This is a genomic window from Actinomadura rifamycini DSM 43936, from assembly GCF_000425065.1.
Lineage (GTDB): Bacteria > Actinomycetota > Actinomycetes > Streptosporangiales > Streptosporangiaceae > Spirillospora > Spirillospora rifamycini.
The window spans coordinates 1-56,151 of the sequence record NZ_AULB01000041.1; the positions used below are offsets into that span (position 1 = coordinate 1).

The 56,151-nt window shown below is 73.4% G+C and carries 57 protein-coding genes (1 of these 57 only partly in view); 27 read left to right on the forward strand and 30 right to left on the reverse strand.

Annotated elements, in window-relative coordinates; genetic code table 11:
- A partial coding sequence (locus tag H505_RS0130715) for a transposase (RefSeq protein ID WP_026405075.1) occupies window positions 1-248 on the reverse strand: 248 nt, incomplete at its 3' end.
- Window positions 249-331: 83 nt separating this feature from the next.
- Here H505_RS0130715 and H505_RS50235 point away from each other — a divergent pair.
- Window positions 332-553 carry a hypothetical protein gene (locus H505_RS50235; protein WP_157433191.1) on the forward strand — a complete coding sequence of 74 codons (222 nt, stop codon included), beginning with the start codon at window positions 332-334 and terminating at the stop codon, window positions 551-553.
- 32 nt (window positions 554-585) lie between these two features.
- Here the strand turns inward: H505_RS50235 and H505_RS0130720 are convergent, their stop codons facing one another.
- Window positions 586-1,092 carry an RrF2 family transcriptional regulator gene (locus tag H505_RS0130720; RefSeq protein ID WP_026405034.1) on the reverse strand — a complete coding sequence of 169 codons (507 nt, stop codon included), beginning with the start codon at window positions 1,090-1,092 and terminating at the stop codon, window positions 586-588.
- A gap of 86 nt (window positions 1,093-1,178) precedes the next feature.
- On the opposite strand from H505_RS0130720, the gene H505_RS45360 reads away from it, so the two are divergent.
- A complete protein-coding gene (locus H505_RS45360) occupies window positions 1,179-2,378 on the forward strand; it encodes an MFS transporter (RefSeq protein ID WP_211238588.1) in 1,200 nt (399 codons plus the stop codon).
- Window positions 2,379-2,570: 192 nt separating this feature from the next.
- Window positions 2,571-2,765 carry a hypothetical protein gene (locus tag H505_RS0130730; RefSeq protein WP_157433192.1) on the forward strand — a complete coding sequence of 65 codons (195 nt, stop codon included), beginning with the start codon at window positions 2,571-2,573 and terminating at the stop codon, window positions 2,763-2,765.
- Here H505_RS0130730 and H505_RS0130735 read toward each other — a convergent pair.
- Entirely contained in the window at window positions 2,762-3,586 is an 825-nt protein-coding gene (locus tag H505_RS0130735) for an SAM-dependent methyltransferase (protein ID WP_064743743.1), read from the reverse strand. The two genes, H505_RS0130730 and H505_RS0130735, sit on opposite strands and share 4 nt — an antisense overlap.
- A 96-nt stretch (window positions 3,587-3,682) precedes the next feature.
- The gene (locus tag H505_RS48225; protein WP_157433193.1) at window positions 3,683-4,825 is read right to left on the reverse strand and encodes a DUF5753 domain-containing protein; all 1,143 of its coding nucleotides are present in this window, start codon (window positions 4,823-4,825) and stop codon (window positions 3,683-3,685) included.
- A 274-nt stretch (window positions 4,826-5,099) separates the two neighbouring features.
- On the opposite strand from H505_RS48225, the gene H505_RS50240 reads away from it, so the two are divergent.
- Both H505_RS50240 and H505_RS0130745 read left to right on the forward strand, forming a co-directional pair.
- Entirely contained in the window at window positions 5,100-5,387 is a 288-nt protein-coding gene (locus tag H505_RS50240; protein ID WP_157433194.1) for a hypothetical protein, read from the forward strand.
- Window positions 5,388-5,489: 102 nt separating this feature from the next.
- Complete coding sequence (locus tag H505_RS0130745; protein ID WP_026405037.1) at window positions 5,490-6,062, forward strand: nucleotidyl cyclase domain-containing protein; 573 nt, start codon at window positions 5,490-5,492, stop codon at window positions 6,060-6,062.
- A gap of 294 nt (window positions 6,063-6,356) precedes the next feature.
- On the opposite strand, the gene H505_RS0130750 is transcribed toward H505_RS0130745, so the two are convergent.
- Together H505_RS0130750 and H505_RS0130755 are read right to left on the reverse strand one after the other, a co-directional pair.
- Entirely contained in the window at window positions 6,357-6,638 is a 282-nt protein-coding gene (locus H505_RS0130750) for a hypothetical protein (RefSeq protein ID WP_026405038.1), read from the reverse strand.
- Window positions 6,639-7,017: 379 nt separating this feature from the next.
- Window positions 7,018-7,509 (reverse strand): hypothetical protein, encoded by a 492-nt coding sequence (locus H505_RS0130755; RefSeq protein WP_026405039.1) that lies wholly within the window; start codon window positions 7,507-7,509, stop codon window positions 7,018-7,020.
- Window positions 7,510-7,910: 401 nt separating this feature from the next.
- On the opposite strand from H505_RS0130755, the gene H505_RS0130760 reads away from it, so the two are divergent.
- Window positions 7,911-10,037 carry an oxidoreductase gene (locus tag H505_RS0130760; RefSeq protein WP_211238589.1) on the forward strand — a complete coding sequence of 709 codons (2,127 nt, stop codon included), beginning with the start codon at window positions 7,911-7,913 and terminating at the stop codon, window positions 10,035-10,037.
- Between the two features lie 84 nt (window positions 10,038-10,121).
- Entirely contained in the window at window positions 10,122-10,631 is a 510-nt protein-coding gene (locus tag H505_RS0130765) for an SRPBCC family protein (protein ID WP_341849574.1), read from the forward strand.
- A 37-nt stretch (window positions 10,632-10,668) separates the two neighbouring features.
- On the opposite strand, the gene H505_RS0130770 is transcribed toward H505_RS0130765, so the two are convergent.
- Window positions 10,669-11,898 (reverse strand): MFS transporter, encoded by a 1,230-nt coding sequence (locus H505_RS0130770; RefSeq protein WP_026405042.1) that lies wholly within the window; start codon window positions 11,896-11,898, stop codon window positions 10,669-10,671.
- A gap of 255 nt (window positions 11,899-12,153) precedes the next feature.
- Between H505_RS0130770 and H505_RS45370 the strand changes: the two genes are divergently transcribed.
- From H505_RS45370 to H505_RS45385, 5 genes are all read left to right on the forward strand, one after another.
- On the forward strand, window positions 12,154-13,320 hold the full coding sequence (locus H505_RS45370) for a cytochrome P450 (protein WP_034520669.1): 1,167 nt from the start codon (window positions 12,154-12,156) through the stop codon (window positions 13,318-13,320).
- 224 nt (window positions 13,321-13,544) lie between these two features.
- Window positions 13,545-15,077 carry a M28 family peptidase gene (locus tag H505_RS0130780; RefSeq protein WP_211238590.1) on the forward strand — a complete coding sequence of 511 codons (1,533 nt, stop codon included), beginning with the start codon at window positions 13,545-13,547 and terminating at the stop codon, window positions 15,075-15,077.
- Window positions 15,074-16,147, forward strand: coding sequence for an aspartyl/asparaginyl beta-hydroxylase domain-containing protein (locus tag H505_RS45375; protein WP_051301346.1), 1,074 nt, complete (start codon window positions 15,074-15,076; stop codon window positions 16,145-16,147). Before H505_RS0130780 ends, H505_RS45375 begins: the two co-directional genes overlap by 4 nt.
- A 5-nt stretch (window positions 16,148-16,152) precedes the next feature.
- The gene (locus H505_RS48230; protein WP_051301347.1) at window positions 16,153-16,938 is read left to right on the forward strand and encodes a class I SAM-dependent methyltransferase; all 786 of its coding nucleotides are present in this window, start codon (window positions 16,153-16,155) and stop codon (window positions 16,936-16,938) included.
- 11 nt (window positions 16,939-16,949) lie between these two features.
- On the forward strand, window positions 16,950-17,714 hold the full coding sequence (locus H505_RS45385; RefSeq protein WP_051301348.1) for a sulfotransferase family protein: 765 nt from the start codon (window positions 16,950-16,952) through the stop codon (window positions 17,712-17,714).
- A 21-nt stretch (window positions 17,715-17,735) separates the two neighbouring features.
- Here H505_RS45385 and H505_RS50245 read toward each other — a convergent pair whose 3' ends face one another.
- A complete protein-coding gene (locus tag H505_RS50245; protein ID WP_157433195.1) occupies window positions 17,736-18,026 on the reverse strand; it encodes a hypothetical protein in 291 nt (96 codons plus the stop codon).
- A 276-nt stretch (window positions 18,027-18,302) separates the two neighbouring features.
- Window positions 18,303-19,376, reverse strand: coding sequence for a bifunctional NAD(P)H-dependent oxidoreductase/GNAT family N-acetyltransferase (locus tag H505_RS45390; protein WP_034520671.1), 1,074 nt, complete (start codon window positions 19,374-19,376; stop codon window positions 18,303-18,305).
- 30 nt (window positions 19,377-19,406) lie between these two features.
- Here H505_RS45390 and H505_RS0130810 point away from each other — a divergent pair, with 30 nt between their 5' ends.
- Window positions 19,407-19,895, forward strand: coding sequence for a MarR family winged helix-turn-helix transcriptional regulator (locus H505_RS0130810; RefSeq protein ID WP_026405045.1), 489 nt, complete (start codon window positions 19,407-19,409; stop codon window positions 19,893-19,895).
- 343 nt (window positions 19,896-20,238) lie between these two features.
- Window positions 20,239-20,664 (forward strand): VOC family protein, encoded by a 426-nt coding sequence (locus tag H505_RS0130820; RefSeq protein ID WP_199747568.1) that lies wholly within the window; start codon window positions 20,239-20,241, stop codon window positions 20,662-20,664.
- Here H505_RS0130820 and H505_RS45395 read toward each other — a convergent pair.
- From H505_RS45395 to H505_RS0130835, 3 genes are all read right to left on the reverse strand, one after another.
- Window positions 20,598-21,746 (reverse strand): peptidase C39 family protein, encoded by a 1,149-nt coding sequence (locus H505_RS45395; RefSeq protein ID WP_281173496.1) that lies wholly within the window; start codon window positions 21,744-21,746, stop codon window positions 20,598-20,600. The genes H505_RS0130820 and H505_RS45395 overlap by 67 nt on opposite strands.
- A gap of 103 nt (window positions 21,747-21,849) precedes the next feature.
- Complete coding sequence (locus H505_RS45400) at window positions 21,850-22,845, reverse strand: helix-turn-helix domain-containing protein (protein WP_281173497.1); 996 nt, start codon at window positions 22,843-22,845, stop codon at window positions 21,850-21,852.
- A gap of 52 nt (window positions 22,846-22,897) precedes the next feature.
- Window positions 22,898-23,203 (reverse strand): hypothetical protein, encoded by a 306-nt coding sequence (locus tag H505_RS0130835; protein ID WP_064743744.1) that lies wholly within the window; start codon window positions 23,201-23,203, stop codon window positions 22,898-22,900.
- Window positions 23,204-23,422: 219 nt separating this feature from the next.
- On the opposite strand from H505_RS0130835, the gene H505_RS0130840 reads away from it, so the two are divergent.
- Window positions 23,423-24,283, forward strand: coding sequence for an SCO6745 family protein (locus H505_RS0130840; protein WP_026405048.1), 861 nt, complete (start codon window positions 23,423-23,425; stop codon window positions 24,281-24,283).
- Between the two features lie 6 nt (window positions 24,284-24,289).
- Here the strand turns inward: H505_RS0130840 and H505_RS0130845 are convergent, their stop codons facing one another.
- Window positions 24,290-24,682 carry a MerR family transcriptional regulator gene (locus tag H505_RS0130845; protein ID WP_026405049.1) on the reverse strand — a complete coding sequence of 131 codons (393 nt, stop codon included), beginning with the start codon at window positions 24,680-24,682 and terminating at the stop codon, window positions 24,290-24,292.
- Window positions 24,683-24,859: 177 nt separating this feature from the next.
- On the opposite strand from H505_RS0130845, the gene H505_RS0130850 reads away from it, so the two are divergent.
- A complete protein-coding gene (locus tag H505_RS0130850; protein WP_026405050.1) occupies window positions 24,860-26,449 on the forward strand; it encodes a peptide chain release factor 3 in 1,590 nt (529 codons plus the stop codon).
- A gap of 434 nt (window positions 26,450-26,883) precedes the next feature.
- A complete protein-coding gene (locus H505_RS0130855) occupies window positions 26,884-28,344 on the forward strand; it encodes a SulP family inorganic anion transporter (RefSeq protein WP_034520673.1) in 1,461 nt (486 codons plus the stop codon).
- Between the two features lie 9 nt (window positions 28,345-28,353).
- Here H505_RS0130855 and H505_RS0130865 read toward each other — a convergent pair whose 3' ends face one another.
- Window positions 28,354-29,823, reverse strand: coding sequence for an SDR family oxidoreductase (locus tag H505_RS0130865; protein WP_026405052.1), 1,470 nt, complete (start codon window positions 29,821-29,823; stop codon window positions 28,354-28,356).
- A 112-nt stretch (window positions 29,824-29,935) separates the two neighbouring features.
- On the opposite strand from H505_RS0130865, the gene H505_RS50255 reads away from it, so the two are divergent.
- Window positions 29,936-31,075 (forward strand): NAD(P)/FAD-dependent oxidoreductase, encoded by a 1,140-nt coding sequence (locus tag H505_RS50255; protein ID WP_034520675.1) that lies wholly within the window; start codon window positions 29,936-29,938, stop codon window positions 31,073-31,075.
- 11 nt (window positions 31,076-31,086) lie between these two features.
- Window positions 31,087-31,968 (forward strand): RNA polymerase sigma-70 factor, encoded by an 882-nt coding sequence (locus H505_RS50260; protein WP_034520678.1) that lies wholly within the window; start codon window positions 31,087-31,089, stop codon window positions 31,966-31,968.
- Window positions 31,969-32,043: 75 nt separating this feature from the next.
- Here H505_RS50260 and H505_RS0130880 read toward each other — a convergent pair whose 3' ends face one another.
- From H505_RS0130880 to H505_RS0130900, 5 genes are all read right to left on the reverse strand, one after another.
- Window positions 32,044-32,808 carry a glucose 1-dehydrogenase gene (locus tag H505_RS0130880; protein ID WP_026405055.1) on the reverse strand — a complete coding sequence of 255 codons (765 nt, stop codon included), beginning with the start codon at window positions 32,806-32,808 and terminating at the stop codon, window positions 32,044-32,046.
- Between the two features lie 68 nt (window positions 32,809-32,876).
- Window positions 32,877-33,425, reverse strand: coding sequence for a GTP-binding protein (locus H505_RS0130885; protein WP_026405056.1), 549 nt, complete (start codon window positions 33,423-33,425; stop codon window positions 32,877-32,879).
- 36 nt (window positions 33,426-33,461) lie between these two features.
- Entirely contained in the window at window positions 33,462-33,830 is a 369-nt protein-coding gene (locus tag H505_RS0130890; protein WP_026405057.1) for a DUF742 domain-containing protein, read from the reverse strand.
- A gap of 6 nt (window positions 33,831-33,836) precedes the next feature.
- The gene (locus H505_RS45405) at window positions 33,837-34,253 is read right to left on the reverse strand and encodes a roadblock/LC7 domain-containing protein (RefSeq protein ID WP_034520680.1); all 417 of its coding nucleotides are present in this window, start codon (window positions 34,251-34,253) and stop codon (window positions 33,837-33,839) included.
- Window positions 34,250-36,691: a sensor histidine kinase gene (locus H505_RS0130900; protein WP_026405058.1), complete on the reverse strand. Its 2,442-nt coding sequence runs from the start codon at window positions 36,689-36,691 to the stop codon at window positions 34,250-34,252. Before H505_RS0130900 ends, H505_RS45405 begins: the two co-directional genes overlap by 4 nt.
- 216 nt (window positions 36,692-36,907) lie before the next feature.
- Between H505_RS0130900 and H505_RS0130905 the strand changes: the two genes are divergently transcribed.
- Complete coding sequence (locus H505_RS0130905) at window positions 36,908-37,312, forward strand: roadblock/LC7 domain-containing protein (protein WP_325052901.1); 405 nt, start codon at window positions 36,908-36,910, stop codon at window positions 37,310-37,312.
- A gap of 489 nt (window positions 37,313-37,801) precedes the next feature.
- On the opposite strand, the gene H505_RS0130910 is transcribed toward H505_RS0130905, so the two are convergent.
- From H505_RS0130910 to H505_RS52650, 4 genes are read right to left on the reverse strand one after another with little or no spacing between them, the layout of a single operon-like run.
- Window positions 37,802-38,656 (reverse strand): ABC transporter permease, encoded by an 855-nt coding sequence (locus H505_RS0130910; protein ID WP_026405060.1) that lies wholly within the window; start codon window positions 38,654-38,656, stop codon window positions 37,802-37,804.
- Window positions 38,649-39,470 (reverse strand): ABC transporter ATP-binding protein, encoded by an 822-nt coding sequence (locus tag H505_RS0130915; RefSeq protein WP_026405061.1) that lies wholly within the window; start codon window positions 39,468-39,470, stop codon window positions 38,649-38,651. The genes H505_RS0130910 and H505_RS0130915 overlap by 8 nt, the downstream gene beginning before the upstream one ends.
- Window positions 39,467-40,513 carry an ABC transporter substrate-binding protein gene (locus tag H505_RS0130920; RefSeq protein ID WP_026405062.1) on the reverse strand — a complete coding sequence of 349 codons (1,047 nt, stop codon included), beginning with the start codon at window positions 40,511-40,513 and terminating at the stop codon, window positions 39,467-39,469. Before H505_RS0130920 ends, H505_RS0130915 begins: the two co-directional genes overlap by 4 nt.
- Window positions 40,514-40,550: 37 nt before the next feature.
- Window positions 40,551-40,646: a putative leader peptide gene (locus H505_RS52650; protein ID WP_341849575.1), complete on the reverse strand. Its 96-nt coding sequence runs from the start codon at window positions 40,644-40,646 to the stop codon at window positions 40,551-40,553.
- A gap of 150 nt (window positions 40,647-40,796) precedes the next feature.
- Between H505_RS52650 and H505_RS0130925 the strand changes: the two genes are divergently transcribed.
- Entirely contained in the window at window positions 40,797-41,702 is a 906-nt protein-coding gene (locus tag H505_RS0130925) for a TauD/TfdA dioxygenase family protein (RefSeq protein ID WP_026405063.1), read from the forward strand.
- Window positions 41,703-41,838: 136 nt separating this feature from the next.
- Here H505_RS0130925 and H505_RS45410 read toward each other — a convergent pair whose 3' ends face one another.
- Window positions 41,839-42,945, reverse strand: a complete 1,107-nt coding sequence (locus H505_RS45410) for a sulfite oxidase (RefSeq protein ID WP_051301352.1) — start codon at window positions 42,943-42,945, stop codon at window positions 41,839-41,841.
- Between the two features lie 248 nt (window positions 42,946-43,193).
- On the opposite strand from H505_RS45410, the gene H505_RS0130935 reads away from it, so the two are divergent.
- Entirely contained in the window at window positions 43,194-43,664 is a 471-nt protein-coding gene (locus H505_RS0130935) for a cysteine dioxygenase (RefSeq protein WP_026405064.1), read from the forward strand.
- A complete protein-coding gene (locus H505_RS0130940; protein ID WP_051301353.1) occupies window positions 43,658-44,071 on the forward strand; it encodes a rhodanese-like domain-containing protein in 414 nt (137 codons plus the stop codon). Before H505_RS0130935 ends, H505_RS0130940 begins: the two co-directional genes overlap by 7 nt.
- 146 nt (window positions 44,072-44,217) lie before the next feature.
- Here the strand turns inward: H505_RS0130940 and H505_RS45415 are convergent, their stop codons facing one another.
- Window positions 44,218-44,628, reverse strand: coding sequence for a hypothetical protein (locus H505_RS45415; RefSeq protein ID WP_051301354.1), 411 nt, complete (start codon window positions 44,626-44,628; stop codon window positions 44,218-44,220).
- Window positions 44,629-44,830: 202 nt separating this feature from the next.
- Here H505_RS45415 and H505_RS45420 point away from each other — a divergent pair, with 202 nt between their 5' ends.
- The gene (locus tag H505_RS45420; protein ID WP_051301355.1) at window positions 44,831-45,646 is read left to right on the forward strand and encodes an ABC transporter ATP-binding protein; all 816 of its coding nucleotides are present in this window, start codon (window positions 44,831-44,833) and stop codon (window positions 45,644-45,646) included.
- A gap of 3 nt (window positions 45,647-45,649) precedes the next feature.
- Window positions 45,650-48,178, forward strand: coding sequence for an ABC transporter permease (locus H505_RS0130955; protein ID WP_026405066.1), 2,529 nt, complete (start codon window positions 45,650-45,652; stop codon window positions 48,176-48,178).
- A 50-nt stretch (window positions 48,179-48,228) separates the two neighbouring features.
- Here the strand turns inward: H505_RS0130955 and araA are convergent, their stop codons facing one another.
- The 3 genes from araA to araB form a co-directional block, all read right to left on the reverse strand.
- The gene (gene araA / locus H505_RS0130960; RefSeq protein WP_026405067.1) at window positions 48,229-49,689 is read right to left on the reverse strand and encodes an L-arabinose isomerase; all 1,461 of its coding nucleotides are present in this window, start codon (window positions 49,687-49,689) and stop codon (window positions 48,229-48,231) included.
- Complete coding sequence (locus tag H505_RS0130965; RefSeq protein WP_026405068.1) at window positions 49,686-50,348, reverse strand: L-ribulose-5-phosphate 4-epimerase; 663 nt, start codon at window positions 50,346-50,348, stop codon at window positions 49,686-49,688. The genes araA and H505_RS0130965 overlap by 4 nt, the downstream gene beginning before the upstream one ends.
- Window positions 50,349-50,437: 89 nt before the next feature.
- Entirely contained in the window at window positions 50,438-52,063 is a 1,626-nt protein-coding gene (gene araB, locus H505_RS0130970; RefSeq protein WP_026405069.1) for a ribulokinase, read from the reverse strand.
- A gap of 115 nt (window positions 52,064-52,178) precedes the next feature.
- Here araB and H505_RS0130975 point away from each other — a divergent pair, with 115 nt between their 5' ends.
- Both H505_RS0130975 and H505_RS0130980 read left to right on the forward strand, forming a co-directional pair.
- Entirely contained in the window at window positions 52,179-53,333 is a 1,155-nt protein-coding gene (locus H505_RS0130975; RefSeq protein WP_064743745.1) for an acyl-CoA dehydrogenase family protein, read from the forward strand.
- 25 nt (window positions 53,334-53,358) lie between these two features.
- Window positions 53,359-53,907, forward strand: a complete 549-nt coding sequence (locus H505_RS0130980) for a TetR/AcrR family transcriptional regulator (RefSeq protein ID WP_026405071.1) — start codon at window positions 53,359-53,361, stop codon at window positions 53,905-53,907.
- A 55-nt stretch (window positions 53,908-53,962) separates the two neighbouring features.
- Here the strand turns inward: H505_RS0130980 and H505_RS0130985 are convergent, their stop codons facing one another.
- Complete coding sequence (locus tag H505_RS0130985; protein WP_157433196.1) at window positions 53,963-55,267, reverse strand: hypothetical protein; 1,305 nt, start codon at window positions 55,265-55,267, stop codon at window positions 53,963-53,965.
- 189 nt (window positions 55,268-55,456) lie between these two features.
- Window positions 55,457-56,151: the final stretch of a TniQ family protein gene (locus H505_RS0130990; protein ID WP_026405073.1), read on the reverse strand. The gene runs 1,300 nt beyond the window's last position; the window shows 695 of its 1,995 coding nt (coding positions 1,301-1,995); its start codon lies beyond the right edge, outside the window; the stop codon is at window positions 55,457-55,459.

The following is a 56,151-nucleotide window of genomic DNA, read 5'->3' on the forward strand; positions in this document are numbered from 1 at the left end:
TTCTCTTCGCGGAGTTTGCGGTTCTCGCGTTCGAGTTCGCGTTCCCGGAGGCTCTTCGGGGCGCCGGCCGGTGTGGTGGACGCGTCGTCGCCGTGGCGTCTGCGGTAGTCCTTGACCCAGTTGCCCAGGGGGGTGTCGTGGATGCCGACCTCACGGGCCACATGGGCGATGGGGCGCGGGCCGTCCAGGACCATGCGGACGATCTCGTCCTTGTGCTCCTGGGTGAAATGCCGCCTCTGTCGTGCCAACGACCTTCCCTTCCGGTTCTCCCCAACTCTAGTTGGGGCCCTGTCCGGAAGATCCGTGGCACCTCAGTATCCAGTCGCCGAACGTGGCGGTGGACCATCATTTCGGCGAACTCGCGGACCCGCTCGCGTCGGACGGCAAGCTGCGGGCCGGCGTCGCAGAGGCTGTCGAGGCGGTGCCGGGTTTCGAGGTCCAGGCGGGGTTGCTCAAGAACCAGGCGGTGGCCTGGCGAACGGTCGGTGGCCGCGGGGCGGTCGGTGCAGGCAGTCCGGCCCGCCAGGGTCGAAGGCGTTGCCGGACATGGTGACGGCGCCGGGATAGCCGGGGGTGGTTAGTTCGTCACTCCTGCTCTCTACTGCGCGCCGAACCGGCCGTAGTCGTCAGCCAGCGGCGGACGTCGGCCAGCGCGGTGCCGTTGCTGTCGGCGTCGATGCCGGTGGCCAGGTCGGCGATGGTGATGGCGGACAGGGCAGCGGACCAGGCGTCCTGGGCGGCCGCCATGGCACGGGCGATCGCACACGGTTGCGAGCATTGATCGGCAGGGACTGCCAGTGGCCCGTTCTGCCGGATCTCGGTGCAGCGGTAGGCGGGCTCGGTTCCGTCGATGGCCTGGACGACTTCCAGGACGGTGATCGCGGACGCGGGTCGGGTGAGGGTGTAGCCACCGACCTGTCCCGCGGTGGAATGCACGATGCCCGCTCGGGACAGCCCCTGCAGGTGCTTGGCCAGGTAGGCGCGAGGGATGCCGTGCAGCTCCGCGAGTCGCGCCGCCGGCACCGGCTCCCCGGCCTGACTGAGCGTGACGCAGCCGTGGAGCGCCCATTCGACCCCGTTGGACAGCTTCATGCTGCCATCCTACCGATCTCGGACAAAGTTTGTCCGCGTTGTGATATATCTCGGATACTGATTGTCCGAGATCAACTGGAGCGGGCGTGACACAGACTCAGGAACCGGACGTCCAGGTGCGGACGGCCCTCGGCATGGCGGCCATCGCGCTGTTCGTCGCGGCGGCCAATCTCCGGCCGGCGATCGCCGCGGTGTCTCCGCTGGTGGACCGCATCCGAACGGATGTGAGCCTGTCGGCCACAGGAGTGGCGCTGCTGACGACCATCCCGACGCTGGCGATGGGGGTCTGCGCGCCCTTGGCGGCCGTGGTCGGCCGCAGGTTCGGGCTTCACGGCGGAGTCATGCTGGGGCTCGGCATCATCGCGGTCGCGACGGCGGCTCGCGGTTTCGGTGACTCGACGGTGCTGCAGATGAGCTGCGCCGCCGTCGTCGGGGCCGGCATCGCGATCGCGCAGACGCTGCTGCCTGCCGTGGTCAAGATGCGGTTCGCCGGGCGGGCCGGGCTGGTCACCGGTATCTACACCGCCGGTCTCGGCCTGGGCGGCGCGGTCGCCGCGGGTGTCAGTGCGCCGCTGGCCGACGCCCTCGGCTCCTGGCCCGGCGCGCTGGCGTCCTGGGCCGTGCTCGCGCTCGCGGGCATGGTGATGTGGAGGGCCGCCAAGGGCACACTCGCCCTGGACGGTGTCGCGGGCGCGGCCGGGCCGACCACGAGCGGGCTGCCGTGGCGCAGCGGCGCGGCTTGGCGCGTCACGGCCCTGTCCGCCGGAAACTCCGCGCTCTACTACTGCGAACTGGCCTGGGTGGCGCCGCTGCTCCACGATGACGGGGGGGGGCACAGCGAGACCGTCGCCGGCGCGCTGCTGACCGGGATGATCTCCATTCAGGTCGTCGCGATGCTGGCCGTTCCGGCCTTGCTGGGCGAACGGACGGACAAGCGCCTCGGGTTGGCGCTGACCACGGCGATGACCGCCATCGGCTTCGCGGGGTTGGCGGCCGCTCCGGGGACCGCGACCTGGGTGTGGATCCTGGCTCTGGGCATCGGCCACGGCGGCCTGTTCACGCTCGTGTTGACGCTGCCGGTGGTGATCGGCCGTGATGCGGCCGAGGCGGGGCGAATCAGCGCGATGGCTTTCTTCGTCGGCTATGCCTGTGCCGCGCTGGCCCCCGTGCTGATCGGCTTCCTGCGCGACAGCCTCGGCGACTTCCACCTGGCGTTCGGCCTCCTGGCCGTGCTGGCCGCGCTGATGCTGTCGGCCATCGCACCGCGCTTCCCGAAGCATTCCTAGGGCCACGCGTTTTCCGGACGACTTCTAAACCGGAACCTCTTCGCGGTGATACGTGGCCGCGAACGCGGGAGTGCCACCGACCACGAGGCAACAGCGAAACTTGTCCGCGTTCTCCACCAGCCCGGAGATGCTGGGCCTGCTTCGCTTCCGCGTCGGTCTCGGACTCGGCGGCGGCGTGTCCACCGCCGTCAGTTGAACAACGCGGTGATGTACAGCGGCTACTACTTCGGCGGCATCCTCACCGCGCTGGCAGGTCTGCTCCTGCTGCCGCACGTGGACTTCCGGGTCTTGTACGCGCTCGGTGCGCTGCCCACGGCATTCCTGTCCGCCTTCGCCGCATTGCACGACGAGGCCATGAAGCACCGGACTTCCCCCTCGCCCGCCTAGAGTTTTCTGCCGACTCCCCCGACGACGTCCATGGCCCGCGGGGCGTTGGGGTGGCCGAGTTCGGGGCGCCATAGCGGTACGGGAGCGACGCCCGGCTCGACCAGCTGCAAGCCTTCGAAGAAGCGGGCGATCTGCTCCGGGCTCCGCAACCGGTAGGGGACGGCACCGGTCTCGTCGTAGCCTTGCTGCGCCCGGTTGAATTCCTCGTTGGTGTCGGTGCCGTCGTTGAGGGCAAGGAAACTGCCCGAAGGCAGCGGGTCCAAGAGTTGCGACACGATCGTGCGGGCTTCGTCGTGGTCGGTGATATGGCCGAGGACGCCCATGAACAGCAGGCCGATCGGCTCGTCGAAGTCCAGCAGCCGACTGGCCTGCTCCAGGATCCGGTCGGGGTGGCGCATGTCGGCGTCGATGTAGTCGGTGGAGCCTTCCGGGGTGCCGACGAGGAGGGCATGGGCGTGGGCGAGGACGAGCGGATCGTTGTCGACGTAGACGACGCGGCATTCCCGCGCGAGGGTCTGGGCGACCTGGTGCGTGTTGTCCTCGGTGGGCAGGCCGGTGCCGACGTCGAGGAACTGCCGGACTCCCGCTTCGCCGACCAGGTATCGGATCGCGCGGCCGAGGAACGCCCGTTCTGTTTGCGCCAGGTCGAAAATTCCGGGGAAGAGGCGGGCGTAGTCGTCCCCCGCCTGCTGATCGACGGCGAAGTTGTCTTTGCCTCCGAGCCAATAGTTCCAGATGCGCGCCGAGTGCGGAACGCTGGTGTCGATCCCGCGCATGAGGTCCTTCTCGGCCGCTGCCAGGAAGTCTTCGTCGCTCGCCATGGTGATCTCCAGATCCGGGTCGCCTGCGCCGACCCTCCCATGACAGCAGATGCTCCGCCCTATGGCACGGGTCGGTGGCCTTCTGGCTGAGACCGGTCAGATGAGTTCACGCAGAAAGCGCACGCTTTCGCAGGGCGGTAGCGCCTCGACCAGGTAGGTGGAGAACACGGCAGCGAGATAGCTGACCTCGGGCTTGTGAGTGACATAAAACCCGTTGGTGCGATGTTCGAGGAACACCATGTCGTTGATATGGGAATCGGGGAACCTCATGATCGTGAGCGGACCGTCCTCCACGGCCCTGCTGGCCCTGTCGGCCGGTATCACCTGGATCGTGATGTTGCGCTGCTCCGCGAGCGTCAGGAGATGCCGCACCTGCGCCCGCAGCACCGGCCGACTGCCCAGGTCCTCGCGGAGGACGCCTTCATGGAAAACGATCCAGAGCTTCGGTGCATCCGGGCGGTGCAGGATTTCCTGCCGGCACAGCCGCAGCTCCACTCTGCGCTGCAAGGCTTCATCCGAGCAGTTCGGGAGGTCCGCGGCGATGGCGAGTCGAGCGTATTCGCCGGTTTGCAACAGACTGGGTATGCGGCGCGGAGCATACGTTCTGATCTCTGCCAGTTCCGGCTCGGCTGTTACGTAGAGTTCGAACCAGTCCGGAACGGCGTCTTGATAGGTTCGCCAGGGGGCGTGGTGACCGCGCCTTCGCAACTCGTCGATGAACTGATCGTCGACGTCTCGAACGTAGCGCCCACTCTGGACGCCCGGCACAGGCACCCCCGCAGGGAACCGAGGGACATTGAGGCCAGCTTCTGCCGCTTGCCATGAGTCCGCCGAGATGCCGGCGCCCGCGGGTCGTCCGTCCGCGCCCCGACCGCCTTGCCCAGGCGCCACAGCCTCGACCGGCGGAGCGTCTATGCGCCGGTGACGATCTCGCAGTTCGTCCAGCGTGATCATGGCGCTCGTGTCCCGCCCCCTCTCCTCGGCCAACCGGTACAGCGTCGCCCACAGGGACTCGAGCAGTTCCCACCTGGGGACGCGCCCCGCGGGCTTCCTCCACAGGTCGTTGGCCGTTGAGCGCGGAACCCGCTCGACCTGGACGCCGCACACGCGATGTCCGGTTTCCTCGAGTTCCCTCGATTTCTGATCGATCGCTGTAAAAGACACCGCCCCCACTATGTCGCGATTGTAGGCCAACACCCGAATCACTTCGTTACGGCAATATATGCGACCTTTGTCCATATTGACCGTCCTTGTCGCGGATGTTGCGGACCGTTGAAACCGGCATGATGCCAGCTCCACCCGGAACGGAACGGTCACATGACACATTCACGGTCCTGGGTGCGTACTGCCAGGTCTATGCCGATAGCGCATCAGGCGGTCAACTGTCACGCCCTAGGAGCATCCCGGATGAATCCCGGATGTACGTGACGGTAACTCGCGTCCATCCGAGATCCATCCGGGGTCCGTCCGGAGTCGGGCATTCTCCGGGTCTCGCGGGCGGCGGGCAGGCAGCGTGGTTCTCGCCCTGCCCGACCCCATCGTGGAAGGCCGACCGTTGATCGACCACCGGACCGAACCGTCCGCGAACTCCTCCGGCGACGACCCTCGAATGGACGACGACCGGACCGATGAAGACGCCTACCTGGCTCTCGCACTGGTCACAGTCTGGGCTCTACGCAGTGGACGGCCGCTGCCGGCCGTCCCCCTCGGCGAACTGACGACCGAGGAACTGGAGACCTTTTGGGCGGATGAGCAGATGCGTTGCGACAACGATTCTCACTATCCCTGCCCACACCATTGACGAGGGACGGCCCCACGCCCGTCCCCCGGCTTTCAGCAGGTCCCTCGAAACCTGTCGCACGCCACACCCCACTGCACTGCATCGACCAAGCGAGTTCACACCATGAATACGACTCTCATCGGCCTCGACATTCCGAACTTCGGCGACGAGCGCCGCACCCGCGACGTCCAGCAGTTCCTGCGCGGCAGCATGTACGACGTCGTCGCCGACTCGCTCGCCATCACGGGGCTGCACTGGCACGAGTGCCACCACGAAGACCGCGGCGACGGCGCTTTGATCATCGCGCCGCCGACGGCGCACGCCTTCCACGTCCTCGACCCCCTGGCGCACCACCTCACCGCCCGCCTGCGCCGCGCCAACCGGATCACCAACGACGTCGCCCGGCTGCGGCTGCGCGTGGCCGTCCACAGCGGCGACGTCCATTTCGACACGCACGGAGTACTCGGCCACGCGGTGACGCGTCTCTTTCGGCTGCTGGACGCTCCGGCGTTCAAGCAGGCGATAAGCGCCGCCCCGGACTCCGACGTCGGCATGCTGGTCTCCGACGACCTCTACCGCGCCGCCGTGGCCGACGACGCCGTCGACCGGGACGCCTACCGCCCGCTGTACGTGACCTGCAAGGAAACCCGCAACGTCCGGGCGCACCTCTGGATGCCGCCCCGGCACGCCCGGTAGATCGCCGCGCGTCGCTGGTCCGGCAGTCCTCGCTGTGCGGGGACCCCGCGCGGCGGAACCGGTGGCGGATCGCCGTCCGGCGACGCTGCGGTATCTCGGCAGGTCGAGGAGGGCGTGCCGAATCTGGACGCCGTCCGCGCGTTCGGGGACGACGGGACGGCGACGGTGAGGCCGAGCGCCGAACGCGGCAGGTCGTCGGCGACCAGGTGACCTCGTCGCGGGAGAGCCGGAACCGGCCGTGAGCTGGTTACCCCGGCGTCCGGGACCGGCCGTCGGGTTGCGGGTCGTTGCGAGTCATCTGATCGGTTGGTTGTAGATGAAGACCGACCCGTCGGCCATGACTTCCAGGCGGCTGGTGTCGCCGTCGACGGCCTCTTGCGCGGCTTTCCACACTCGCGGGTCGGGCTTGCGCACCGTCACAGGTCCCGAGCGGGCGGCTGCGGAACGCCGGGGCGGGGACGGCTTTTCGGCCGGTGCGGATCGCCCGGTGCGCCGGGCGGGCTCGGAGTCGACGTTCTCGTCGCCGAAGCCGGCCCGGAGAAGGTCGTACAGGTCGGGCTTGGACTTGCGGGTCATTGTTCTCCCTGGGGTACCGGTCAAGCTGGCGAGGCGCACGCATGGACGGGCCGCTGTCAGGAACCGTCTCACGGGTTGCTCCTCTCGTCACGATCATGGACCGTGACACGGCCTGATGCCGAATGGGCGCCCGGCTTGAACGGGTCGGCTGCGTCCGGGGCCGTGGTCCAGGCCGAGGATGCGGCGCGGGGCGCGGACCAGGAGTTGAGCGGAGCGACCCGGCTTGCTCGACCGGTGCCCGGAACCGGGCATGAGAGCAGTTGACCCTTTCGAGGGCTACTCCCGCCGACCGGATGAGGGACGCGGACCATGCCGCCGGCGCCCCGGCGGGCCCGGCAGGTGGTGCCGGGGCCGGCCAGGGCGTCGATGATGCCGACTATTACTGCGTCTCTCGGATCAGGGTCGCGGACTGGCCGGAGAACTCCACGACGGCATTGCGCGGTGCGGCCTGCACCCACTTCTCGAAACCGTCCATGTTGCACTTGCTGTCGCCGGGGGGCCGGCTGCCGTCCGGGCAGGTGTCATCGGCGACGTAGAGGACGGTGGCGTTGGCGGTGAAGAAGGCGACGCCGCCGACGGTGAACTTGCCCGGCGCCAGGTAGCGCAGCTGTCCCCACTTGGACTTGATCTGCCGGCCGCCCGGCGTCTCGCTCGAAGGCTCCTGGGCCGCCGGAGTGCCCTGCCCCTCGGGGGACGAGGCGTTCGGCGCGGAAGCGGCGCCGCCCGAGGTGGAGGTCTCGCTCGGGGCGGGCGTGGAAGCGCCGGACGAGGCGGGCGGCGCCGCCGCGGAGTCGCCGGTACCGGTGCCGTCGCAGGCCGTCAGGCCGAGCGCCAGCGCCGCCGCCAAGCCGGTGACCAGGATCTTCTGCATAGGTGCCGCTCCCATTTCCGTGCGCAGCCCCTGTGGCCGCGTTGTGAAGGGTGAGATGCGGGTGTGATCCGGGGAGTTGGCGCGCCCGGCTGTGATCAGTTCGACCCCGTCCGGCCTGAACTCGCGCGCACTTACGGACGTCCTGGGACTTACCGCGGCACGAAGAAGTTCGTGCGGTTTCGCATCTTTCGCCGTCCAGGACGATCGTGGGGGCCGGCGCGGTTTTCCGAGTGCTGGGGGACGGCCGGGAACTCGGCGCCGACGGCTCCCTGCCGGGTCGTGGTGGGCAACGCCGTGCCCGGATCCGGTTCATGGTCGGTCGGCGCGATGTGGCCCAGGTGGCGTCTCGCTGAGCGAGAATGCGCCGGGAACCATCGGTGTTGTGAAATATCTTCCGGCTGGTGGTGAACCGACAGCGAACGTTCCCGGCCCTCCTCTCGCCCGGCAAGATCGGGCCCATCGCGCTGGCCAACCGAGTGGTCCTCCCCGCGATGGACATGAACCTCTGCGAGGACGGTGAGATCCATCAGGGCGATATAGACCACTACGCGGCCCGCGCCAGGGGCGGCACCGGGATGATCATCACGGGCTGCTGCGCCGTCGCCTATCCGCAGGGCTGCACGAGCCGCAAGGAGCCGGGCCTGTCCGAGGACCGGTTCATCCCCGGGCTCAAGGCGCTGGCCGACGCGGTCCACGAGGCCGGCAGCAAGCTGTGCGTGCAGATGGTGCACCACGGCAAGGTCGCCCGGATCGACACGCTGGACGGCCGGCCGCAGCTGGTGCCGTCCGTCCCGAAGCCTCCCGGCGACATGAGCATGATGATCGACTGCACGCCCGAGGAACTCGGGAAGATGGCCGCGATCCAGGAGGGCAAGAAGGCCGCCCACCGTGAGGCCACCCACGAGGACCTCGCGTGGCTGGTCCGGATGTTCGCGGAGGCGGCGGGCCGCGTGAAGGCCGCCGGCGGCGACGCCGTCGAGATCCACTGCGCCCACAACTACGTGCTCGGCGGGTTCCTGAGCCGCTACTCGAACCAGCGCACCGACGAGTACGGCGGGACGCTCGAGAACCGGGCGCGGCTGTCGTGCGAGGTGATCCGCGCGGTCAAGGAAGAGGTCGGGGACGGCCTCGCCGTCATCGTGCGGCTGGCGGGCCAGGAGTACGGCGAGTCCGAGGGGCTGACGCCCGACGAGGCCGCCCGTGCCGCCGCCATGTTCGAGCAGGCCGGGGCCGACGCCATCCACGTCACCGGCACCGCGCTGAACGCGTTCGCGAACTTCACCGACGGCCCGCTGCCCGACAAGGTCGGCTTCTACACCGCCAACGCCGCGGTCGTGAAGCGGGCGGTGTCGATCCCGGTCATCACCGTCGGCCGCATGCTGCCCGAGGTCGGCGAGCGGATGATCGCCGAGGGGCACACCGACTTCGTCGCCATGGGCCGTCAGCTGCTGGCCGATCCGGACCTGGTCGACAAGCTGAAGGCGGGCCTCAGCGAGCAGGTCCGCCCGTGCATCAACTGCTATGTGTGCGTGCAGGAGAACTTCTGGGACGCCACCCCGCTGTGCGCGGTCAACCCCGCGCTGGGCGACGAGACGCTGCTGCCGTTCCCGCGCACCACGACCCCCAAGCACGTCGTCGTCGTGGGTGCCGGACCGGGCGGTATGGAGACGGCCCGGGTCGCCGCCGAGCGCGGCCACCGCGTCACCCTGCTGGACAAGACCGACCGTCTCGGCGGGACGCTGTGGTTCTCGACGCTGACCACCCCCGACAACGAGCGCCTGCTGAAGTGGCTCGCCCGGGAGGTGCGGCGGGCCGGTGTCGACGTCCGGTTGAAGACCGAGGCCACCGCCGCCACGATCAAGGCGCTCGCGCCGGACGCCGTGGTCGTCGCCACGGGTGCCGTGCGCGGACGTCCGGACGTGCCGGGCGGCGACCTGCCCCACGTGCACACCGGTGACAGCCTGCGCGACCTGATGACCGGCACCGGTGACGTCTCGGAGCAAAGGCCGCTCCTCCGGATCGCCGGCAGGCTCGGCGGTCTCGCCGGCATCACCAAGAGCCCCGCCAGGATCCGCGACCTGAGCCGCAGGTTCCTCAGGTTCCTGCCGATGAGCAAGGACGTCGTCGTGATCGGCGGATCGCTCGTCGGTCTCGAACTCGCGGAGTTCCTCGCCGAGCGCGGCAGCCGGGTGACCCTGGTCGAGGAGGGCCGGCAGCTCGGTGTGCCGATGGCGATGCCCCGCCGCTGGACGGCCGTCAAGCACGCCGGCGAGCTGGGCGTGAAGATCCACCGCAACGCGACCGTCGAGCGCATCACCCCGAAGACCGTCGAGTTCACGGTCGAAGGCGAGTCGCGGTCCGCGCCGGCGAGCATGGTCGTCGTGGCGGCGGGCGTCTCGGCGGCGGCGCCGCTCGCCGACGAGCTGGCCGGGGCGGGCATCGCGGTCCACCTCGTCGGCGACGCCGGCGAGGTCGGCTACATCGAGGGCGCGATGCACTCGGCGTGGAAGGTGGCCACCGCGATCTGACCGCGGCCGGCGGCGCCCTGCGGGAGCGGGACGATGGAGCGCCGCTGCTCAGACGGTGCAGGTCCGATCGCGATTGTTGACAGTATGCCCGGACATGACAGCATGCTGTCCGTTAGCGCCTCGGTGAACCTGGAGTACCGCATGCCCTCTGCATCCCGTCCGCTCCGAGTCTCGCGCGACATCGTCATCGCCGCACCGCCGTCGGCGGTGTTCTCGGTGCTCGCCAACCCTCATCGCCACCCCGATTTCGACGGTTCCGGCACCGTGCAGAACGCGATCTCGGGCCCGGAGCGACTGGCGCTGAACGACAAGTTCAAGACGGCCATGAAGATGTTCGGCATGCCTTACCGGATCGTCAACACGGTCGTCGAGTTCGAGGCGGACCGGCGGATCGCGTGGTGCCACCCCGGCAAGCACCGGTGGCGCTACGAACTCGAGGAGGCCGACGGCGGCACGCGCGTGACCGAGACCTGCGACTTCTCCACGTCGCCGCTGCGCGGCCTGCTCGTGCGCACGCCGATCCCCCAGCGGAACGCCGAGGGCATCGAGAAGACGCTGCCGCGGCTCAAGGCGCTGGTCGAGAACGGCGCCTGACCGGGACGGCCTCCGGTCGTCCGCGGAGGCCGTCCGGCTAACGTGCGGTCTTGGTGTCCGGTGCGGGGTCGGCTTCGGGCGCGGGGGTTCGCGGGGCGGGCGGGACCCGCAGTAGCCAGACGGCGCTCACGGCGGTCACCGCGGCCATGAGGAGGAGCAGGACCCGGTAGTCGACCGCCAGGGACAGGGCCGCGCCCAAGGCAATCGAGACGGTCTGCGGGGTGCTGACGACGCCCATCGCCGCGGACAGCGCCCGTCCGCGCAGGGCGTCGGGGGTTCGCCGCTGCACCGCCATGACCAGGCCGACGGTCGTCCAGGACATGCCGAAGCCGAACAGGAACGCCCCCGCCGCGACCGGGAGGACGGCGGGCGCCAGGTAGACGAGGGACGCCGCCGTCACCAGGGCGAAGCCCAGCATCACCGTGCGCAGGTCGCCCACGCGGCGGATGGCGGCGCCCGCCGCCAGGCCGGCGCAGATGGCGCCCGCGCCCTGCACGCTGCTCAGGACGCCGATGAACGCGGGGGCGCGGTGGAGCCCGTCGTCGACGATGGAGAAGACGAGGGTCTGCGAGAAGCCGGTCACCAGCATGCCCAGGCCCAGCGCGCCCACCAGCGTGCGCAGCGGCGGGGAGCGGTAGATGTGGCGCAGGCCGGACAGCACTTCTTCGCGCAGTTCCAGGGCACCGGTGACGTGGCGCTGGTCGCCGGGCGCCCGGATGAGCCACACGCATACCGCGGCCGCCAGGAACGTCGCCGCGTCCAGCAGGGCCACGACGTGGCCGCCCGCCACCGTGAAGAGCGCCGCGCCGAAGAGGGGGGCGAGGAGCTTCACGCCGTCGGCGGAGGTCTGCAGGAGGCCGTTGGCGTCGGGGAGCGCGTCCTCGTCCACGATCGCCGTGACGAGGGCGGCCTGGGTGGCGGTGATGATCACACCGGCGATGCCGTAGCAGAGGATGATCGCGTACAGCAGCCAGACCTGGTCCTCGCCGCGCACCAGCAGGCTGAGCAGCATGACGCCCGCCATCGCCAGGTTGGTCGCGATGAAGATCTGGCGCCGCGGGAACCGGTCGATGAGCACCCCGGCGAACGGGGCGAACAGGAACGGCAGGGCGACGAAGAAGAACGCGCCGCCCGCCGCGGCATTGCTGCCGGTCAGCTCCTTCACCCAGATGCCGAAAGCGATGATGAGCGCCCGGTCGCCCAGGGTCGATAAGGACTGGCCGGTGATCAGGAGCCGGAACCCGGGATTGGTCAGCAGAACCCTCACAGGCGGCCTCCTCGGCGGCGAGGCGGAACTACAAGACCATGCCATGGCGACGCGTTCAGGGAAATGGAAGACCGGTGGCCGGATCCGGCACTCGGCAATTCCGCATCGCCCATTTACCATCGGTAAAGATCATGTGTCGGACGATCTCCCGGACACCTGAGCGATGGCGCCGTCGTCCTCCCGGCCACCCGTACGGGACGCGACGAACGGGGCTCGAGGCCGCTCGCCGGTAGCCGTCCGTGCGAGGAGGTCGACATGTCGGAGGCGCCGGTCGCGGACCCGGCGGCGGGACTCGCGGAGCCCGCGGCGCTGCTGGATCCCTACTCCCTCTTCGGCCGCATGCGCGAGAGCGCGCCCGTCTACCGCAGCGCCTTCCTCGACTCCTGGGTGGTGACCGGGTACGACGGCTGCGCCGCGGTGCTGCGCGACACGGAGTCGTTCGCCTCGGACTGGCGCCGGATCGGCGAGGCCGTCCCGGAGCCGCTGCTGAGCATCCAGTCGCTCGACCCGCCCGAGCACACGGCCATCCGGCACTTCATGGTCGACGCGGTCCGCGGCCTCGACCCGGGCACGCTGCGCGAGCGCATCGCCGCGCAGGTCCGCGCCCGGGCCGGGCGGCTGCGCGCGGCCGGGGAGTTCGACTGCGTGTCCGACCTCACCGCGCCCCTCGCGCTGGACACCATCACCGCGGTGCTCGGGGTGCCGCCGATCGACGCCGCGTGGTTCCTGCCGGTGTCGCAGACGATCGTGGACGGCATGGACGCCGGCGTCTGGCCGGAGACCGCGGGGCCCGCCGTGCGAGCCCGCGCCGAGCTGGCCGAATACACGGGCCGCTGGCTGGACGACCCGCCGGCGGACGGGCTGGTGGCGCACGTGGCGGCCAAGGCGCCCGGCTCCGGCATCGCGCGTCCGGTGCTGCTGAACACGCTGCGGGCCGTCCTGCACGCCGGGTTCGAATCGGCGGGGCGGCTGCTCGGCAACGCCCTGGTCGTCCTGCTGGACGAGCCGGAGACTTGGGCGCGCTTCGCTCGGGCCGACCTGTCCCTCGCGGTGGAGGAACTGGTCCGGTACGTGACGCCGGTGCAGGCCGACGGACGGGCGTGCGTGCGGGAGGCGCGCGTCGGCGGCCATGTCATCGCGCCCGGCGAGGCGGTGACGCTGATGCTGGCGGCCGCGAACCGGGATCCGGCCAGGTTCGCCGAGCCCGACGAGCTGGACTTCGCCCGCCGCCCCAACCCGCATCTGGGGTTCGGCCGGGGCGCCCACGCGTGCCTCGGGCAGTCGCTGGCGGTCCTCCAGGCGCGGGTCGTCCTCGGCCTGCTCGCGACCGAGTTCCCGGGCCTCCGCCTCGCGGGCGAGCCCGTCTACCACCGGAACCTCACACTGCGGGGCGTGGCTCGGCTCAGAGCCCGGCTCGCCTGACCGACCTGGAAATCGTCTCGACAGAAAGGGGGTGGCACGGATGCGTTACCTCCACTGAGTGGCATAGAGGGTGCCCGGCATATCGGGGCACGCTTCCTACCTGCCCCGATATGCCGGGCATTCATTGATCATCAAGCGGCCCGGTTCAGAGGCTTTCAGCACATATCTACAAGGTTTTTGTTTCCGGGCACCACTTTTTCACTGGAGGGCTGTTGAGGGTGTTCGTGCGCACGAAAACCGCCTTGGCGACCGGCCTCGTCACCATGGCCGCCGCCGTCCTTTCGGCCGCTCCGCCGTCCGCCGCTTCCGCGGCCCCGCCCCACGCGGCACCGGCCCGGGAGGCGTCCGCCGGCGGGTCCGGGGAGCTCTGGCTGGCGCGGATGCTGGCGGAGTCCACCCGCGGCGGCGACGTGTGGCGGCACCTGCGTGCCTTCGACCGGATCGCCGCGCAGAACGGCGGGGTGCGCTCCACCGGCACTCCGGGGTTCGAAGCCTCCTCGCGCTACGCCGCCGAGGTGCTGACCGCCGCCGGCTACCGCGTCTACCGGCAGCACGTGCCGTACACCGACTACCGGGTCGACGCGGAGAGCGCGACGGTGACCGCGCCCGCCGTCCGGCAGGTGCGCGCGCTGGTCATGCGCTGGTCGCCCGGCACCCCGCCCGGCGGCCTCGACGCCCACCTCGTCGTGCCCCGGGCCACGACGGACGACGCCGCCGGATGCTCCGCCGCCGACTACGACGGGCTGCCCGTGGCCGGGTCCGTCGTGGTGGTGCGGCGCGGCTCCTGCGGCCACACGGCACAGCAGCGGGTCGCCGCCGGGCTCGGCGCGAAGGCGATGCTGATCTACCTGGCGACGCCGAGTCCGGACAACATCTACCGGCTGCACGGGTTCGACCGGGAGGCGTTCACCATCCCGGTGGCGAGCATCCCCCAGGCGGAGGCCGAACGGCTCGCCCGGGAGGCCGCGCGGCACCGGGTGCGGCTGCGCCTCGACCTGCGCGGGCACGAGGTCGCGGGAGTCACCACCAACCTGTTCGCCGAGACGCGCGGCGGCGGCGACGGCCGCACCGTCATCGCCGGCGCCCACCTGGACAGCGTGAGCGAAGCACCCGGCATCAACGACAACGCCGCCGCGGCCGCCGCGCTGATGGCGACCGCGCTGCGGCTGGCTCCCCACCAGGACAAGGTGCGGCACAGAGTCCGGTTCGCGCTGTGGGGGGCCGAGGAGCTCATCGACATCGGCTCCTACCACTACGTGCGCAACCTGACGCCGGACGAACGCGCCGAGATCGCGCTCTACCTCAACTTCGAACTGATCGCCGCGCCGAACGGGGTCCGGTTCGTCCTCGACGGGGACGCGAGCGAGCAGCCGCCGGGCACCCCGCCGGGCCCGCCGGGGTCGGGGGTCGTGGAGAAGGTCTTCAAGGACTACTTCGACCGCGCCGGACTCCCCTACGAGAGCCACGACCTGCGGGCCGTCGGCTCCGACCACGAGCCGTTCATGGCCGCGGGCGTCCCGGTCGGCGGCCTGAACGGCGGCGTCCTCGGGGTCAAGACCGCCGCGCAGGCGGCGCGGTTCGGCGGGACGGCCGGGCGGCTGTACGACCCCTGCTACCACCAGCCGTGCGACACGATCGGCAACCTCGACCGCCGGGCGCTCGGCGAGAACGTGCCCGCCATCGCGTGGGCGGTCGGCCGCTTCGCCCTCGACGTCTCCGACCTGCCCGCCACCGGCGCCCGGGAGCAGCGACCATGACGACGCACCACCAGGCCATCGAACCGCCGGCCGACCCGCCCGCCGACCCGCCCGCCGCGTACCCGCCGTCCGCGCCGATGCGGCTCGGCTTCGACGCCGAAGCGCTGCGCGCCGACCTCGACCGGCTGCGGCGCCGGCGGTGGCGCGCCCAGCGCCCTTACAGCCAGGACGGCGCCGCCGCGGAGTCCGGCGTGGACTGGCGCATCCTGCCGCTGCGCAGCGTCGGCGGCGACCCGGAACGGACCGACCCGGGCGGCGCGGGCCTGACCGACTTCGCCGACACTCCGTGGCTGGCCGAAGCCCCGGCCCTCGCCCAGGTCGTCGACGCCCTGCCGGCGCCGGTCCGGGGCGTCCGGCTGATCGCCCTGGGCGCGGGGGCGACCGTGCACGAGCACCGCGACTACAAGTACGGGTTCGAACGCGGGCTCCTGCGGCTGCATGTGCCGATCGACACCAACCCGGACGCCGTCGTGGTGATCGACGGCGTGTCCGAGCACTGGACGGCGGGACGGTTGTGGTTCGGCGACTTCGGCCGACGCCACTACGTGGCGAACGGCGGAGACCGCTCCCGGGTGCACATGGTGCTCGACTGCCTGGTCAGCCGCGAGATCGTCGGGTTGCTGCCGGACGAGTTCCGGGAGCTGCTGCCGCTGAGCGAGGTGATGTTCGCCCGCGATCCGGTGCCGCTCAGCGCGTCCGAACGCGACCGGCTGTGCTGCCGGTTCCGGCTGCCGGGCGACTTCGCGCAGTGGTCGGAGGAGGAGGTCGAGGCCAGGCCCGACGCCGACGCCGAGGTCCTCGCGCACGAGGACCGGCTCGTCCTCGCCATCGACGGCGAGCCCGCCTTCGGCCTGGTGCACGTCGGGCTGGGCGAGTTCCGCCTCACCGGCTGGAGCGAGGAGCGCACCATCGCCGTCGAGTCCGGCGGCCGGGTGCGGATCAGGGAACGCGCCGGCCGGGCCCTCCGCGAGTGGACACGCCCGGCGCGGTTCACCCGGGACGGCCGGACGACGTCGCCCGCGCACGACCTCCTGACGACGCGACCCCGTACCGACCAGACAGGCAGGTGACTCGCATGTCCTCCTTCGCCCGGGTCGCTCCGCTCGGCACCGACCCGTACGCCTTCCAGCCCGGTTACTACGACCTCTTCCGCGCCTCCCGCGGCGAGGGCGCCCTCCCCGACCCCCGGTTCTTCGCCGACCGCGCGCCCCGGGACGGGCACGCGCTGGAGATCGGCGCGGGCACCGGCCGGATCACGCTGGCCGTGGCCGAGCGAGCCGCCACCGTCCTGTGCCTGGAGCGATCGGCCACCATGCGCGCGGTGCTGCTGGCCAAGCTCGCCGAACGCCCGCACCTGCGCGCCCGCGTCACCGTGCTCGACCGCGCGGCGCCCCACTTCGACCTGGACCGCCGCTTCGACTTCGTGTACCTGGCGGGTGTGCTGGAGCACGTCCCGCACGCCGAGCGGCCCGCGCTCTTCGAGGCCATCGCCGAGCATCTGGCCGAGGACGGCGAGGTGGCGATGGACATGGTCCTGTCGGAACCGGTACCGGACTGGCCCGAGCACGTCGCCGACGTGGCCTCCCTCGGCGACTGCCGGTACGAGATGTCGTGCGAGGCGCGGCCCGACGGCGACGACCGGGCGCACCTGCGGTTCGTCTACCGCACGTACCACCGAGGCGATCCGGTGGCGACCGAAGTGGTGGAACGCGCCCACTACCTGCACCGGCCGGACGCCGTCGTCGCCGACCTGGCGGCGGCCGGGCTGACCCCGACGGCCGGAACCGCCCTCCGCCCCGTCGACGACGGCGAGGACCCCGGCACCCTGGTCGCCCGCCGGACGTCGTCCACTTCAACCTGAGGAGAGTTCGCGTGCAGGTCATCGGCGTCGGTTTCCTCCGAACGGGCACGACCTCGCTCGCGCTGGCACTCGACCGGCTCGGGTACGGCCCGTGCTACAACATGCGGGTCCTCAACGCGGAGCCGGAGCGCGCCGCCGACTGGGCCGCCGCGCTGGACGGGCGGGCGGTGGACTGGGGGAAGGTCTTCGCGGGCCACGGCTGCGCCGTCGGCTCGCCGGGCACCGCGTTCTGGCGCGACATCGTCGACGCGTTCCCGGACGCCAAGGTGGTGCTCACCGTCCGCGATCCGCGGCGCTGGTACGACAGCGCCGCGCAGACCATGTCCGCCGTGCTCGCCGAGCCGCCGCTCCTGGTGCGGGTGCTGAGCTGGCGGGGCCCGCGCCGCCCCGGGTCCGTGGCGGACGTCCTCGACCGCGTGCAGCGGACGACCTGGCAGCGCGAGATCGGCGGGGCGTTCGGCGAGCGCGCGGAGATGGCCGAGCGCTTCGAACGGCATGTCGCCGAGGTGAGGGCGCACGTGCCCGAGGACCGGCTGCTGGTGTTCGAGGTCAAGGACGGATGGGCGCCGTTGTGCGCCTTCCTCGGCGTACCGGTCCCGGACGAGCCGTTCCCCCGGGAGAACGACGCGGCCACGTTCAAACGGCGCCAGCAGCAGGCTCTGCAGAGAACGCTGGCCCCCCGGATCCGCATTCTGGCCACCACCGCGATGGCGACCGCCGCCGCGATCGCCTGGGCAGTACACCGCAGACGGCACCCGAGCCGGCCCAACGGGTGACCCGAGGCCCCCGGTCGGACCTCACGTTTCTCGACGCCGTCCGGCACTCCGTCTCATCGGCGAGGGCGTGGGTTCTGTGCCCCGAAATCCAGGACGGCTCGGGCGATCTGCTCGGGCTGTTCGTCGACCATCGATGTCGGCCACCGCCGCGACGCCGTCCTGGAAGTGCAGGTCGTAACGGGTCCGCCTGGCGAGCGCGGCGTCCGGCCGCAGGAAGACGCCCTCGTCGGTGGTGCGCAACGCCACCCGGACGGCCCCGGACAGCCCGTGGCCGCGCAGGTCCATGGCGACGACCCGGTGCGCGCCGGTCACGGACGGAGGAGGTGGTGACGCCACCGTCGGGGCGCCTGTCGAGTTTGCCGCGTTCGACCAGGTCGTGGACGCCTGCCGGGTGATGCCGAGCATCGCCCCCGCCGTGGCGTAGGACACGGCGGACGCCGCGGGGTGACCGGCCGTACGGGCCACGGCCCGAGCAGTTGGTCGGCCCGCACCTCGGCCTCCACGCGCAGCCGCGCCCTGATCGGGCCGAGGAGTTCGTCGGACGCCGGCAGGATTTCGAGCGGGTCGAGGATCGTCTCCAGTGGCTGGTCAGCCGGTGCGGAGGGGTTCCTTGGTGAGGCGGATGGTGCCGTCTTCGCGGGCGCGGGGAGCCGGCCGGTATCCCTCGCTCCGGTAGAGGGCGATGTTGTCCCGGCTGCCCGCTCCGGTGGAGAGCACGATGCGGCGGCAGGACGGGTCGGCGGCGGCCTCCGCCTTCCGGAGCAGCCAGCGGCCCAGGCCGCGCCCCCGCAGGTCGGGGGCGACGCCGAGCCGTCCGACGTGCCATTCCGCGTCGACGCGGCGGGTCCGGACCATGCCGAGGAGCCGGCCGTCCCGCCACAGTCCGACCGCGTGCCAGTCCGCGAGCCAGTCGCGCACCTGCTCCACGGACTCGTGCAGCGCGGGGACGGTCCGGGGGTCGTTGGCGAGGGCCTCGTCCACCCAGCAGCACCGCTGCAGGACGGTCACCTCGGGGGCGTCGTCGGGCGTCAATCGCCGCAGGTAGGAGCCCGGCTCGGGCCCGGCCGCGTTCTCGGGCCGCGCCTGCTCGCGCATCGGCCGGAGCGCGTGCGCGAGCCGGACCAGCTCGCCCAGGACGCCGATCGCGGCGTCGGCGGCGGCGGCGGGGGGCCGCACCTCCCCGTCGTGCACGGCGTCGGCGATGCGGAGCGCGACCGTGGCGCCCAGCGGCACCAGCCGCAGCGTGGTCACCACCTGCTTGGCGTGCTGCACGGCCCTCGTGCCCGCCGAGGTGTTGCCGTAGCCGACGAAGCCGACCGGCTTCCACGCCCATTCCCGGGACAGGTAGTCCAGGGCGTTCTTCAGGGACGCCGGCATCCCGTAGTTGTACTCCGGCGTCACGATGATGAAGCCGTCCGCCGCGTCCACCATCGCGCTCCACCGTCGCGTGTGCTCGTTCCGGTACACGCCCGACGACGGGTGCTCCTCCTCGTCGAGGAACGGGAGGCCGAGGTCGGCGAGGGCCAGCGGCACCAGTTCGGCGCCGAGGTCGGCGGCGCGGGGGGCGATCGTCCCGGTCAGCCATGCCCCGACCGCGGGGCCGAGGGCGCCGGGACGGGTGCTGCACACCAGCACGAGGACGCGCGTCTTGTTCGTTGACATGTAAATGAACCTACGGGATAGGTTGTTTACATGTCAAAGAGACCGTCGAGCGAACCCGTGCGCTGGCTGGACCCGGACGAGGAGCGAGCGTGGCGGGCCTTCCGCCGCATGGTGGTCGCCGTCCAGACCGGCACCGCGCGCGACCTCTCCCGGATCGGCCTCTCCGAGGCCGACTACGAGGTGCTCAGCACGCTGTCGGAACGTCCGGACCACGCCGGCGCCCTGCACGGGCAGGCGGCGAAGATGGGCTGGTCGCGCAGCCGGCTCTCCCGGCACGCGACCCGCATGGAGGCGCGCGGCCTCATCCGGCGCGCACCCGACCCGGACGACGGAAGGGGCTGCATCCTCGTTCTCACCGAGCAGGGCATGGACACCCTGATGGACGCCGCGCCCGAGCATCTGGAGTCGGTGCGCCACCACTTCATCGACCGCCTCGCACCGGAAGACCTCGCCGCCCTGGAACGCATCGCCGGGAAGGTGGAAGCCCTGGACGAGGCGCAGCGGCCGCCCCGCCCCTGAGCGCGCCCCGCCGGGAGGGCACGGCCACCGGGCTCGACCGGGGCGAAGGGGACGAGTCCTTCACCGTCCGCGACGAGGCGGCGGACGGGCCGTCCGCGGCGCCGTCAGGTCCGCTGCTCGGCGCGGCCGAGGCGGAGGGCCGAGATCAGGAAGAAGACGCCGCCGGGAACGGCGTAGCCCGGATTTGGTCTCCGAGACCTTCCTGCACGGGGTCGAAGGTCTGCTGCGGGCGCAGGCCGCAGACGGCCGCGCGGACCCGGAACCGGCCTGAACGCGGCGTGGCGGGGAAGAAACAGCCGCGGCGGCCGCGCGGAAGGAAGGGACCACCATGGCGCTCCTGCGGATGGACAACGTCCTCATCGTCGTCGACGACCTCGAGGCGGTGACCGAGTTCTTCGCCGAACTCGGCATGGAGGTGGAGGGCAAGGCGCCCCTGGAGGGAAGCACGGTCGACCGAGTGGTCGGGCTGGACGGCGTCCGCGCCGACATCGTCATGCTGCGGACGCCCGACGGCCACGGGCGCGTCGAGCTGACGCGGTTCCACGCCCCGGCGGCGGTCGCCGGCGTGCCGCCGGACGCGCCCTCGAACACGTTGGGCATCCGGCGCATCATGTTCGCCGTCGACGACCTCGACGACGTCGTCGCCCGCCTGAGCGGGCACGGCGCCGAACTCGTCGGGGAGGTGGCGCGGTACGAGAACGCCTACCGGCTCTGCTTTGTCCGCGGCCCCGAGGGGATCGTCGTCGGCCTGGCCGAGCAGCTCGGCTGACCGCGCGAGCGCCGCGGGGCGGGTGCGGACGTCACCGGGCGTGGCTCCCCGGGCCGGTCCGGGGGGCCGATGGCCACGGCGGCGCGGTAGCGGCCGCCCTCCATCACCGACATCGCGTCCAGGGCCGGGTCGGGCACGGGGAGGAGGTGGGCGTCGAGCCAGGTGTCTCCGGCGGCGTCGTTGGTCCACGGGTCCTCGAGGACGAGGGCGCCCGGTACCGCGGCGTGACAGAGGACCCAGTGGGGGACGGCGAACCCCTGCATCGCCTCCAGGGAGAGCAGCAGGAGGACGCGCGCGCCGTCCGCGAGCAGGGCGCGGACGCCGGGCAGGGAGAGGCGGCGCGGGTCGAGCGGGACTCCCGCGTCGGCCGCGTCCGTCCGGGACGCGCGCTGGAGGACGGCGCGCCATTCCCGTTCGTCCCCCGCGTAGGAGTCGAGGAGGACCGGGCGGTCGGTGTCGAGGAACACCGTGACCGGGGACGTCGGCCAGGCGCGGCGGACGGCGACGCCCAGGCCGACGGGCTCGCAGGCGGGGAAGTTCGTCGCGGCGCGCCACAGCGTGAGCTCCGCCGGACGGTCGAGGGACGGCGGGGGCACCGCGCCCGCCTGCGCCTGGGCGATCAGGGCGGTGACGGCGCCGCACGTGAAGTTCGTCGACTGCCGGTAGTACGGCGGCTCGGCCACGGCGCCGCCGGGACCGCCGGCCAGCCAGCGCACGTAGCCGGTGCGGGGCTCCGTCCCGGGCGGGGCCTGCATCGGGACGAAGCCGAGGGCCGCGGCGTCCGCGGGGTCCGCCGTCCAGCCCTCCCACTTGACCTGCGCGAGCCCGCGGTCCCGGGCGTGCGCGACGACCGCCCCGACGGCGGCGCGCACGGTGAGGACGTCGGCGGGGCGGCCCGCCGCGTGGACGCGGCCGGCGCTCATCAGCAGCACGGTGTCCGCGGCGCGCGCCGCGTGGTCGAGGTCGTGCAGGACGACGCCGACGGCGACCCCGTGGTTCTCGGCGAGGTCGCGGATCAGGTCGAGGGTCTCGACCCGGTAGCGGAGGTCCAGGTGGTTGGTGGGCTCGTCGAGCAGGACCACCCCGGTGTCCTGGGCGAGGCAGCGGCGAGCCAGACGCGCTGCATCTCTCCGCCGGAGAGCTTCCCCGCCGCCCGGTCGGCCATGTCCCGCACCCCGGTGGGGCTCATCGCGTGCTCGATCGCGCGCCGGTCCTCGGCGGAGAGCCCGCCGAAGCCGCGCCGGTACGGGTGGCGGCCGAACGCCACGACGTCGCCGACCGCCAGGCCGTCCGGGGCGGGCCTGGACTGCGCGAACAGCATGACCTCGCGCGCGAAGCGGCGCGCGCCGAGCAGGGAGATCGGGCGTTCCGGGCGGCCGTCGCCGCCGTCCAGCACCGCGCGGCCGCCGTCGATGCGGTGCAGCCGGGCGTGCTGGTCTGCGCGTAGCCGAGGCGCTCGGCGACGTCCTGCACCTCGCAGCCCTCGCCGAGCAGCGCGAGCGCCCGGTGGATGCGCAGCGACCGCCGCCACTGCGCGAACGACAGCCCGGTGGCGGCGCGGAAGGCGCGGCTGATCGTCCGGGGGCTGACGTCCAGGTCGCGGGCCCACTCCTCCAGCGAGCGGTCGTCGGCGGGATCCCGCAGCAGGGCCTCGGCGACCACGTCCGCGCGCGCGTCGCCGGGCATGCCCAGCGCGAGCGGCCGCCGCGCCGGCTCCAGCACGTCGAACACGACCGCCTCCGCCCGCGCCCGCGCCCCGGCGTCGATGTCCGGGCGGGCCAGGTGCGCCAGCAGCGACTCCAGCAGCGGCGTCACCGCGACGGCCGTGGGCCCCGCGAAGGCCACCGGCGTCCGGTCGGGGGCGAAGAAGGCGGTGCGCAGTTCGGCCTTCGCCGTCAGCCGGCCGGCGTGCACCTCCCCCGCGGGCATCCACAGGCCGCAGCCTTCGGACACGGTGAAGACGCGGTCGCCAACCCGGGCGGTCACCGCCCCGCGGCGCACGCACACCAGTTCGTGCGCGGGATGCGCGTGCGGCCGCCACTCGGTGGGCGCGCCCGGCACCTGCGCCTCCGTGACGATCACGAAGGGCGCCGCGGCCCCCTTCGGCAGCGGCGCGGCCCGCCGCACCCGCGTGCCCGCCTCGCGCCGCCCCATCCCCAGTTCCGCGCCCACACCGGACATATCTCCATTGTCGCAGGTAGCGCCGCCGCCGCGGCCGCCGCCCGCCCCTCGTTCAGCCGAACATCCCGTAATCGCCGAGCACCTCGAACGGCCGGGGCGCCGGCGCGGGCCCCGCGGCCCACTTGGTCACGGCCGCCTGCAGCTCGCGCGCTTCGGCGATGCCGGGCAGGGGGTTCTCCACCCCTTCGGCGAGCTCCAGCAGCGCGACGAACTCGCTGCTGCCGGCGCGGCGGAGGTAGGCGTACCGGACGCCCTCCGGCCGCTGCGCGTTCACGGCGGCGAACGCCTTCCCGACCGCCTCGGCGACCTCGGCGACCCCCTCGTCGGACACCTGGTACGTGAGCACGAAAACAGGCATGACACCCTCCCGAAGTCCCGGCGGGCCCGCCGCCCGCCTGCGTCACCGAGCCTCCCCGCAGGGACCGCCGCGCGTCCAATACCTGCATCGATAACCGATACGACATGGAACCCGCCCTACCCGCCAAGCCACCCCGGACGATCCACTCCCCACTGCCGGGTCCGCGGGAAACGGGACCGGGGGGCTGCGCCCTCCGGCGGGATGCGCGAGATTGAGGGGGTGCACGAAGACACCGCCGGCAGCGCCGAGCGACGGTTCTGGCGCGCGTACGAACCGGTTCACGCCGTCTGCTACTTCCATCCGCGGTTCGCCTCGGCCATGGCCGGGACCGGGCTGACCGGGTTTTGGAACGGCTACTTCGCGGGACGGGCCGCGCCGCTGGGGCGGACGCCGCCGGAGGCGGTCGCGGCGCTGTTCTTCGGCTTCTCGCTCCCCATGGTCGCCAAGGCGATCCCCAAGATCTGGACGCGCATCGAGCCGGAGGCGGCCGTCGGGGCGCGGCTGGAGGCCGCCGAGGCGGTCCTCGCGGAGCTGGCCCCGGAGGGGTCGCTCGCCGATCTGCGGCGGGTCGCGGACGGGCTCGACCGGGCCGTCGACGCGCTGCCGTTCGACGGGCGGGCCCTGGCCGGGGCGTGGGCGTCCGTCGAGCGGCCCCGGTCGCCGCTGGCCCGGCTGTGGCTCGCCGCGACCGTCCTGCGCGAGCACCGCGGGGACGGGCACGTGGCGGCGGCGACCGCGCACGGGCTCACCGGCCTGCAGGCGTCGATCACGCACGTCGCCACCGGACGGGTGTCGCGTGCGGCGATCCAGGGCAACCGCGGCTGGACGGACGGCGAGTGGGCCGCGGCGGAACGCGCCCTGGTGGAGCGGGGCGTGCTGGAGTCCGCCGAGCGGCTCACCGCGGACGGCGCCGCGCTGCGCGCCCGGATCGAGGAGGCCACCGACCGGCTGTCCGGCGCGGGCCTGCGCGCCCTGGACGACCCGGCGTGGACGGTCCGGACGCTCACCGCGCTGAGCCGCACGCTCATCGACCGCGCGGCGGTGCCGGTGTCGAACCCGATCGGGGTCGCCCGGCCGTGACCGCCGCTACGGCCGGTGCCTGCGCAGCTCGGCGGACAGTTCGGCGGAGAACTGCTCGGCGTCGGCCAGGCGGGTGCGGATCTTCGCGCAGCGTTCCTCGACGAGCGCGCGGTAGACGGCGAGGCGCTTGGCGAGGTCGGCGCGGGCGGCGTCGCCGGCGGACTGGAGCTCGTCGAGGATGGCGAGGAGGTCGCGCATCTCCTCCAGGGTGAAGTCGAGGGGCTTCATCCGCTTGATGACGAGGAGGCGGGCGACGTCGTCGTCGGTGTAGAGGCGGAAGCCGCCCTGCGAGCGCGCGGTGGGGAGGGCGAGGCCGACGTCCTCGTAGTGGCGGATGGTGCGCAGGCTCAGGCCGGTCCGGTCGGCGACCTCGCCGATCTGCATGTGCCTGCCGTCCATCGGGTTCCTCCTCGCGTCACCGGACGGTCACACCGGGGACGGGTGATCCATGACGTGCGTCCAGCTTGCCATCATCCGCCGGGTACTCCGGTCCGGCGGAAGCGCGCGGAATGTGCCCTAACGTAAGGGTAGCGTTCGATCGGACGGAGGGACGATGGTGCTCCACGGGGGGCCGCGGTGAGCGGCGAGGTCCGCGCGGAGGCGGCGCGGCGCCGGACGTTCGCGGTGATCAGCCACCCGGACGCGGGCAAGTCGACGCTCACCGAGGCGCTCGCGCTGCACGCGGCGGCGATCGAGCGGGCGGGGGCGGTGCACGGCAAGGCCGGACGGCGGGGCGTGACCTCCGACTGGATGGACATGGAGCGCTCGCGGGGCATCTCGATCACCTCGTCGGTGCTGCGGTTCGAGTACGGCGGGGCGCTGCTGAACCTGCTGGACACCCCGGGGCACGCGGACTTCTCCGAGGACACCTACCGGGTGCTGGCCGCGGTCGACGGCGCGATCATGCTGCTGGACTCGGCGAAGGGCCTGGAGGCGCAGACGCTGAAGCTGTTCGACGTCTGCCGCCACCGGAAGATCCCGGTGATCACGTTCGTGAACAAGTGGGACCGTCCGGGCCGCGAGCCCCTGGAGCTGCTCGACGAGGTCGAGCAGCGGATCGGGCTGCGGCCGGCGCCGCTGAACTGGCCCGTCGGGGTCGCGGGCGACTTCCGCGGGCTCATCGACCGGGACGCGGGGTCCTACGTGCGGTTCCGGCGGACGCCCGGCGGCGCGACCCGCGCGGTCGCCGAGCCCGTCCCCGCCGACCGGGCCGCCGCGGAGGAGGGCGACGCCTGGACGACCGCGGCCGAGGAGCTCGCGCTGCTCGACGAGATCGGCGCGACCCTCGACATGGACGCGTTCGCCGCCGGGACGTGCACGCCCGTGCTGTTCGGCGCCGCGCTGCCCAACTTCGGCGTCGAGGCCCTGCTGGACACCGTGCGCCGGCTCGCGCCCGCGCCGGGCCCGCGGGCGGACGAACGGGGCGTCGACCGTCCGGTCGAGGCGCCGTTCGCGGGGCAGGTGTTCAAGGTGCAGGCGGGCATGGACCGCGCGCACCGCGACCGGCTCGCGTTCGTCCGGGTGTGCTCGGGCCGGTTCGAACGCGGCATGACGCTCACGCACGCCGCCACCGGGCGCCCGCTGACCACCAAGCACGCGCAGACCGTGTTCGGCCGCGACCGCTCCACCGTCGACGCCGCCTACCCCGGCGACGTGATCGGGCTGCCGAACGCCGCGGGCGTCAAGGTCGGCGACACCCTCTACGCCAAGGGGCCGGTGGTGTTCCCGCCGATCCCGGCGTTCGCGCCCGAGCACTTCATGGTCGCGCGCGTCGACGACAACGGCCGCGCCAAGCAGTTCCGCCGCGGCATCGACCAGCTCGACAACGAGGGCGTCGTGCAGGTCCTGCGCAGCGACCTGCGCGGGGACGGCGCGCCGGTGCTGGCGGCGGTCGGGCCGCTGCAGTTCGAGGTCGTCACCGCCCGCATGGCCGACGAGTTCGGCGCCCCCGTCAACCTGACGCGCCTCGACTACACCACCGCGCGCCTCACCGACAAGGAGTCGGCGCCCGCCCTGGCGGCCCAGCGCGGCGTGGAGGTGTTCACCCGCGACCTGGACGGCGCGCTCGTCGCCGTGTTCCCCGACAAGTGGCGCATTCGCGCCATCGAGCGCGACAAGCCGGACCTCACCCTGATCCCGATGCTCGCCGCGGGCCTGCCGGACTGACCTGGACGGCCAGGCCGTCCGGGCTCGTCAGCCGCAGCCGCCCGCCCTCCCCGGCCACCGGTTCCGGCCCGTGCCCGCGGGCGGTGTCGAGGCCGTCACGCTCGTTCGGCGAGCCGAGGCGCGCTGTCACCTGGTGCTCCTGTCGGTGTCTCGGACCGGTCGGGGACGGGCCGGGGGGTGCGCCACCGAGCCTAGGCGCTGTGATCATGGTCGCGCCCGGCGGTCGAACGACTCTTCTGTCACGTTAGAGTAGGGATGCGCGCGGGGCGGTTCCGCGCGCCCGGCGGACGATCTTCCGGTGCCGCTCCCGGCGACGAGGCCGGGGCCGTCCGGTCCGCTCATCCGTTCCCCTTTCCGCCGCGCGCCCGTGCGGGGTGCGCGCGCGATCCCGTGTCTGGAGTGCCTTGTCCCTGCCTGCCGTCCTGGCGAGCCGCATGAAACCGAGCCGGCCGATCACCGCGGCGCTGGTCCGCACCGAGGTGCTGTCGGGGCTGGTGGTGGCGCTGGCGCTGATCCCCGAGGCGATCTCGTTCTCGATCATCGCCGGGGTCGATCCCCGGATCGGGCTGTTCGCGTCGTTCACCATGGCCGTCACCATCGCGGTCGTCGGCGGCCGTCCCGCGATGATCTCCGCCGCGACCGGCGCGATCGCGCTGGTCGTGGCGCCGCTGTCGATCAACCACGGCCTCGGGTACCTGGTCGCCGCGGTCATCCTGGGCGGGATCTTCCAGATCGTCCTCGGCGCGCTCGGCGTGGCGCGGCTGATGCGGTTCGTCCCCCGGTCGGTGATGGTCGGGTTCGTCAACGCGCTCGCCATCCTGATCTTCCTCGCGCAGGTCCCCGAGCTGCGGGACGTCCCGTGGCCCGTCTACCCGCTGGCCGCCGGGGGGCTCGCGCTGATGGTGCTGTTCCCCCGCGTCACCAAGGCAGTCCCCGCGCCGCTGGTGTCGATCGTCATCCTGACGGTGATCACGGTCGCCGCCGGGATCGCCGTCCCGACCGTCGGCGACAAGGGCGAGCTGCCGTCGTCGCTGCCGGCCCTCGGCCTCCCCGACGTCCCGTTCACGTTCGACACCCTCGCGCTCATCGCCCCCTACGCGCTCGCGTTCGCGTTCGTCGGGCTGATGGAGTCGCTGATGACCGCCAAGCTCGTGGACGACATCACCGACACCCGCTCGAACAAGACGCGGGAGTCGATCGGGCAGGGCGTCGCCAACATCGTCACCGGGTTCTTCGGCGGCATGGGCGGCTGCGCGATGATCGGCCAGACGATGATCAACGTGAAGAACGGGGCCCGCACCCGGCTCTCGACCTTCCTGGCGGGGGCGTTCCTGATGGTGCTGTGCATCGTGTTCGGGCCGGTCGTGTCCGACATCCCGATGGCCGCGCTCGTCGCCGTCATGGTGCTGGTGTCGGTCGGCACGTTCGACTGGCACTCGGTCCGGCCCGCCACGCTCAGGCGGATGCCGCTCGGCGAGACCCTCGTCATGGCGGTCACCGTCGCGGTCGTCGTCGCCACCCACAACCTGGCGATCGGCGTCGTCGTCGGCACCGTCACCGCGATGGTGGTCTTCGCCCGCCGGGTGGCGCGCCTGGTCGACGTCTCGTCCGTCACCGACCCCGACGGCGGGCGGGTCGTGTACGCGGTCACCGGCGAGCTGTTCTTCGCCTCCAGCAACGACCTCGTCCACCGGTTCGACTACGCGGGCGACCCCGGGCACGTCACCATCGACCTCACCGGCGCGCACATCTGGGACGCCTCGACCGTCGCGGCCCTCGACGCCGTCACCGCCAAGTACGGGCAGCGCGGGAAGACCGTCGAGATCGTCGGCCTGAACGAGCCGAGCGCCGAGATGCACGGCACGCTGTCCGGCGAACTCGCCGGGAGCCACTGAGGCCCGCGCTCACCCCGCCCGCGCGCCCTCGCGGGCGGGTTCCTCGGCGGCCCGGACGACGCCCCGGCACATGCCGCCGAACACGCGGTCGTGGAACGGCTTGAAGGCCCACCAGTAGAGGTGTCCGGCCAGCCCGCGCGGGTGGAAGAGGGCGCGCTGCGTGTAGCGGGTGCGGCCGTCGCGCTCCTCGACGCCCAGTTCCAGCCAGGCGAGGCCGGGCAGCCGCATCTCCGCACGCAGCCGCAGCAGCCGGCGGGGCTCGATCTCCTCGACGCGCCAGAAGTCGACGGTCTCCCCGATCCGCAGCCGGTGCGGGTCGCGGCGGCCGCGCCGCAGGCCCACCCCGCCGACCAGCCGGTCCAGCAGGCCCCGGACGCGCCAGGCGGCCGGGAACGAGTACCAGCCGCGCTCGCCGCCGATCCCCTCGACGACCGTCCACAGCCGCTCGGCCGGGACGTCCGCCTCGCACGCCCGCTCGTCGGTGTACAGGCTGCCCCCGGCCCAGTCGGGGTCGGTGGGCAGCGGGTCGCTGGGGGCGCCGGGGACGCTCGCCGACGACCAGCGGGTGGCGACGTCGGCGTCCCGGACGCGGCGCAGCGCGAGCGCCACCGCGCGGTCGAAGCCGGTCGGGCCGTCCGGCGGGGGCGGGACGTACCGGTCGATGTCGTGCTCGCGGCGGACCACCTCGTTGCGCAGCGACTCCACCAGCGGGCGCGCGAGGCCCCCGGGCACGGGCGTGATCGCGCCGACCCACAGGCTCGACAGCCGCGGGCTCAGCACCGGGACCGGGACGATCAGCCGCGGCCGCAGCCCGGCGACGGCCGCGTAGCGGCGCATCATCCCGGCGTAGGTGAGCACGTCCGGGCCGCCGATGTCGAAGCCGCGGCTCACGTCGGGGGGCAGGTCGGCGGCGGCGACGAGGTAGTGCAGGACGTCCCGGATCGCGATCGGCTGGATCCGGGAGTGCACCCAGCGCGGGGTGGTCATCACCGGCAGCCGCTCGGTCAGGTAGCGGAGCATCTCGAACGACGCCGACCCCGACCCGATGATCACCGCGGCGCGCAGCCAGACGGCGGGGACGCCCGCGTCCAGCAGGATGCGGCCCACCTCGGCGCGGGACCGCAGGTGCGGCGACGGGTCCTCGGCGGGTTCCATGCCGCCCAGGTAGACGAGCCGGCGGACGCCCGCGTCGCGGGCCGCGGCCGCGAACGTGCGTGCGGCCCGGCGGTCGGTGTCGGCGAACTTCCCGTGGCCGAGGGCGTGGATCAGGTAGTAGGCGACGTCCACGCCGGCCAGGGCGCGGCGCGTCGACTCGGGGTCGGTGGCGTCGGCCTCGGCGATCTCCACGTCGGCCGCCCACGGGTGGTCGCGGAGCCGCCGCGCCGACCGGGCCATGCACCGCACCGGGCGTCCGGCGCGCAGCAGTTCGGGCACCAGCCGCCCGCCGATGTATCCGCCCGCGCCCGTGACCAGGAACATCGTCCCTCCGTACCCGGTGCCGGGCGGTGCAAGCACCGCCGGTCCGGCGCCCGGATGTCACGGGCGCGGGCCGGGCGGTGTCTAGAGGGTGAGCGCGACGGAGGGAGACATCATGCACGTGGTCGTGATCGGCGGCGGGTACGCGGGAGTCATGGCCGCCGACCGGTTGACGCAGCGGGCGGACGTGACGCTGGTCAATCCGCGCCCGCGGTTCGTCGAGCGGGTCCGGCTGCACCAGCTCGCGGCCGGGACCGGCGACGCGGTGGCCGACTTCGGGGACGTCCTCGCGGACGGCGTCCGGCTGGTGGTCGGCACCGCGGCGGCGATCGACGCGGACCGGTGCCGCGTGGTGCTGGCGGACGGCGCCGTCCTGGAGTACGACTACCTCGTCTACGCGGTCGGCAGCGGCGCGGCCCCGGGCGTGCCCGGCGCGGCCGGGTTCGCGTACCCGGTCGCGAGCCTGGAGGAGGCGGGACGGCTGCGGGACGCGGTCGCCGGCGCGGACTCGGCGACGGTCGTGGGCGGCGGGCCGCTCGGCATCGAGACGGCCGCCGAACTGGCGGAGACGGGACGGGACGTGACGCTCGTCTGCGGCGGCCGGCTCGGCCCGTACCTGCATCCGCGGGGGCGGCGCGCGGTGGCCCGGGAGCTGGCGAAGCTGGGCGTGACGGTACTGGAGGAGGCGGTGGCGACGTCGGTGGACCGGGGCGTTGTGCGGCTCTCGGACGGGCGGGAGCTGCCGGGCGCGGTGCCGGTGTGGGCGGCCGGGTTCGCCGTGCCGGACCTGGCCGCGCGCAGCGGGCTGACCACCGACGCCGCGGGCCGCCTCGCCACCGACGAGACGCTGACCAGCGTGGACGACGTGCGCATCGTCGCGGCCGGGGACGCCGCGGCGCCGTCGGGCGCGCCGCTGCGGATGAGCTGCCAGGCGGCGCTGCCGCTGGGCTCGCACGCCGCCGACACGGTGCTCGCCCGGATCGCGGGCGAGGCCCCGGAGGAGTTCGGCAAGGGCATCGCCGCGATGTGCGTCAGCCTCGGCCGCCACGCCGGGGTGTTCCAGCTCGCCCACCGCGACGACACCGCGACGTGGTTCCACGTGGGCGGCCGGCTGGGCGCGAGACTGAAGGAGAGCGCGTGCGCCAGCCCGGTCAAGCAGCTCGCGAAGGAGGCGCGCGCGCCCGGTTCGCACACCTGGCCGGTCAAGGACGCTTCGCGGGGTCGGCCGCCGGCCGCCGGCGCGGCGGTCCGCTGAAGGGGGCGGTCGTGGACGCGAGTTCGACGGAGACGTTCGTCGCCCACCGGAACCTGCTGTTCACCGTCGCGTACGGGATGCTCGGGTCGGCCGCCGACGCCGAGGACGTCCTGCAGGAGACGTGGCTGCGGTGGGCCGGGGTCGACGCGGAGCGGGTGGCGGACCGGCGCGCCTACCTGGTGCGGATCACCACCCGGCAGGCGCTCAACCGGCTGCGCGCGCTGAAGCGGCGCCGGGAGGCGTACGTGGGGCAGTGGCTGCCCGAGCCGGTCCTCACCGCGCCGGACGTCGCCGACGACGTCGAGCTCGCGGAGAGCGTGTCGATGGCGATGATGGTCGTCCTGGAGCGCCTCGCGCCGACGGAGCGGGCGGTGTTCGTGCTGCGCGAGGTGTTCGACGTCGGCTACGGCGAGATCGCCGCGGCGGTGGGCAGGAGCCCGGCGGCGGTGCGGCAGATCGCGCACCGGGCGCGCCGGCACGTCGCGGCGCGGCGCCCGCTCCGGGCGGTGTCCGCGGCGGAGAACCGGGCGGCCGTGGAGTCGTTCCGGCGGGCGCTGGAGACCGGCGACCCGCAGGAGCTGCTCGACGTGCTCGCGCCGGACGTCGTCCTGCTGAGCGACGGCGGCGGCGTGAAGCAGGCCGCGCCGGAGCCGGTCGTGGGCGCCGACCGGCTGATCGCCTTCTACCGCGGCGGGCTGGAGGGCGCGCTCACCTGCGAGCCGGCGACGGTCAACGGGGGCCCGGCGCTGCTGGTGCGGCTGGACGGGGAGCTGGACGGCGTCATGGCGGTGCGGGTCGAGGACGGCCGCGTCGCGGGCCTGTACTACGTCCGGAACCCCGCGAAGCTGCGGCACGTCGCGGGCGGGACCCCGCTCGCGCTGCGGTCGGGGTAGCCGCCGCGGGCGGGACCGCCGCCGGGCCGCGCCGCGCGCGGGCCCGGCGGCCGGGTCCGGCGGCCGGGGCGGCGGTCAGCCGGCCGACATGCCGCAGTCGACGGCGATGGACTGGCCCGTGATGTGCCGGGACGCGTCCGAGCACAGGAACGCGAACGTCTCGGCGACGTCCTCCGGGTCGATCAGGACGCCGGTCGGGTGCAGCGCGGCGGCCTCCTCCGGGGTGAACATGCCGCCCTGGATCGCCTGGTCGAGCAGCGGGGTGCGGACGACGCCCGGGCAGACCGCGTTGACCCGGATGCCCTGCCGGACGTACTCGATGGCGGCGGTGCGCGTCATCGCCACGACGCCGCCCTTGGTCGCCGAGTAGTCGGAGATGCCGAGCGGCAGGCCCACCAGCCCGGCGACCGACGCCATGTTCGCGATCGTGCCGCCGCCCTGCGCGAGCATCTGCCGGATCTCGTACTTCATCGACAGCCAGACGCCCTTGAGGTTCACCGCGACCAGCCGGTCCCAGGCGTCCTCGGTGATCTCGTGCAGCGCCGCGCCCTGCTCCTCGACGCCCGCGTTGTTGACCGCGCAGTCGAGCCGCCCGTAGGCGTCCACCGCCGCGCGGACCGCGGCCTCCATGTCGGCGCCCGACGTGATGTCAGCGCGCACGAACAGCGCCTCGCCGCCGTCCTTCGCGATCGCGGCCGCGGTCTCCCGCCCGCCGTCCTCGTTGATGTCGGCGACCACGACGCGGGCGCCGCGCTCGGCGAGCAGCCGCGCGGTCGCGGCGCCGATGCCCTGCGCGGCACCGGTGACGAGGACGGACTTGCCGGCGAGCTTCGTAGGCACTGTCAGCTCCTAGGGGGAAGGGGTTGGGGGAACGGCCCGCCACGTGGGGGACGGCGCCGGCGGCGCGCTCAGGACCGCGCGCCCGTGGTCGTGGTGAGCACGTGCTCGATCATCGTGATCAGCACGTCCCTGGCGGAGTCCCGGCTGCGGACGTCGCACAGCAGCAGCGGGACGTGCTCCTCCAGGTCGAGCGCGATCCGCACGTCCCGGGGGTCTTTGCGCTCGGCGCCCTCGAAGCAGTTCACCGCGACCATGAACGGGGTGCCGCGGTCCTCGAAGTAGTCGACGGCGGCGAAGCAGTCGGCGAGGCGGCGCACGTCGGCCAGCACCACCGCGCCGATCGCGCCGAGCGCCAGCTCGTCCCACATGAACCAGAACCGCTCCTGCCCCGGCGTGCCGAACAGGTACAGCACCAGGTCGTCCTGCATGGTGATCCGGCCGAAGTCCATGGCGACGGTCGTGCTGGTCTTGCCGCTCACGCCGGTGGTGTCGTCGACGCCCGCGCCGCGGTCGGTGAGCATCTCCTCGGTGCGCAGCGGGCGGATCTCGCTGATCGAGCCGACCATCGTGGTCTTGCCGACCCCGAAGCCGCCCGCGACGAGGATCTTCGCGGCGATCGGCCGGCCGGCGCGTCCCGGCCGGAGAGCTCGGTGTCAGAGTGCACGGAGACCATTCAGCAGCTTCCTTAGTACGAGCTCATCCGGGACGTCGCCGGCCGGGGTCGGCTTCAGCACCCTGAGCAGATTCTCATCACGCAGGTCGTCGACCAGGACGCGCACGACGCCGACGGGCAGGTCGATCTCCGACGTCAGGTCGGCGAAGGTGATCGACCGCCGGCAGATCTCCAGCAGCCGCCGGTGCTCCGGGGCCAGCCGCGACCGCGCCGGGACCGGCACGCCGGTGGCCTCCAGGACGGAGATCAGGTCGAGGGTGTCGTCCCGGAGCCGGGTCCGCCCGCGCGTCAGGGTGTAGGGGCGGACGACGGGTCCCGCGTCGCCGTCGAGCCACCGGTCATCGCTCACCCCGGCTCACCCCGGGCCCGGCACCGACAGCCGGGGCAGGACCGGCGGGCGCTCGGCGAACCGCTCGGCCAACTCGGTCATCTCGTACGCGACCGCGCCGGCGTCGACGTCCGGCGGCCCCATCGCGACCAGGGACGCCCGGTCGCCGGCGGGGTTCATGAACACCAGCATCGTGTCCAGCTCGATGACGCTCTGCAGCAGCTCGCCGCCCGCGAACCGGCGGCACGCGCCGCGGGCGAGCCCCTGCACGCCCGAGACCAGCGCGGCGAGGTGCTCGGACTCCTCCCGGCCGAGCCCGGAGGACGCCCCCACGACCAGCCCGTCGTTGGACAGCAGGACCGCGCCGCGCAGCGGCGCCGCACGGCGCACCATGCCGTCGAGGAGCCGGAGCACCTCCCCTTCGGTGATCGGTGCCGCGGTCATCGCTCCCCTTCCTCCTCGGTCGGTTCCGCCGCCGGGTCCGGCGGCAGCGGCTCGGCGCGCCCGCGCTGCCAGCCGCTCTGCATCGACGCCATGACCGAGCGGGCCCGGGCGGGCGAGCGCACCGCCCGCCCGGACGCCCGCCCCTCGTCCGGGACGGACGGCGCGGCGGGCTCGGCGGGCGCGGGGTCGCGGAGCTGCGGGGCCAGGCTCGCGCGCCGCACCCGGCGCGGCATGCCCGCGTGGGTGCCCCCCTCCCCCGCGGCCCCCGCCCCGCCGGCGTCGGCCGCGGAGGCCGTGGGCGCGGGCGCGGGCGCGGCGGGCGCGGGCGCGGGCGCGGCGGGCGCGGCGGCCGCCGGTGCGGGGTCGGTCGACGGTGCGGGGTCGGGCGACGGTGCCGGGGCGGGCGCGCTGTGCCGTCCGGGGCGGGGCGCCGGTTCGGGCTCCTCCGCGCGGTGCCGTCCGGCGGGCTCCGGCACGGCCGCGGGCCGGTCGGCCTCGGCGGCCTCCGGCGCCGGGCCGTCGAGGGCCGCGTCCTCCTCCGCCGCGCGGTCCGCCGACACGACGATCGCGTGCGGCAGCAGCACGATCGTCTTGAGGCCGCCGTAGGCGTTCGGCTCCAGCGCCACCTTGATGCCGTGGCGGTGCGCGAGGCTGCCGACGACGAACAGGCCGAGCCGCTCGCCGTCGGTCAGGTCGAACTCCGGCTCGCGGGCGAGCTGCCGGTTGACGGCGGCGAGCTTGTCCGGGTCCATGCCGAGGCCGCGGTCCTGGACCTCCACCACGAGGCCCTGGCCCACCGGCCCGGCGTCGACCTCGACCGGGGTGTTCGGGGGCGACAGGGTCGCCGCGTTCTCGATCAGCTCGGCGAGCAGGTGGATCACGTCGGCGACGGCGGAGCCGACGATCGACTCCTCCGCCGTGCTGACCACCTCGACGCGGGCGTAGTCCTCGATCTCGCCGACGGCGCCGCGCAGCACGTCCAGCACGCGGACCGGGCGGCGCCAGCCGCGGCCGGGGGCGGCGCCGGACAGGATGATCAGGCCCTCGGCGTGCCGCCGCATGCGGGTGGTGAGGTGGTCGATGGCGAACAGGTCGGCCAGGGCGTCCGGGTCGGACGCCTTGCGCTCCAGCGTGTCCAGCATCGACAGCTGGCGATGCAGCAGCGACTGGTTGCGGCGGGCCAGGTTCTGGAAGACCTTGTTGACGGCCCGGCGCAGTTCGGCCTGGCCGACGGCGGCCTCCACGGCGGTGCGCTGGACGGTCGAGAACGTGGTCGCGACGTCGAACACCTCGGCCGTCCGGCCCACCTCCAGCGGCGGGGCCTCCACCGCCACGTCGACCTCGTCGCCCCGCTTCAGCCGGTCGACCACCCCGGGCAGCCGCTGCTCGGCCAGCGTGTGCGCCGCGTCCTGCAGGTCCCGCAGGTCGCGGCCGATCCGGCGGCCGAACCGGAGCATGAGCACCGCGGTGAGGACGATGGCGAGCAGGCCGATGCCGCCGACGAGCGCGAGCCGCAGCAGCGTCGCGTCGGAGGTCTTCTTCGCGTCGGCGGCCAGCACCATCCGCGACGCGCCGAGGGCGCCGTCCAGCGCCTTGATGTAGCCGCCCGCGGACGCCGTCCACGCGTCCGGGGTGAGCCGCAGCCGCGCCCCGGGCCGCGTCGCGAGGACGCGGTTCTCGGCGCCGGTGAAGCCCTTCGCGGCGGCGGACGCCAGCGCCCGCTCGAAGGGCGCGCCGTTGGCCGCGGTGAACTCGGAGAGGCTGGAGGTCTCCAGGTAGCGGCGCTCGAACACCAGCCGGGTGATCGCGGTGTGCTCGGCGGGGGTCGCCCGGCCGCCGCCGACCAGCACGCCGCCGACCAGCGCCGCCTCGCGCCCGGCCAGCTCGATGGCCCGCGACATGCCGGTCAGGTGGTACGCCTGCTGGTACCCGTTGTCGGCGACCAGCAGGTAGATGAACCGGAAGTGGGCGTCGACGACGTCGTTGTACGCCTCGAAGGCCGTGAGCTTGGTCAGCGCCCCGGAGTCGACCTGCTCCCGGATCTTCCCGATCTCGTTGAGCTTGCCGATCAGCACCGAGAGCCGCGACTTCATCGGGCCGTTCAGCGTGTCCTGGAACTCGTCGGAGCGCGCGGCCTCGTTCATCCGCACGATCGTGCCGTCCATCTTCCCGCGGACGGCGTCCATCGACGTGCGCGGCAGGCGCCCGCCGCCGCTCAGCCACACCACCGACTCCTGGCGCTCCTGCGCCAGGGTGACCAGCATCGGCTGGACGGCGTAGCCGTAGATCTCGTTGGCCGTGTCGATGTTGCGCTGCTGGAACGCCTCGGACGCGACGCCCTGCGCCGCGAACGCCCACAGCGTGACCAGCGACACCATGGGAATGACGAGCAGGCCGTAGAGCGAGAACCGGATCGAGCGCCGGCGGGGGCTTTTCACCGGGCGTTGCCACCGTGCGGAACGGGCACGTCGGTGATCACGTCGGTCATCTGGCCGTCTCTCTTACCTTCGGTGCGAAGCCGGGCTGGAACGGGGGACACCATAGCCACCATTTTGATCAGCTGTCGCCAGGTTGAGTGGATACGGATCGTCCTGGGATGGAATCATCCGAAGGGTCGGCCGACCCCGCCCCCGCCCCGAAGAGGAGAAACTCTCGTGACATCCCTGCTCGGCGAATCTTCCGACCGGCTGGACTGGCTGATCGACGGACTCGTCGAACGCGTGCCGCAGGTCACAAGGGCGGTTCTGCAGTCCGCGGACGGGCTGCTGCTGGGGGCGTCCTCCGGCCTGGACCGCGCGGACGCCGACTACCTCTCCGCGCTGGCCGCCGGCCTGCAGAGCCTCGCGCACGGCGCGCGGACCCAGTTCGGTGCGAGCGAGGTGCGCCAGACGATCATCGAGATGAGCGGGGCGTTCCTGTTCGTCACCGCCGCGGGCGAGGGCGCCTCGCTGACCGTGATGAGCGACGCCACCGTCGATCCGGCGCAGATCAGCTACGAGATGGCCACCCTCGTCCGGCGGGTCGGCGAGCACCTCGCGACCCGCCCCCGCGGGAGCTGACCCCGCCCCGGGACGGCACCGCCCGGCCGCCGGGGGGCGACTCCCCCGGCGGGGCCGAACGGCGGACGGGTCGAATGATTTTGCTTTCGCGTGCACAACCCCGATCTCACGCCGTTTCGTCATGACCGACGTCAAGGAACGGTCCAAAGCGACCGGTAAAGCGAAACGGCACCACCGTAGCTGATCATGCCGAATGGATCGGGCCAACGGCGTTGAACCGGAATGCCCGAGCCGTCGATGCCTTTCCCGACCGCATTCGATAGCGCAGGTCAGTGACCGGCCACCGGCGCCGGAGAACGTCCGGAAAGGACGCCTCGGGCTCCGCGATCCGCCGGACCGGCCGAGACGTCCGCGCCGGAACTCCTCCCCTCGTCTTTACCGCGTCACCGCATTCGCGTGCCGTGACTCCAGACCTTGACCCTGTGCCGTCGGCCCCATCCGAAGCCCCGCCCGGCACGTCCCGCCGCGCCCGTCCGGCCGGACGGGCGCTCAGTCCGAGGCGGCGGGGCGCCGGCGGGTGAGGCGGCGCTCGAGCAGGACGAGCAGGTAGTTGAACACCAGCCCGAGCACGGAGATCGCGATGATGCCCGCGTACATCTCGTGGATCGCGAAGTTCTGCTGCGACGAGCCGACCAGGAAGCCGAGCCCCTCCTTCGCGCCGACCATCTCCGCGACGATCATCACCAGGACGGACGTCGACCCGGCCAGCCGGATCCCGGTGAAGATCGCCGGGACGGCGGCGGGCAGGACGACCTTCTGGAAGACGCGCACCGCGGGCAGCCCGAGCGAGCGCGCCGACCGGATCAGCGTCGGGTCGACCGTGCGGACGGCGCCGATGGTGTTGAGCAGGATCGGCCACGTGCACGCGTACAGGACGATCGCCACCTTCGACGTCTCGCCGATGCCGAGGATCAGGACGAAGACCGGCAGCAGCGCGATCGCGGCCGTGTTGCGGAACACCTCCAGCAGCGGGTTGAGCAGGTCGGCGACCGTCCGGTACCAGCCGATCAGCAGGCCGAGCGGGACGGCGGCCGCGATCGCCAGCCCGAACCCGGCGAGCGAGCGGACGATGCTGGCGCGGGCGTTCTCCCACAGCCGTCCGCTCGCGGCGAGGTCCCCCAGCGCGGGCAGGACCTCGGAGAGCGGCGGGAGGAAGATCGGGTCGACGAGGTTCGCGCGGGGCGCGGCCTCCCAGAGGGCGAGGAACGCGGCGATCGCGACGGTGCCGCGGGCGGCGCGGGCCGCGGCGGCGCCGATCCGGCGGGCCGGACGGGACGCGCGCGGCGGGGCGGGCGCGGGGTCGGCGGGCGGGGCGGGGGCGGCGGCCCGGAGGGTGTCAGCCACGGGGGACCGCCTCCTCCCGGGGGCGCGGGACGCGGGGCGGGACGGCGCGGACCTCGTCCCGGAGCAGCGACCAGACCGCGTGCCGGTACGCCGCGAACTCGGGGGCGGAGCGCAGGTCGGCGTGCGCGTCGCGGGGGCCGAGGTCGATGCCGACGACCTCCTTGATCCGGCCGGGGCGCGCGGTCATGACGGCGACGCGTCCGCCCAGGTAGACGGCCTCGTCGATGCCGTGCGTGATGAACACGATGGTCTTGCCGGTCGCCGACCAGATGCGGACGAGTTCGTCCTGCAGCGCCTCGCGGGTCTGGGCGTCGAGCGCGGCGAACGGCTCGTCCATCAGCAGGACGCCGGGGTCGTAGGCGAGGCTGCGGGCGATCGCGACCCGCTGCTTCATGCCGCCGGACAGCTCGTGCGGGTAGCGGTCCTCGAAGCCGGACAGGCCGACGAGGTCGAGGTGGGCGCGGGCGATCTCGGCGCGCTCGCGGCGGCCGACGCCCTTGGCCTCCAGCCCGAACTCGACGTTGCGGCGGGCGGTGCGCCACGGGAGCAGCGCGTACTGCTGGAAGACGATGCCGCGGTCGAGCGCGGGGCCGGTGACCTCGGTGCCGTCGATCTCGACGCGGCCGGCGGTGGGCCGGGTGAGGCCGCCGATCAGGTCGAGGAGCGTGGACTTGCCGCAGCCGCTCGGCCCGACGACGGTGAGGAACTCGCCTTCGGCGACGTCGAGGGAGACGCCGCGCAGGGCGGGGAACCCGCCGCCGCCCCGGACGGGGAAGCTCTTGCCGACCCCGGTGATGCTGATCTTGGCGGTCACCGCGTGCCCCCTCCGGCCGCGTACGGGTTGAACTCGTTGGTGTAGAGGTCGCCGGGCGCGACCGTGGCCTCGGGGATCTGGCCGACCTCGGCGAGCCAGTCGCTCCAGGTGGTGAACTCCCGGTCGCTCATCACGCCGCCCTTCCCCGCGACGCCCCACGACAGCCAGTACCGGAGCGCGTCGCCGGTCTCGTTGCGGCCGCGGGCCTCCAGGATCCGCGTCAGGTGGGCGACGACCTCCTCGCGCGGGCGCTCCCGCGACCACTCGATCGTCCTGGCGACGCCCGCGGTGAAGGCCCGCACGGTGTCGGGGTTGCGCTCGATGAAGTCGTCCCGGAAGACGTACGAGCCCGCGGTGAACGGGCCGAGGAAGTCGACGTCGCGGAACAGCGGGCGGACGCCGCCGTTGTCCTTCGCCTTCTCCTGGAAGATCCCGGCGAGCGCCGCCACGTCGATCTGGCCCTGGCGGAGCGCCTGCTCCGTGGCGACGGGCGGCAGCGCGATCGGGCGGACCTCGGCGACCTCGGCGGCGGTGAGCCCCCTGCCCCGCAGGTAGAGGTCGAGGACGGCCTGTGAGTGGCCGCCGAGGGTGTTCATGCCGACCTTCTTGCCGAGGAGGTCCCGCGGGTTCTTGATCGGGCTGCCTTCCAGGACGAAGAAGCCCTGGTAGTACTTCGCGTCGGTGCCGTAGTAGCCGATGACGGACGTCAGCGGCGCGCCGGCCTCCTGGAGTTTGACGGACGCGCCGTTGAACGCGCCGCCGAAGTCGATCTGGCCGGTGGCGGCGGTCTGGACGTCCTGCGGCCCGCTGCCGGTGTTGCCGACCCACTCCAGCGCGACGTCGCCGAGGAAGCCGAGGTCGGCCGCGAGTTCGGGGAGCGTGACCGTCCCGGTCCAGCCCTGGTAGCGGAGGGTGCCGGTGCGGCGCGCCCGCTCGGACGCCCTGCCGCAGCCGGCCGCGAGCGGGGCGAGCGGCGCGCCGGCCGCGGCGGCCGAGAGTGTCGTGAGGAAGCGCCGGCGTGTGGTTCCCGTGATGCTGCTCAAGAATGCCCTTTCCCTGGACGCCTGTACTGCGGGTTCGTCAGGTGGCGGGGCGACACAGGGCGCCGGCCTGGCGCCGGAGGTCGACGTACAGGCGCGCGGTGAGCGCGTCGCGGAGCGAGTGGTGGGGAGTCACGGTTGCGACTATCGATCACGTTTCCCACTAAGTCAACAGCTTTGGTAGGAAATATTTCCTACTTCACAAGTAGGAATAGTTGACCGACTCGCGGGGGGCGTGCTTCGCTGGACGGACCGTCCCCCCTGCTCCCTGAGAGAGAGGTAAGCCGTGTCCGAATTCGACGTGCGCAAGATCGGCGGCCGCATCGGCGCGGAGGTCGTCGGCGTCGACCTCCGCGAGGTGTCCGACCGGGTCTTCGGCGAGATCAGCGAGGCCCTGCTGGAGCACAAGGTCCTGGGCTTCCGCGGCCAGGACCTCACCGACGAGGGCCAGCTCGCGTTCGCCGCCAAGTTCGGCGAGCTGACCGGCGCGCACCCGACCGTCCCCGGCGTCGACGGCCGGCGGGAGGTCCTGCCGGTCGACGGCGAGACGTCGCGCGCCAACCACTGGCACACCGACGTCACGTTCGTGCGGACCCCGCCGAAGATCAGCACCCTGCGCGGGCTCGTCATCCCGCCCTACGGCGGCAACACCCTCATCGCGAACAGCGCCGCCGCCTACCGCGACCTGCCGGAGGAGCTGCGCGCGTTCGCCGACCGGCTCTGGGCCGTCCACACCAACGACTACGACTACATCACCCCCGTGGAGTCCGGCGCCGACCCGGACAAGCGGGCCGAGCACCGCAAGGCGTTCGTGTCGCGCACGTGGAAGACCGCCCACCCCGTGGTGCGGGTCCACCCCGAGTCGGGCGAGCGGAACCTGTTCATCGGCGGCTTCGCGCAGAGCATCGTGGGCCTGCCGGGCAAGGAGGGCCGCGCGATCCTCGACATCCTCCAGTCGTACGTGACCCGCCCGGAGAACGTGCTGCGCTGGGTCTGGGAGCCGGGCGACGTCATCGTGTTCGACAACCGCATCACCCAGCACTACGCCCCGGACGACTACGGCGACCTCCCGCGCCGCCTGCACCGCGTCACCGTCGCGGGCGACGTCCCCGTCGGCGTGGACGGGCGGGGCAGCTACCTCGTCGAGGGCGACGACGCGGCGCACTACACGCCGAAGGTCGCCGCGGCCTGACCGCGAGCTCCGTCCGCGCGGGCCCGGGGCGGGGTGGGCTCCGGTCCCGCGCGGACGGCCCGGCCGAACCGCCGGACCGTCCGCGCGGTTCCCCGCACCCCCACCGACCTGCGGTGACGCCGTTCCGGGAGGGGGGTCACGCCACCTGGACGCGGTGCTGGACGGCCGCGTCGAACAGGTACCCGTCGTCGTTGGGGGCCGCCGCGGCGGGCTGGCGGACCCCCGCCGCGTCGACGGCGCGGGCGGCGAGCGTGACCGGGCCCGTCCGGTCGGGACACCACTCGACCTCCCAGCGGCACCACACGGCGCCGCCCTCCCGCAGGCGCGCGGGCCGCCAGGTCGCCCCACCGTCCACGCTGACCTCGACCGCCCGCACCGGTCCGTGCGGCGCCCACGACCGGCCGGTCAGGACGACCGGGCGGCCGAGCGGCACGCGCGCGTCCCAGGGCAGCTCGAAGGCGCTCTTGGCGACCTGCTCCGCCAGCGGGGGCCCGCCGGCGGCCGGGTACCCGGGACCGACCATCCGGTAGAAGCGGGTCGTCCACGGCGACGACAGCGGCCGGTCGGCGACCTCGATCTCCCCCAGCCACTTGATCGACGCGACCCCCACCCAGCCGGGCACCACCAGCCTGGCCGGGAACCCGTGGTCGGGCGGCAGCGGCTCCCCGTTCATCTCGTACGCCACCAGGACGTCGTCCAGGGCCTTGCCGACGGGCAGCGGCCGGCGCACGGGCCCGAAATCCTCGCCGTCGACGCGGTACGCCGGGTCGAGCCCGGCCGGGAGCACGTCCACCGCCTCGGGGCGGAGCCCGGCGCGCTCCAGGACGGCCGCCAGCGGGACCCCGCGCCAGCGTGCGGCGCCGACGGCGCCCAGGTGCCAGGGGACGCCCGGCTTGGCGGCGCCCTGCTGGCGCTCGAACAGGGCGCGGCCGTTCCCGGCGCACTCGATCACCGCGTCCAGGGTGCGGGACGGCATGTCGAGCAGGTCCGCGTAGCCGAACTCCACGGCCCGGGCGCGCGTCGGGGCGCCCCGCAGGCCGGTGCCGAACAGGCGCAGCCGCCACGTCCGCGCGTCGATCAACGGCGTCCGGGTGTGGTTGCGCACGAAGAAGCGGTCGTTGGGCACCAGGAGCCCTTGGCCGGGCATGGCGTCCCAGCGCATCTCCGCGTTGGGTCCGTGCACGACGAACCGGTCCGACGGCACCGGCTTGAGGATGCCGCTCGCCTGCCGAGTCCTCCGCATGATCCACCACTCCTCGTCCGGGGCGGTCTTCTCTGACGCTTGCCCACCGGCGCGACATGCTATCTCGCTTATTCCGATTGACTTAGTGGGAAACATGCGCGAGGATGCCGCCATGCATCGGGATCCGCCTCTGTGGCGACGACCGCACCTGGACCTCGGACGGCTCGCGAGCGGCCTGTGTCCGCCCTGCCCGGCCGGCGGCCGGGCACGGCACGCGGAACGGAACGGAACGGAGAGGACCCCGGCAAGTGACGACGAGCACGGCCGCCCCTGAGGCGGCCCGGCCCACCGCGATCGCGGAACTGTCCACGACGGTCGCGGAACTGGCCGCGAACCCCGACGCGTGGCTGCCGCGCGTGCGGCTCGACCCGCAGGGCCGCTGGTACGAGCGGCTGCACCGCGACGACGACCACGAGATCTGGCTGATCAGCTGGCTCCCGGGCCAGTCCACCGGGCTGCACGACCACGGCGGCTCGCGCGGCGCCTTCGCCGTCGCGCTCGGCACGCTCGAGGAGCGCGACCCCGGCGCGGCCCGCCGGCTGGCGGCGGGCGAGTCCCGCGCCTTCGGCGCCGACTACGTGCACGAGGTCCGCAACGCCTCCACCGCCCCGGCGATCAGCGTCCACGCGTACGCGCCGCCGCTGGCGTCCATGAACCGCTACGACCTCGTCGACGGACGCCTCGTCCGGCTCGCCACCGAGGAGGCGGGCCAGTGGTGACGCGGACGATCGACGACGTCCTCGCGGCGGCGCGCGCCCGGCTGCGGCGGCTCGATCCGCGGTCGGCCCACGACGAGTGGCGGCGGGGCGCGCTGCTGGTCGACATCCGGCCCGCGGCGCAGCGGGCCGCCGAGGGGAGCGTGCCCGGCGCGCTGGTGATCGAGCGCAACGTCCTGGAATGGCGCCTCGACCCGGCCTCCGACGCCCGGATCCCGCAGGCCGCCGGCCACGGCGTGCGGGTGATCGTGCTGTGCTCGGAGGGCTACACCTCCAGCCTGGCGGCCGCGTCCCTGCAGGACCTCGGGCTGACCCGCGCGACCGACGTCGCCGGCGGGTTCCGCGCCTGGCGGGCCGCCGGGCTCCCCTCCTCCGGGCGCCCGGCGGCGCCCGTTCCCTGCTCGTCCTGACCGGACGAGCCTCCCCGCTCCGGGGGCGGCCCCGCTGGAGCGCCGGGTCGTGCGGACGGCCCGAGCGGCTTCCCCCGGAACGCGGGTCCGGTCCGGCCTCCTACACGGCGCGGCGACCGGACCGGACCCGCGGCGTCACCGCGCGGTCACGCCGGAGCGGCGCCGGCCCTCCGGTCGCGCACCGCCCGGACCACGGCGGTCGTGACGACCGCGCCGGTGAAGAGGCCGGCGGACGCCATCAGGGCGCCGACCGCCCAGAGCCCCGTCGCGTCGTCCGACCAGTCGGCGCACAGCGCGGCCATGGTGCCGAGGACGGGCGCGGCGGCGGCGGTGACGGGATGGCGGAAGACCGCCGCGGCGACGGTCAGCGCGACGAGGACCAGGACCAGGCCGGCGACCTGCCACGGCTGGTAGGGGCCGGTCTCGCTGCCGTCGGGATGCACGTCGCGGCGCTGGTCCCAGCCGAGCCAGGCGGCCCAGTTCGCGGCGGCCGCCGCGGCCAGGAGGAGGAAGGCCGCCGCCTCGAACGCGGCGCGCTTCGGCGCTCGTGTCGTCATGCGTTCATGGTCCCGCCGGACGCGCCCCGGCCGACTGAGTACGGATACTCATCTCCGCGCGGGGCGTACCCGGGTCCGCGGTGCGCGGTAGTGCCTGCACTACTCCAGGTGGGCAACTGGCTGCATTGTCCCCGGTGAGCGGCCTCCCTAGCGTCGAAGGGCGTCGGACAAGACTCCCCTGGAAGGCACCCGCACCATGTCAATGACCCCAGCCGGCACGCCCGCGGTCGGCACGGCTCCGGGCGGGACGGCTCCGGCCGGCTCGTTCCCGGCCGACTGCGCCGTCAGCGTCGAAGGCGTCCGCAAGACCTACGGCGGCGAGCAGCCCGTCGTGGCGCTCCACGGCGTCGACACCCGGTTCCGCCGGGGGACGATGACGGCGGTGATGGGGCCGTCCGGATCCGGCAAGAGCACCCTGCTGCACTGCGCGGCCGGCCTGGACCGGCCGGACGCGGGCCGGGTCCGGATCGGCGGCACGGACCTGTCGACGATGTCGGAGAAGCAGCTGACGAAGCTGCGCCGCGACCGGGTGGGGTTCGTATTCCAGGCGTTCAACCTGGTCGGCGCGCTCACCGTGGAGCAGAACATCCTGCTGCCCGGACGGCTGTCGGGCCGGCGCCCGGAGCCGGCGTGGCTCGCCGAGGTGATCGACCGGGTCGGGCTGGGCGAGCGGCTGCGGCACCGCCCGGCGGAGCTGTCGGGCGGGCAGCAGCAGCGGGTCGCCATCGCCCGCGCGCTCGCCACCCGGCCGGAGGTGGTCTTCTGCGACGAGCCGACCGGCGCGCTCGACACGCAGACCGCCGCCGAGGTGCTGGCGCTGCTGCGGGCGGCCGTCGACGACACCGGGCAGACCGTGATCATGGTGACCCACGACCCGGTCGCCGCGTCCTACGCCGACCGGGTCGTGGTCCTCGCCGACGGCCGCATCGTCTCGGACCTGCCGCGGCCGGGCGTCCAGCGGATCGCGGAGCAGCTCGCGAACCTCGGCCGCCGCCCCGCCGCGCACCGGGAGGGCTGAACCGTGCTCCGGCTCGCACTGCAGATGCTCCGGCACCGCAAGGGGACGTTCGCGGCGACGTTCCTCGCGCTCGCCGCGGGCGTCACCGTCCTCACCGTGTGCGGCGTCCTCGTGGAATCGGGGCTCCGGTACAAGGGGCAGCCGCAGCGGTACGCCGCCGCGACCGCCGTCGTCGCGCAGCGGGACCTCACCATCACCAACGAGATGTTCGGCGAGACCGAGACCGCCACGCTGCCGCTGCCCGAGCCCGGCGGCGTCCCGAGCGAGCTGGTGCGGCGGCTCGCCGGGGTGCCGGGCGTGGCGCGCGCGGTCGCCGACCGCTCGATCCCCGCCGCGGCCGCGGACGCCCCGGAGGTGCCCGCCCAGGGGCACGGCTGGGGCAGCGCGGCGCTCGCCCCGTACCGGGTGGTGTCCGGCGCGCCGCCGCGGACGGACGGCGAGATCGCCGTGGACGCCCGGATCGCCGAGGCCGGACGGCTGCGTCCCGGTTCGGCCGCGACCGTCGTCGCCGGCGGGACGGCGCACCGGTTCACCGTGAGCGGCGTCGTCGACGCGGGCGAGACCCGCGGCGTGGCGGCGGCGCTGTTCTTCACCGACGCGCTGGCCGCCCGGCTCGACCCCGACCCGCGCCGCGTCGACGCGGTCGGCGTCCTCGCCGAGCGCGGCGCCGACCCGGCGGCCGTCCTGGCCGGGGTGCGCAAGGTCGCGGACGGCGCCGGCGCGACGGCGTACGCGGGGGACGACCGGGGCATCGCGGAGCAGCCGGAGGTGGGCGCGGCGCGCGACCTGCTCGTGCAGGCCGGCGGCGCGTTCGCCGGCTACGCCGCGCTGATCATCGGGTTCGTGGTCGCCGCGACGGTCGGGCTGTCGGTGCGGTACCGCCGCCGCGACCTCGCCCTGCTGCGCGCGATCGCGGCCGCCCCGGGCCAGGTGCGGGCGCTGATCCTCGGCGAGACGGGGATGCTGGCGGCGCTCGCGGCGGTGGTGGGCGTCCCCTGCGGCCTCGCCGCCGCCCGCTGGGTGGGGGGCGAACTGGTCGACCGCGGGTTCGTGCCCGTCACCTACACCGCGAGCGGCGGGCTGCTCGCCGCGCCCGCGGCGGTCGCGGCCGTGGCGGCCGTCGCACTGCTGTCCGCGGGGATCGCCGCGCAGCGGACCGCCGCGATCCGGCCCACCGAGGCGCTCGGCGAGGCAGCGGTCGAGCGCGGGCTCGGCGGCCGAATCCGGGTCATCTTCGGCGTGGCGTGCCTCGGCGGCGGCGTCGTCCTGATCTTCGTCACGGGCGGCGCGAACGGGCAGACGGCCATGGGCGCCGCGGTCGGCATGCTGTACACGTTCGTGCTGGCGGTCGCGCTGCTGGCGCCGTGGATCAACCGGGCCGCCGCGGCCGCCGCGGCGCCGGTGCTGCGGCTGGTGTGGCGCGACAGCGGGTACCTCGCCGCCGCGAACCTGCGGGCGAACGCCCGCGGCATGGTCGCCGTGCTGACCGCGCTCGTCCTGTCCGTCGGGTTCGGCGGCACCGTCTGGTTCCTCCAGGACAACCTGCAGCGCCAGACGGTCGAGCAGAGCCGGGACGGGACGGTCGCGCAGCACGCGCTCGTCGGCGGCGCCGGGCTGCCCGCGGCGGCGTCGGAGGACGCCCGCCGGATCCCCGGCGTGGTCGCCGCGACCGGCGTGCGCCGCACGTCCGTGATCGTCCCGTTCATGGGCGAGGGCATGGCGGTCGTCGCGCAGGGCGTCGACCCGCGGGGCGCCGCCGAGACCATGGACCTGGACGTCACCGAGGGCAGCCTCGCCGACCTGCGGGACGGGACGGTCGCGGTGTCGTCGTCGCAGGCGGGCACGTCCAAGTGGGAGGTCGGCGGGGACGCGCGGTTCTGGCTCGGCGACGGGACGCCCGTCACGCTGAAGGTCGTCGCCGTGTACGAGCGGAGCTTCGGGTTCGGGGACGTCACGCTGAGCAACGCGACGCTCGCCGGCCACACCGCGTCCGGGCTCAACGACCACGTCCTGATCCGCACCGCCCCCGGCGCCGACGCGGGCCCGGCCCTGGCGGAGTTGGCCCGCGCGTACCCGGCGAGCGCGGTGACGAGCACCGACCGGCTCACCGGGGAGCTCGCGAAGGACCTGGAGATCAGCGCCTGGCTCAACAAGATGCTGATCGCCGTGCTCGTCGGCTACGCGGTGCTCGCCGCCGCCAACACCCTCGTCATGGCGGCGCTGGCCCGGACCCGGGAGCTGTCGCTGCTGCGCCTGGTCGGGGTGACGACCGGGCAGGCGAAGCGGATGGTCCACGCCGAGCAGGCCACGCTGCTGGGCGTGTCGATCGGGATCGGCGCGGCGATCGCGGCGGTCACCCTCTCCTCGATCGTCAACGCGATCGCCGGGCAGCGCGTCCCGTACGTCCCGGCGCTCGGATGGGTCGTGATCGTCGGCGGGACCGCGGCGCTCGCGCTGGTCGCCACGATGCTGCCGATCGGCCGGCTGCTGCGCCGCACCCGCCCGGTCGAGGGCATCGGCATCCGCGAGTAGCCGGGCGCGCGCCGGACGCCCCGGGGGCCGTGCCCCCGGGGCGTCCGGCGTCAGAAGCCCTGGGCCAGGCGGTGGTACGCCTGGTTCCAGCGGAGCTCCTTCGCGAACCGCGCCGTGGTCGTGCCGGCGTCGATGACGGCGAGTTCGACGCCGAGCATCTCGGCCAGGTCGGTGAGCTCCTCGGCGCCGACCGCCGTGGACAGGACGGTGTGGTGCGGGCCCCCGGCGGCGAGCCACGACTCCGTGGACGTCGCCAGGTCGGGGCGCGGCCGCCAGACGGCCCGCGCCACCGGCAGGTTCGGCAGCGGCGGCGGGACGACCACGTCGATCTCGTTCGCGACCAGCCGGAACCGGTCGCCGAGGTCGGCGAGGCCCACGACGATCCCGGGGCCGGGCTCGGCGTCGAACACCAGGCGCACGGGGTCCTCGCGGCCGCCGATGCCGAGCGGGTGGATCTCGCAGGACGGCGTGCCCGCGGCGATCGACGGGCAGACCTCCAGCATGTGGGCGCCGAGGATGAGCTGCTCCCCCGGCACCAGGTTGTAGGTGTAGTCCTCCATGAACGAGGTGCCGCCGCCCGGCGCCATCGCCTTGAGGGCCCGCAGCAGCGCGGCCGTCTTCCAGTCGCCCTCGCCGCCGAACCCGTGGCCGTCCGCCATGAGCCGCTGGACGGCCAGGCCGGGGAGCTGGCGGAGCCCGCCGAGGTCCTCGAAGTTGGTGGTGAAGGCCGTGAAGCCGCCGTCCGCGAGGAACCCGCGCAGCCCCAGCTCGATGCGGGCGGCGTAGCGCAGCGACGCGTGCCGGTCGCCGCCCGCGCGCAGCTCGGGGGCGACGTCGTAGGCGTCCTCGTACTCGGCGGCCAGCGCCGCCGCGCCCGCGTCGGCGACCGCGTCCACCGCCGCGACCAGGTCGTTCACGGCGTAGGTGTTGACCGAGACGCCGAAGCGGAGCTGCGCCTCGACCTTGTCGCCCTCGGTGACCGCGACGTCGCGCATGTTGTCGCCGAAGCGGGCGAGCCGCATCGTGCGCAGCGCCGCGGCGCCGGCGGCGGCCCGCGCCCACGCCTCGATCCGGGACGCCGTGGACGGGTCGGTGACGTGCCCCGCCACGGTCTTGCGGGCGACGCCCAGCCGGGTCTGGACGTGCGCGAACTCGCGGTCGCCGTGGGCGGCCTGGTTGAGGTTCATGAAGTCCATGTCGATGGAGCTCCACGGCAGCTCCACGTTCGCCTGCGTGTGCAGGTGCAGCAGCGGCTTGCGCAGCGCGTCCAGGCCCGCGATCCACATCTTCGCCGGGGAGAACGTGTGCATCCACGCGATCACGCCGGTGCAGGCGTCGTCCGCGTTCGCCTCCAGCATGACGCGGCGGATGGACGCCGCGTCGGTGAGCACCGGCTTCCACTCGACGCCGACCGGCAGCGCGTCCGCGATCCGCCGGGACTGCTCGGCCACCTGCCGCAGCGTGTCCGCGCCGTACAGCCCCTGGCTGCCGGTCAGGAACCATGCCGTCATCGCGTGCTCCTCTGCCCGTAGACGTTCTGGTAGCGGTCGTACAGGCGGTCGACGTCGGCCCGCGCGATCGGCAGCGGCTCGCCGAGCTGCCGCGACACGTGCACGGTGCGGGCGACGTCCTCGCACATCACCGCGGCCTTGACGGCGGCCTTCGGGGAGTCGCCGACCGTGAAGACGCCGTGGTTGCGCATCAGCACGGCCTTCGACCGGTGGCCGCGCAGCGTGGCGACGACGCCGCGGCCGATGTCGTCGCCGCCGATCAGCGCGAACGGCCCCACCGGGATCTCGCCGCCGAACTCGTCGGCCATCGCGGTCAGCACGCACGGGATCGGCTCCCCGCGCGCCGCCCACGCGGACGCGTAGGTGGAGTGCGTGTGCACGACCCCGTTCACGTCCGGCATGTGCCGGTACACGTAGGCGTGCGCGGCGGTGTCGCTGGACGGCGCCAGCTCCCCCTCGACGAGGTTCCCGTCGAGGTCGCACACGACGATCGACGCGGGCGTCAGGTCGTCGTAGGACACCCCGCTGGGCTTGATGGCGAACCGGTCGCCGCCGGGCAGCCGCCCGGACACGTTGCCCGCCGTCCACGCGACCAGGTCGTTGCGGACGAGTTCGGCGTGCAGGCGGCAGACGGTCTCCCGGAGCTCTTCGTCGGTCATCCTTTTCCCCGTGGGGGGACGACCCCCCACACCCCCCGGCGAATGCGGCCGCATTCCTTCACTCCAGTCGCTTCGCTCCTTGCGTTCGGTCATGCGGCGGCCTCGTTCCTGATCGCGCGGAGGCGGTGCAGCAGGCCGCCGTCCGCGAAGTGGTCGTGCAGCCGGCGGTACTCGGCGTACAGCCGGTCGTAGGCGTCGGCGCGGTCCGGGTCGGGGACGAACGCGTCCGGGACGCGCCGGCCCATGGCGGCGGCCGCGGCGGTGACGTCGGGGTGGGCGCCCGCGGCGACGGCCGCGTGGATCGCCGCGCCGAGCGCCGGCCCCTGGCCGGAGCCGATCGCCGACAGGGGGCGGCGCAGCACGTCGGCGTACACCTGCATGAGGAACCGGTTGCCGAGCAGCCCGCCCGCGACGACGACCTCCTCGACCGGCACCCCGGACGCCTCGAACGTCTCGACGATCGTCCGGGCGCCGAACGCCGTCGCCTCGATGAGCGCCCGGTAGACGTCCTCGGGCCGGGTCGCGAGCGTCTGCCCGACGAGCACGCCGGACAGGTCGTGGTCGACGAGCACGGACCGGTTGCCGTTGTGCCAGTCGAGCGCGACGAGCCCGTGCTCGCCGACCCGCTGCCGCTCGGCGAGCGAGGTGAGGTACTCGTGGGCGCTCATCCCCCGGGCGTCCGCCTCGCGGGTGTAGGACGCGGGCACGGACGTCTCGGCGAACCAGCCGAAGATGTCGCCGACGCCCGACTGGCCCGCCTCGTACCCCCACAGCCCGGGGACGATCCCGTCGCGCACCGCGCCGCACATGCCCGGCACCTCGGCGAGCCGGTCGGACGCCATGACGTGGCAGGTGGAGGTGCCCATGATGGCGACCATCCGGCCGGGCCGGACGGCGTCCGCCGCGGCGGCCGTGACGTGCGCGTCCACGTTGCCGACGGCGACCGCGATGCCCGCGGGGAGGCCCGTCCAGGCGGCGGCCTCGGCGGTCAGCCGCCCGGCGAGGCCGCCGAGGGGGGCGAGGTCGTGCCCGAGCTTGTCGGTGAAGTCCGCGAAGTCCGGGTTCAGGGCGGCGGCGAACTCCGCGGAGGGGTACCGGCCGTCCTGGTGGATGCCCTTGTACCCGGCCGTGCAGACGTTGCGGGACTCGGTGCCGGTGAGCTGCCAGACGATCCAGTCGGCGGCCTCGATCCACCGTTCGGCCTCCGCGTAGGTCGCGGGGTCCTCCTCCAGGAGCTGGAGCCCCTTGGCCCACTCCCACTCGGAGGAGATCTTCCCGCCGTACCGGGCGAGCCAGGGCTCGCCCCGCTCGGCGGCGAGCGCGTTGATCCGGTCGGCGTGCGGCTGGGCGGCGTGGTGCTTCCACAGCTTGGGCCAGGCGTGCGGCCGGTCCGGGTGCCGCTCGCACAGCGGCGTCCCGTCCGCCGCCGCCGGCAGCACGGTGCAGGCGGTGAAGTCGGTGCCGATGCCGACGACGTCCGCGGGATCGACGCCCGCCGCGGCCACCGCCGCCGGGACGGCGGCCCGCAGGACGCCGCGCCAGTCCTCGGGCGCCTGCAGGGCCCAGTCGGGCGGGAGCCGCGGCCCGCCGCCGGGCAGCCGCTCCTCGATCACCCCGTGGGCGTACTCGTGGACCGCGCTCCCCAGTTCGGCGCCGTCCGCGACCCGCACCACCACGGCCCGTCCGGACAGGGTGCCGAAGTCCACTCCCACCACGTACGCGTCTGCGCCCACACCGTCCCCTCTCTCGCTGTCGTCACTGTGACCGGTAACATGCGCCGCCGTCAACCCCCATGGACACCATCCATACTCGGGAGTATGGTTCCGTACCATGGGGTATGGAGATGACGTCACCGCCCGCGTGCGCGCCCTCGCGCCCGCGCTGTCCGACCGCGCCCGCGCCGCCGAGGAGGCGCGGCGGCTGCCCGACGAGACGATCGCCGACCTGGCCGCCACCGGCCTGTTCGGCACGCTCGTCCCGAAGCGGTTCGGCGGCGCCGAACTCGGCTTCGCCACGATGGCCGCCGCGTGCCGCGAGGCCGGCGCGGGCTGCGCGTCCACCGGATGGCTCTCCGCCATCTACACGCTGCACAACTGGATGGTCGCGCTGTTCCCCGAGAAGGCGCAGGAGGAGGTGTGGGCCGAGCGCCCCTACGCCCTCATCCCCTGCACCCTCGCCCCGAGCGGCACCGCCGAACCCGTCGACGGCGGCCACACGGTCACCGGCCGCTGGTCGTGGGGCAGCGGGGTCATGCACGCCGACCACGTCATGGTCCTCGCGCTCGTCACCGCCGGCGGCGGGATCGAGCCCCGCCTGTTCCTGCTGCCCCGCGCCGACGTCGCCGTCCACGACGTCTGGCACACCAGCGGCATGCGCGGCACCGGCAGCAACGACATCGAGGTCGCGGGCGCGTTCGTCCCCGCGCACCGGTCGGTGCCGCTGGCCGACCTCGCCGAGGGCCGCTCCCCCGGCTCCCGCGTCCACCCGGGCGTCCCGTACCGGACGCCGCTGGTCCCGGTGTTCGCGCTGGCCGGCGCGGCGCCCGTCCTCGGCGCCGCGGAGGGGGTGCTCGCCCGCTTCCGCGCGCGCATGGAGGGCCGGGTGATGTCGTACACGGGCGAGCGGCAGCGCGACCTGATGAGCGGCCAGATCCGGCTCGCCGCCGCGACCGCCGACCTGCGCGCCGCCCGGCTCCTGCTGGAGGACGCGCTGGGCGCCGCGTCCGGCGACGACGCCGCGGACCTGCGCCGCCGCGCGAACGCCCGGCTGGCCGCGGCCCACGTCGTCGCGACCGCCCGCCGCGTCGTCAACGACCTGTGCGGCGCCGCCGGGGCGAGCACCCAGCTCATCGACTCGCCGTTCCAGCGGGCGCAGCGCGATGTGAATACGATCTCCGGGCACGTGGTGTTCGACCCGGACGCGTCCTACGCGCTCTGGGGCAAGATCGAGCTCGGCCTGGACCCCGGCCCGGTCAACCTCGTGTGACCGCACGAACGATCGGGGGAGCGCGATGACGGCCCGCACGAAGGCGTCCAGGCGGGACTGGATCGAGGCCGCGTACGGGGAACTGGCCCGCACCGGCGAGCGCGGCGTGACGATCAACGCGCTCGCGGCCCGCCTGGGCGTCACCAAGGGCAGCTTCTACTGGCACTTCAAGGACCGCACCGAGCTGGTGCGGGCCCTGCTCGACCGGTGGGCGCACGAGCGGACGGACGAGATGCTCGGGCTCGCGCTCGGCACCACCGCCGACCCGCGCGAGCGGCTGCGCCGCGTCCAGGCGCTCGGCCGCGAGATCGCGCCGGTCGACCGCGCGATGCGGCTGTGGGCGCGGCGCGAGCCCGCGGCCGAGGAGGCCGTCCGGCACGCCGACCGCGCCCTCCTCGGCCACATCACCGCCTGCCTGCGCGATTTCGGCTTCGCCCCCGACGACGCCCGCCTGCGCGCCCTGCTCATGCTCCGCTCATGGGTCGGCGGCTACCTCGTCCCCACACCCCCGGACGCCCCCGACCAAGACGACCGCATGCTCGCCCTCCTCCTCACCCCCTCCCCAGAGGACTGAGGCCCGGGCTCGCGTCCGCCGTGACGGACGCGAGCCCGGGCCCCACCCGGCGCGGCTAGCTCAGCGGCGGCTCGACGTAGGCGTACTCGACGATGCTCGTGCCGTCGAGGGTCGCGGTCACCGTGGCGCTCTCACCCCATTCGGGGACGGGACCGACGGTCGTGCCGGTGAAGGCGACCGAGGAGGCCCCCGCCGGGACGGTCACCTCCGCGGGCACCCGCAGCGACGGAACGTCGCTGCTCAGCGCTACGGTGACGGCTTCGTCCGTCACCGCTCCCAGGTGCAGTGTCCCCTCGAACGTCTGGTCGGGGTAGAGCGGCCAGGGGAACTCGATGGCCTTCAGACCCGGGAGCACGCGGAACGTGTGGCTGCGCGTTCCGACGCCCTCCATCTCGGCGGTGACCGTGACGAGGCCGTTGATGTCATTGCGGAGAGACGGGCGCACCGCGACCTGCCCGCTGGTGCCCTCGTACAGCATGCGGGGCGAGGGGACGCCGACTCCCCGGTCGTCCGAGGTGAAGGTCACCTCCACCCCGTCGTGCGGGATGGGTTCCGGCAGATCGAGCGTCAGAGCAGCTCTGCCCCCGCCGCGCACGGTGTCGGGGCCGGTGAGGCGCCAGTCCGCGTCGTACCTCCACGCCTGCATAGTGACGACGGCGCTCATGCTCTGCCCCGGGAGCCTCGCCGTGACCGTGACCTCGGCGTCCTGGGGGATGCGGACCGACTTCCCGTGCCTTCCGGCCACCCCGAGCGCACCGTTCGGAATCTTGATGGGCCATACCTCGAGCGCCTCGTGGTCGCTTTCCATGTCGATCGTCAACCCCTCGGCCGGCGCCGTGCCATTGATACCGATGTTGATATCGACGTAGTCGCCGCTGATGAGAGGTGAGACCACCAGGAACTTCAGTCCGGGCAGAAGCCCGAGGGGCTTGGTCACCTCGTGCCCGTGCGCCGAAGCCGTGATGGCGACGTTGAAATCCCCGTATATGTAGTCCGGCTGGTGCGTCTGGATGGGGAAGGCGGCTTCGGTCTGCCCTGCCGGGACGACCAGTCGGGGCGGCACGCTCACCCAGGAGGCGTCCGCCGAGGCGAGAGCGACCCTGACGGGCCGGTGCCACGCGCAGTCCAGGCGGACCGAGCCGACCGCCTCGGCGCCGGAACGCACCTTCTCCGCGGGCAGCACCACGTCCGCGACCTGCGGGCGGCAGCCGGGCGTCGCCGTTGCCTCGGCGTTCGCCGGCGGGGCGACACCGAAAAAGACGATGAGGGCGGCGACGACGGCCGCCGGCCATGCTCTTACCGAACTCACTCCACGCTCTTTTCTCGCACTGCGCCATGGCCCGACAACGATGAGCAGCAAGAGCGGGGAGTTCTTCTGTTGGAACCGAGCCGTCCCGTGCAGACCTAGAACAGACTTTCGAATGGGACGTCGGAGATCATAACCGCTCCCCCGTCGCGCCGCTGTGACTGACGCTGATAGTTGGCCCTTGATGCTGCTAGTTGGCCCTGGGGTGTCGGCATGTTCATGAGGTGTTGATCGTGCAGAGAGCTAGCTGGTTTCCCTGCGGTCGATCTTGGCTGTCAGCTCGTGGGCGTAGGAGTGCAAGATCGTTGCGAGGGTTGCTGTCGGGCCCTTGTGGCTGGTGCGGATCCTGTAGCGGATCTGCTGGGTGTCGTAGGTGAGCATGTTGGTCTTGGTTCCGTTGGCTTTGCGGGCTTCACCTTGGAGGAGTGGAGCGAGGCGGTGGTCGCCGCAGGTGATCGTTGCCCAGATGATGACGGAGGCTGCGCGTCGTTTGCGGTCGTCCCAGATCGAGGATGGCGTGGCTGATCTGTTCCGATGTCGCATGTTGAGGCGCGAGATCATCTCTTCCCAGGTAGGGGTGGGGATCTCCCAGGCGGTGAGGGAAGCACGCCGGCGGCCGTAGTCGATGAGGTCGCTGGTTGTGTTGAGTTCGTCCCGGAAGGTGTGGATGGCGGTGGCGAGGGTCTTGGCGTTGGCTGGCTCGTTCTCCCAGACTCTCACTGTGTGCGTGCTGCTCGCGCTGGTGGTCGAGTTGATGCCGAGTAGCTCGCCGGCGGTGGCCACAGATCCGCCGCTGGACATCTGGACGAGGCGGATGGCGGCGGTTCGGCGCAGGTGGGAGGGATTGATTCCCTCTGGAGCTGCGAAGTGGCGTTCGAACCAGGCGTCGGTCATGTACTGGGGGATGTGCTGGTGGCCGAACCGGCAGTCTCCCGCGG

Bases quoted from the DNA above. Each gene is read 5' to 3' on its own strand.
- H505_RS0130720 (WP_026405034.1), bottom strand. From the start codon at position 1,092: ATGAAGCTGTCCAACGGGGTCGAATGGGCGCTCCACGGCTGCGTCACG.
- H505_RS0130735 (WP_064743743.1), bottom strand. From the start codon at position 3,586: ATGGCGAGCGACGAAGACTTCCTGGCAGCGGCCGAGAAGGACCTCATG.
- H505_RS48225 (WP_157433193.1), bottom strand. From the start codon at position 4,825: ATGGACAAAGGTCGCATATATTGCCGTAACGAAGTGATTCGGGTGTTG.
- H505_RS0130745 (WP_026405037.1), top strand. From the start codon at position 5,490: ATGAATACGACTCTCATCGGCCTCGACATTCCGAACTTCGGCGACGAG.
- H505_RS0130750 (WP_026405038.1), bottom strand. From the start codon at position 6,638: ATGACCCGCAAGTCCAAGCCCGACCTGTACGACCTTCTCCGGGCCGGC.
- H505_RS0130755 (WP_026405039.1), bottom strand. From the start codon at position 7,509: ATGCAGAAGATCCTGGTCACCGGCTTGGCGGCGGCGCTGGCGCTCGGC.
- H505_RS0130765 (WP_341849574.1), top strand. From the start codon at position 10,122: ATGCCCGGACATGACAGCATGCTGTCCGTTAGCGCCTCGGTGAACCTG.
- H505_RS45370 (WP_034520669.1), top strand. From the start codon at position 12,154: ATGTCGGAGGCGCCGGTCGCGGACCCGGCGGCGGGACTCGCGGAGCCC.
- H505_RS45375 (WP_051301346.1), top strand. From the start codon at position 15,074: ATGACGACGCACCACCAGGCCATCGAACCGCCGGCCGACCCGCCCGCC.
- H505_RS48230 (WP_051301347.1), top strand. From the start codon at position 16,153: ATGTCCTCCTTCGCCCGGGTCGCTCCGCTCGGCACCGACCCGTACGCC.
- H505_RS45390 (WP_034520671.1), bottom strand. From the start codon at position 19,376: ATGTCAACGAACAAGACGCGCGTCCTCGTGCTGGTGTGCAGCACCCGT.
- H505_RS0130810 (WP_026405045.1), top strand. From the start codon at position 19,407: ATGTCAAAGAGACCGTCGAGCGAACCCGTGCGCTGGCTGGACCCGGAC.
- H505_RS0130820 (WP_199747568.1), top strand. From the start codon at position 20,239: ATGGACAACGTCCTCATCGTCGTCGACGACCTCGAGGCGGTGACCGAG.
- H505_RS45400 (WP_281173497.1), bottom strand. From the start codon at position 22,845: ATGTCCGGTGTGGGCGCGGAACTGGGGATGGGGCGGCGCGAGGCGGGC.
- H505_RS0130835 (WP_064743744.1), bottom strand. From the start codon at position 23,203: ATGCCTGTTTTCGTGCTCACGTACCAGGTGTCCGACGAGGGGGTCGCC.
- H505_RS0130845 (WP_026405049.1), bottom strand. From the start codon at position 24,682: ATGGACGGCAGGCACATGCAGATCGGCGAGGTCGCCGACCGGACCGGC.
- H505_RS0130855 (WP_034520673.1), top strand. From the start codon at position 26,884: ATGAAACCGAGCCGGCCGATCACCGCGGCGCTGGTCCGCACCGAGGTG.
- H505_RS0130865 (WP_026405052.1), bottom strand. From the start codon at position 29,823: ATGTTCCTGGTCACGGGCGCGGGCGGATACATCGGCGGGCGGCTGGTG.
- H505_RS50255 (WP_034520675.1), top strand. From the start codon at position 29,936: ATGCACGTGGTCGTGATCGGCGGCGGGTACGCGGGAGTCATGGCCGCC.
- H505_RS45405 (WP_034520680.1), bottom strand. From the start codon at position 34,253: ATGACCGCGGCACCGATCACCGAAGGGGAGGTGCTCCGGCTCCTCGAC.
- H505_RS45410 (WP_051301352.1), bottom strand. From the start codon at position 42,945: ATGCGGAGGACTCGGCAGGCGAGCGGCATCCTCAAGCCGGTGCCGTCG.
- H505_RS45415 (WP_051301354.1), bottom strand. From the start codon at position 44,628: ATGACGACACGAGCGCCGAAGCGCGCCGCGTTCGAGGCGGCGGCCTTC.
- H505_RS45420 (WP_051301355.1), top strand. From the start codon at position 44,831: ATGACCCCAGCCGGCACGCCCGCGGTCGGCACGGCTCCGGGCGGGACG.
- araA (WP_026405067.1), bottom strand. From the start codon at position 49,689: ATGACGGCATGGTTCCTGACCGGCAGCCAGGGGCTGTACGGCGCGGAC.
- H505_RS0130965 (WP_026405068.1), bottom strand. From the start codon at position 50,348: ATGACCGACGAAGAGCTCCGGGAGACCGTCTGCCGCCTGCACGCCGAA.
- H505_RS0130975 (WP_064743745.1), top strand. From the start codon at position 52,179: ATGGGGTATGGAGATGACGTCACCGCCCGCGTGCGCGCCCTCGCGCCC.
- H505_RS0130980 (WP_026405071.1), top strand. From the start codon at position 53,359: ATGACGGCCCGCACGAAGGCGTCCAGGCGGGACTGGATCGAGGCCGCG.